Consider the following 57,671-nt stretch of genomic DNA (forward strand, 5'->3'; position numbering starts at 1 on the left):
TAGAGAGTTCTTGTTGAATCGTCTTGGGCGGTGGGACGCTGTTAGGTTCGGAGGAGATGCTGAATTATATGCAAGAGCATTAAAGATTGATTCGGATACTTTTGTTGAGAGCAGGGCCCCGCTTATAATTGCATTGAATAGGTGCGTCTCGTTGACCAATAGTCCGGGGTCTGAACTTGGGTCCGCTGCACGCCAAGCATATATTGACCATTTCAGTCGTTGGCACGAAAGTGCTCATCAATCCGAATTGAGGCTTCCTGAAATTGCGCATTAGGAAAACATTGGTGTGGTCGCAACATATCGCCGTGGGAGAAGTCGCTTTTGAATCCTGCGCGAGACCCGCGATGAAACCGATCAGTTTTTATCAATCGGAGGTTGAGCGTAAGAAGCGGCTGACGCGGGGTTTATGTAGCTTGGTGTGGAACCGACCGGAATTCCCGGCACGGGGTTTCGAGAGCATCGACCAGGCACGCCTCTGGGGCAGCGACTTCGTGCGCTGGTACAACACGGAGCACCGCCCTAGCGGCATTCGCTATGTCACTCCAGAGCAACGTCATGCCGGCGATGACGAGGCACTCTTGGCGGCCCGTCATTTGCTCTACCAAGCCGCGCGTGCGAAGAATCCGGCGCGCTGGAGTCAACAGACTCGGAACTGGTCGCCCATCGTTGCCGTGACGCTCAACCCGGAACGGGATGGCGTCGTCGCCGCTGTCGCGACTACCAGCAGGAGTATGCCATTGGCAGCATGGACTCAGGCGACAACTATCTTGACATTTACCGGGTTTAGGTCGTTTCGTGTGGAACGGGCAATAAAGGGGCGAAGGGCGAGGCGGGCAAATGAGTGAGCTTTCCGGCGATGAGGTAGGCCATGTCGATGAAGTTTTCGACGCGGCGATAGCCACGCGCTCGTGCGCGCGCCTCCTGGAGGGATCGATTCATCGCTTCGACGCGGCCGTTGTGTTTGCCGGCGTTAAAACCGTTGAGTACGCCAGGAAGATGCTTGGTGATCGTCCGGCCGAGGCGCTTGAAGGGTTCGAGTCGGCAGCGGCTGGCCCAGCTGAGCCAGCGCTTGAGCAGGGGCTCGGCCTCGTCAGGTGTCGTGGCGGTGGCGTAGACGGAGCGCAGCGCCTTCTTGATCCGCCAGGCCCGTGCGGTCTTGAGGTTCGAGCGTTGCAACCAGCGCATGGTCTCGGTTTGTTTGACGGTCCAGTCGGCGGGCTTCTTGTGCAGGCCCCAGCGGGTGCCCTTCAGTTCGGGTTTGCTCTTGACCTCTGCCCGTCGCACCTCGTCCAGCGCCGTGCTGCTCAGAGCAACGACGTGGAAGCGGTCAAAGCAGACCTCGGCTGCGGGAAAGTGCTCGGCGGCGCCGGCCTGGAACGAGCCGCTCATGTCCATGCTGACATGGCTGATCGCGGTCGGCTCGCCACCATGCTCGGTAAGGTCGCTGGCGAACTTCCCGAGCGTGCCCTTGTCCCGGCCCGCCGTCGCAAACAGCAAGCGTTGCTCGTCAAGATCATAAAAAACAGAGATGTACGTCTGGCCGCGCTTACTGGCAGTCTCGTCGACGCCGATCGCACGGACCCCGGCATGACTTTCCTGGGCGCGCGCTTTGCCGACATGATGATTGATCACGCGCCACAGCCTGCGACTGCGCACGCGCAGCAGTCGGCCGGCCGCCAGGACCGACATGGTCGGCGCCAGCATCAGCGTCAAAGCCTCAAACAGCAGGGTGAAGCGACTGCCTTCACGCGCCCAGGGTACGGCGATCTGCGTCACCTTGCCGCAACCGGCACAGGCCACGCGCGGCACCTCGGCATGCAGATTGGCTTCGTACTGGAAAAAAGCCAGATGGCGCCACGAGCGCGGCAGGCGGTCGTGGAGCGGCTGCGCCGCCGCACCGCAAGCCGGGCAAGCATGAATGGCGGCGCCAAACCGGACCTGGAAATCGATCCGTCCGGACTCTGGCTTGAAGATGACTTCTTCTACCTGCCAAGGAGCAACGAGGCCCAGAGCCTGGGTGAACAGCGTTTCGATCATGAGGAAGCGGCCGCGAGAGGAAAGGCCGCCATTGTCCTCCATGCCGAGGGCGGCAGACTGCCTTCCTCGGCCCGGAGGAAGCGTAAGCGAGCGGGCAGCGATGTAAAGGGTTCGGCTGCGCCCGGACTGCGTCCGCCCTTGACATCGCCGCCCCCTCAAACCGCCAAAACCAGCGCCCGTTCCACACGAAACGACAAAGAGCCCATTTACCGCGACCCACGCACCGTCTTGCCATCAAAGGCAACGCTGCCTTTCAAGGTGCCAACCACCTCAGCGACCCAGGGGCGAAACGCCACCTCAAATTGCTTCGGGTCCAGCGCTCGGAAGATCCTCAGAAACGTCTTCTCGGAGAGGACGCCGTTCTTGAGCGGCAGAAACTGACGCAGCCAGTCCTCCTTCTTATACGCCCAATAGGCGATGTCTTCGACGGTGTCACAATCGGAGAGCACGGCGGCCATGGCAATCACCAAAATCTCCACAAAGTCATGCAGCGTCCCATTGCTGGGTTTGCGCGGGTCGTCTACTTCCCTCAAGCAGCACATCAGGCTGGCTCCTTTCGTCACACTCATTGCGGTTGCACAAAAGACGAGAGTAGACCTGATTTCAGTGGGGTTTACAAGCTCTTGTCATAAGCCTATGAATGTTAAAGATTTTTCACTTCACCGATGCAGAGGGAAACGTCATGCTATGCGAGTGCCGAGGCCCTGCTCCCCAGATGAAGCAGATTTGTTTTTCTCAAGTTGAGTTCGAACGGAAGAAGCGACGTACACGACGCGAGGTGTTCCGTCTCCCTCGGGGTCATGACTTAGACTCCTTGAAAACAAGGCTTTCTATGACCGAGGTTCGCACTTCTTGGATTCGCCTGTGAGGCCCTTGTACACCATCGTTATGTCGTCCCTGCGCGTTCTGGCCTGCTCGCTTGCGGTACTGTGTTCGTCTGCTCTTGCTCGAATTGAATGCCCGGCTACATCCCCTCCCGTACGTGACGTCGCAAGCGTGAACATATACGGCGAACGTGGGCTGAGAGCTAACATTGATAGGCTACGTTCCCGAGAACGTGAGTTTTTGATGAAGCCCATTAATGAGTTTATGCAGCAAACAGCCACACAAGCGACTAGCTATGTAGACAGAGGTGACCGTGCCGCAGCGCGTTGTGCAGTGGGCGCATTGCGTAGCTGGGCCGTTGGGGAGGCCCTTCTCGGCGGGCTCACGAACGAGGCGGCCAACAAGGAGGTGATATGGAATACGGCGGGCTTGGCGTTGGCCTACCTTCGGGTGAAGGCGCAAGCGTTGCCTGCGGAGCGTGCCGATATCGAAGTCTGGCTTACGGCGTTGGCGCGGCGTGTTACCTCCCGCTATGGCGGAGTAGCGGGACAAAACAATGTCTTTTCTTGGGTAGGTCTGGTCGCTGCAGCTGTTGCCGCTGCGACAGACGATCAAGTACTCTGGCAGGAGTCGGAGCGTATTCACGAGGCTGCACTCAGGACTATCGATGCTCAAGGCATTCTACCGATTGAGTTGCAACGAGGGCGACGCGCGCTGGCTTACCATAACTTTGCGCTCGTCCCTCTTATGGTTACCGGCGAGTTGCGTCGGCGAGCCGGGCGGGAAGTGTCGGCTTCCGGGACCGAGGCGTTGGAACGTTTGGTGCGATTCACTGGCGCAATGATGAAAGACTCCTCCTTGTTGGCGGACTTGGCTGGTTCTACTCAAGATGACCCTGGTACGCGGAACTATGGCGTCTGGTCTTACATTGCGTTGGTTCGATTTCCCGGAGTTAAAATAGATATGCGCGTCGGTCCGGAACCGCCATTCGATCGCTGGCTAGGCGGAAACGCTAGGTTTTTTATCGAAGATGCTAATGGCAGCGATCCGGGCAATTCTTCACGACTCCTCAAGTAAGTGTTTCTACGCTTAACGAATAAGGCAACGGTGTCCGGCTTCCTCACAGGTATGCCAACAACAATGGCCGCAGCTGGGCCTCATAAAGCGCCTGCGAGGCCGGTTTGTGAAGACAGTGCTTGAAGAACCGCAGGACTTGGCGGCTCACCTTGGACGTGTAGCGGAATACTGGAGTGGTCCAGTCGGGGCGATCGGTTCCGTCGGTCGCGGAGGTCTGGCGCCGGTCCTGCTTGCGCAATGCTTTCCTGTCCTCGATTCCGTGCTGACCCATTTTACGGTGCAAGAGCAGGGCCACCAGGAGGCTGGTGACAATCGCCAGGCGGACCTGATTCTCGATGGCTGCGACACTGGCACCCCAGGCCTTGGCCTGGCTGAAGTCGTTCTTCCAGGTGTCAAAACACTTCTCCTCCTCCCAGCGGCGCGAGTAGAGGAAAGCGATGAGGCCGGGTTCGAGCTTGAACTCGTTGGTCAAAAACTCCACGAGATGCCCACGCCGGCTGCGGAAGGTGATCAAGCGCCAGTCTTGCCGGGAACTGCGCAGGGTGATGCGCAGATCCTTGAGCACGCCTTCGTTGGCCGGCACGTCCGCCACCGGCAAGGGCTCGGTAGAATCGATGCACAGGTTGGTTTTCATGCGCGTGATCAGGGTCACGCCCAAGCGCTTTTTCCGGCTATCCCAGAACGCCGCGTCGATGAAAGCGCGGTCGACCAGCCACAGGGCATCCTTGTGACGGGTCATGGCCTGCTCGGACTGGTCGTAGTCGCGCAACAGTGTTATCTCGTGGCGACTGCGGGTATCGACATAGACATCGGCCGGACAGCCCAAGCGCACGTCGTAGAAGCTCAGCAGCGCGTGTCCCTTGGGATTGTCCTCGCCGCCCTGGCGGGGCGTGCACCGGCCGTAGTGGGCGCTTTCGCTCTGATACGTCCCATCCATTGCGTAAACTGGGCGTCCTTGCAGGGTAGGGAATTGCGCCAGACGATCCGGCAGCGCCGCCCGGGCCTCGGTGAGCAACGGCGCCGTCGCCACCTGCAAGACCGCGCGGCGGCGGCGCGAGGACAGCGCGTCCGACCAGGTGGAACGTGCCAGCGGGACGCGTTGCGCCGTCCCCGGCTCCCAATGCAGCAGCGACTGCACCTGTTCGCGCAGCGTGTGCATGCCTTGCAGGTGGCGCAGTACCCCCAGGCCGATAAAATCCGCCATACTCAATACGCGCGACACCGTGTTGGCACCACGTATCTGCGCCAGGGCATGAGCCACCGGCGCCAACAGTTCTCCCAAGACGGTGTTATTCATGAGGCTATCCATGACTGTGCGCGGCGGCGTGAATTTCGGTGGAAATGGGCGGTTTGAAATTCGTGCCTGTAAAGTGGCCGAGAGAGCGACGATTGGCGGCTCAATCCGGTCGTTCGAGCTATAGATCGTGGTCTTGATGAGGGGATGTTTCGCCCTGGTGGATCTGGCCGAAGGGTTCGAAACGCAACGGGCTAACGGACGCGTGCAATCGCCCGTCGACCGAAATCTACGACGGTCGGCAGCCAGACTGGCGGCGAACTACCGCTTGTTACGCGGTAACGCGAAGTACTGATCGAAGACCTCGTCGCTCATCGCCCGCGTGGTGATCCGATCGGCGTCGAGGATGAGCTTTTCCAGGAAGGCCCGTCTCGTCACGCTGGCGTGGCGAGCCAAGCGAGCCAGAGCGAGGGCCGTCGCGGTCGAGACCCATACCTGCAAGCGGCGTTCGCCGTTTTCCCCGGCGCAGGGTCGCTTGGCACGATAGGCTCGTTGCCTTTCTGCGGAAGTCGTCGCCATGAGCGCTCGTCCGTTACCGCGTAACGCCGACCGGATTGGCACCGGCGAACGACAGGTGCGCGCAGATCGGCCGGCAAATGGTGCCAGTCATGGCTCGATCTGGTCCTTCATGCGATAGCTCTTGCCCTCGATGATGACGGTTTCGGCATGGTGGAGCAGGCGGTCGAGGAGCGCTGAGGTCAGCGTGCTGTCGTGGTTGAAGATTTCCGACCAATGTTTGTAGGCGAGATTGGTCGTGATGACCAAGGCGCCGCGCTCATAGCGTTCGCTGATCACCTGGAAGAGCAGATCGGCGCCATGCTTGTCGATGGGCAGATAGCCGAGCTCGTCGACGACCAGCAGTCGCGGCTGCAGATACTTGCGCAGCTCGCGCTTGAGGCCACCCTGCGCCTGCGCGGCGGAAAGCGAGTTGATGATCTCGACCGCCGTGGTAAACAGGACCGGGTAGCCACACAGACACGCGGTGTGGGCCAGCGCGATACTGAGATGGCTCTTGCCCAGGCCGACATTGGCCATGAAGATCACATTGCCCTTGTCCTCGATGAAACGCAGGCGAAAGAGATTCTGGATCTGCGGCCGGTTGATCTTCGTCGGCCAACTCCACTGGAACTGATCGAGCGTCTTGAGCACCGGCAATCGAGCCAGCCCGATGCGTCGCTGGATGCTGCGATCTTCACGGGCATGCGCCTCCCCTTCGATCAGGCGCGCCAGATACTCGACGTGCGACCACTGCTCGGCGCCCGCTTGCTGCGCCAGGGATTCAAAGTGGTCGCCCAGATGCGACAGTTTGAGGCTCGCCAGTTGGACGCGTAAGGCCTCGCTTGCCGCGGTGCCGGAAGCTTCAGTGCGCATCGCCATGCCCCTCACCTCGACGCTCACGAAACCTGACCCTTTTTCGCTCACTGGAACGGATCCAGGAGATGCGCAGGAGTCGGTCATCTGCGCGATGCCGGCTGTGATCGAATGAGGGTTTGTGGCGGCGCGGCGGCGCGGCGACACGCTCCGTCCGACGGGGATTTTTTTGAGGGTAAATGGATGCTGTTAATTCGCGCCGCTATAAGGCCATTTCGGTGGCGGCGTAATGAGGCCACTGGACTCGCGGCGCAATGAGGCCAGAGCAATCGCGGCGCAATAAGGCCACGTAGAAGGCAAGTAGAGGCGGTTTCGGACTTCCGATTGCGTAACCTCTGGCAATTTTGCCGGGGGCAGGCGCAATGGCTAACAGGAAGTTCGAAATGTACGAAATACGACAAATGATTCAACGCCTGCGACTAGGCGAAAGCAATCGCGCGGTGGCCCGAGCGCAGGGGGTGGGGCGCGACACAGTCGGGCGTGTGCGAGACATCGCCGCGGCTCAGAACTGGCTGGAGGCGACGAACCCGCTGCCGGACGATGCGACGATCGCACGGTACTACCAGACGGCGGGCAAAGGGACGAGCGCCGGTGCGGGCAAGAACCCGACGCACCTGTCTACGGTGGAGCCCTTTCGCGAGAAGGTTCTGGAATGGCATCGCCAGGGCATCGCGGTGAGCAGCATCCGCCAGGCGCTGGCCCGCCAGTACAGCTACGGCGGCAGCGTGCATGCCGTCTATCGCTTTCTGCGCAGCGAAGCCGCCCCGGCCCCGGTGGCCACCGTGATGCTCGACTTTGCCGTCGGCGAACAGGCGCAGGTCGACTTCGGTTCGGGACCGCTGATCACCGATCGCCATTCCGGCGAGGTGTTCAAGACCTGGTTCTTCGTCATGACCTTGTCGTGGAGTCGGCACCAGTACGCCGAGCTGGTGCGCAACCAGAGCGTCGAGACCTGGCTGGCCTGCCACCGGCACGCCTTCGAGTGGTTCAACGGCGTTCCGCGCAAGGTGCGGATCGACAATCCCAAGTGTGCGATCACGCGCGCCTGCTACTACGAGCCGACGGTACAGCGCGCCTACGCCGAACTCGCGCTCGGCTATGCCTTTGTAATCGACCCCTGTCCGGTCGCGGACCCGGCCAAGAAAGGGCGTGTGGAGTCGGGCGTCAAATATGTGAAAGGCAACTTCATGCCGCTGCGCGAGTTTCATGGTCTGGTGCACGCGAATGCACAACTGCATGAATGGATTCAGGGTGAGGCGGGCAATCGCCTGCACGGCAGTACGCGTGAGCGGCCGCTCATGCGCTTCAACGAAACAGAGCAGGCGCTGCTGCAGCCGCTGCCCGCCGTTGCGCCAACGTGCCCGACCTGGGCCAAGGGCAAGCTGCACGGCAACGGCCACGTCCAGCATGCGTACTGCCACTACTCGGCGCCGTTTCGCCTGATCCACCAGACGCTGTGGTTGGAAATCACGCCGGATGTCGTACGCATCTACCACGAGCACGAACTGGTGGCGATCCATCCGCGCCTGTTCAAAGCGGGTACGCGGTCGACCGTCGAGGATCATCTGCCACCCGACGCCCAGGCTTACTTCATGCGCGATCCGCAGTGGTGCTTGACCCAGGCCACGGCGGTCGGGCCGGCCTGTCGGGCGGTCGTCGAGAGCTTGTTCGCCAAGCGTGTGCTCGACCAGCTGCGCGCCGTCCAGGGCTTGCTGCGCCTGGCCGATCAGTTCGGTCGCGGCCGACTCGACGCGGCGTGTAGCCGCGCGCTGAACTTTGGTACGCCGAGCTATCGCACGATCAAGCAGATCCTCAAGACCGGACTCGATCAGCAGCCGGAGTTGATCGACGCGCCGACGCTGGAAGCGCCCTATCTGAGTGGCGGCCACTTCCGCCGCCAGTCCTCCGATCTGTTGCATTGAGCCGCCGCACGGCGCGCCGATCCTTGCTCATCCCTTATCTATCTGGAATCCGCTCATGAATCCCATGCTCCAACTTGAACCCCTGCTCAAGCAACTGCGCCTGTCCGGCATCCTCGACTCGCTCGAAGCGAGAAACCGTCAGGCGATCGAGGCCAAGCTGGCTTACACCGACTTCCTGGCGCTGCTGGTCGAGGACGAAGTCGCCCGTCGTGATCAGCGTCAGTTTACCCAGCGCCTGCGCAAGGCGCAGGTGGTCGGCGACAAGACTCTGGAACGTTTCGATTGCAGCCACAGTCCGTCGGTCAATCACGCCTTGATTGCCGAACTGGCGACCTGTCGTTTCGTCACCGAACATGCGCCGGTGCTGATCGCCGGCCCGACCGGTACCGGCAAGTCTCATCTGGTCCAGTCGCTCTGCCATTGCGCACTGCGCGCCGGCCACGAGGTGCTGTTCATTTCGCACGCCAAGCTACTGGCTCAGCTGCACGCGGCGCGGGCGACCGATTCCTTTGAGCGCAAGCTGCGTCAGCTGGCACGCGTCGATGTCCTGGCCATTGATGACTTCGGGCTGCGTCCCATGCGCTCGCCGCAGGATGAGGATTTCCACGATCTGATCGACGCCCGTTACGAGCGCACAACCACCTTGCTGACGAGCAATTTGCACTTCGGCGAGTGGGGCGCGGCGTTTCCCAACAAGTTGATGGGGGCGGCGACGCTCGACCGTTTGTGCGACCGTGCCTATCAGATCATTCTCGATGGCGAGACCCGGCGCAAACCGCGCCCTATGCCGGAAGCAACGCCGCCCGGCCGGAACACGGCCCGCGACGTGGCCACGTCTTCTCCCGCCACGCGTTAGGACCTCAGCGGCGAGCAAACCCTGGGGCGCTGCCCCAGACCCCGCACTCGCCGTGAGGCAGCCGCCGGGGATAAAAACCCTCCCCGGCAACTGCCATCAGCGTCTGCGACCTCCAGGGTGTCAAGGGGCTTTCGCGGCATAAACGCCAAACAGCCGGCATTTATTCCACGGTCCCCTGGACACCCTTCCGGTCGCCACTTGCCACGTTGCAAGAAGCCTAAAAACGGCGTAAAACCGACCCGTCCGAAACCGCTAAAACAGCCACTTCTCCTGGCCGCATTACGCCGCGATTCGCTGGCCTTAATGTGCCGCAAATTGACAGATGCGCTTGGCGCGTGCGGCAGGGAAGCCTCGGAGCTGGGTCAAGGGCAGGCGGCGGCTTTTTGCAGCCTGGCGAAGCCTCCCTTGACGCAGCGGAGGGGCGCGAGGCTGAGGGGTGGCAGTAAGCGCGGCAGTATCGGGCTTACTGCCCTGGAGACGGGTGTTTGCGTGTATTGAATTCGCGCCGATCGCCGTTTCAGCGACTGACCATCGTGACCCTCCCGGCGCACGGTCGGGGCGCGAGCGGGCGACCAGCTCAGCCGCCGGCGAGCGAGCCAGTGCACACGCCGCCGCGCCTTCAGGACGCTGCGGACTCGTCCGTTGGGGCGACGTTCCTCGACGCCGAGCATTTAGCCGCCGCTACCGAGGCCGCCGCCGTGATCGTCGGGGCGCTTCCTGGCTCGCTGCGCAGAGAAGGTCCGCTCAAGCGCAGGATGATGCAGCGATGCTGCAGTCGGTCGAGCAGCGCATCGACGAGCGGCTTCTTCTGAAACAACTCGTACCAGTCGGGCAGATCGAGATTCGTGGAAATCAGCGTTGACAGCCCCAGGCTATAGCGCTGATCCATCAGGCGGAAAAAGGCGTTGACCTGTTCCGGTTTCAGATTGAGGTAGCCCAGCTCATCGATGGCGATCAGTGGCATGCGGCACAACTGGTTGAGCAGGCCCACCGTCGAGCGATCGGCGAGCGAGGCATACAAGGCGTCGAGCAAAGCCTGGGCGTTGTAGAAGCGCGCGCGATAACCGTTCAGACACGCCTCGCGGAGCAGTCCCACCGCGATCCCGGACTTGCCGGTCCCCGGCGGACCGATCAACAACACGTTCTCGCCCCGGCGCAGGAATTCCAGTCCGGCCAGCGTCATCACCTGCGCCTTGTTCACGCTCGGCTGCCGCGCAAAAGGAAACGACTGCAAGGTCCAGGGCCAAGGCAAATGCGCCTGACTCAGGCGATAAGCCAGACTCTTCTCACGTCGGGCCGCGTCTTCCGCGCCGAGCAGACGGAAGAGCACCTCCGGAACCGGCGTCCCCTGGCGCTCGGCCAAATCGAGTTCCGCATCGAGCACCGCCGCCATCCCCGACCAGCGCATCTGCCCAAGCAAAGCCTTCAAACGCTCACGCATCATCACCTCCATCGTCGAGATTGAAGAAATCCCCCGCCACCTGCTGCAGGATCATGTGCTCCAGGCGACCCATGTCGAACAGACCGAACTGCAGCGCCTGTGCCACGGCTGCCAGCAAAGGCTCCTTCGGATAGGTCCGCTTGAAGTCCAGCAAGCGGCGCAGCGGTCGCACCCCCCGGCCATGCGCCTGCCGGACCAGCGCGGCGACGTAGGCATCGAGCAGTGGATCGTGCCCCTGCAGCAAAATCGCCTCGCGCGGCGGCGTGCGCGGCCGCGGCTGCGGGGTCGGGTGATGCCCAGGGAGCTTCTGCTTCGTATCGCGCACGCCGATCAGGCGGGCATGCACGGCGAGCAGTTGATCACCCCGGCAGACCCTGACCTCGGTGGCATACAGATAGACGCTCAGCGCCTGGCCCACCCAGCGTTCGGGCACTGAATAGCGATTCGTCTCAAGCGACACGAAACCCTGCAGATCGACCACCCGCTCGACGACTTGATAGACCGGCGGCAGCACCGCCGGCAGCGGCTGCAGGCAAGGCCTCTCGACGGCGTAGGCGGCGTTCGGCGCCACCCCCAGAGCGCGCTTCGGTTTGGCATTGGCGACGTTCTCGCACCAGGCCAGCACCTGCGCGTTCAGGTCGGCGAAATCGCGAAACGTCCGGCCGGCCAGGAAATTGCCTTCGATCCAGGAAAAAGGTCTTTCAATCCTCCCCTTGCGATCAGGTTTGTTCACCGCGTGCGCGCGGAAAGCGAAGCCCAGCGTACGTGCCAGGGCGACCATCTCGGGCGCAAACACGGCCTCGTCGCCGGCCCCGGCGACGACGATCACGCTGGTATTGTCGATGACGCAGGTCGGGCAGCTGCCGGCCATGAAACGGACGGCTTCGAGCAGGAACTGCTTGGCTTCGAAACGCGTGAAACGCGGAAAGTACTGAACGAAGAGCCGCCGCGAATACGCCAGGATCAGTGACGCGCATTGCGCCGTCAGCGGCTTGCCGGCCAAGATCACGCGATGTGGCGAGGTATCGTGCTGCATCTCCTGACCTGGGGCGAAGTAATACTCGCCGGCGCGTTTCGGCGGCGTGCGCAGATCGGCTTCGCGGATCCAGCGGGTCAGCGTGCTGTAGCCCGGACGAAGGTCCAGCTCCGCTGCCAGCATCTCCTGGATCCGCACCCCATTGCCGCGCGCGCGCTCGAAGGCAGAGACCAGCCAAAGCCGAACCGGCGCTGGGCACGCGACAGGCGCCGGGCACGCGGCTGGCCGAGCGCCCTCTGCGGTATCGGGCGGGGAAGCCGCCGGATACCGCAGGATACGGCGAACGGTGTTACGCGAGAGCTTCAAGAGCCGGCTGATCTCGCGCAGCGCCAGACCTTGCTGATGCAATGTCAGCACGGCTTGATGAATTTCGGGCGATTTCATCGGGGCATACCTTCCTCAGGTGGCACTGAAGAGACGCCAGCGCCAATTGCAAAGCGCCGACCGCGGTGGTGACGGCGGGCGGCAGCTCCGCTGGCGAGGGCGCCAGGGCGAATAACCGCCGAGCCAGACGGGCGCCTACCGCGTCGAGAATGCGGATGTCGGCCAGGACTTCGCCTTCCGGACCCTCGCGCAGGCTCTCGGCGCTCTTCTCGTCGGCTTTGGCGGTCAGCGAATTGAGCAACAGCTGTGGGGCCTCGACCATCCGCTCGCGCACCGTCCGCGAAGCGCCTTGATAGTGCGCGAACCAGGTCGCCAGCTGCCGGGTCGTCAGCGGCGTCGTGTGCAGGCTGGCCAGTAGTTGTTCGGCGTGGGCGCTGTTGGCGCGCGCCAACGGGCCGAGAATCCGCACCGCCGCCCAGGCCGAGACCTTTCCCTGGCGTACCGCCGTCAACACCGCATCCGAGAGGACCGTCACCAGTTGCAGGCGGCGACTGACCCAGCTCACGTCGCGGCCGCAGCGGCGGGCGATTTCATGCTGGCTCAGGGGGCCGCTGGCGATCAGTTCGCGCAGCAGCAGCGCTTCTTCGATCGGCGCAAACGCGCGGCTGCGGGTTCGTGCCAACACGCCCAGCAGGCCTTGCACCGGATCGCCGTCCCAGCATTCGACCTCGGCCGTATCCCGGCCGAGTTGCCGCAACGCGGCGACGCGTCGATAGCCGTCGAGCAGGATCGCCGAGTTGCCCTCGCCGGCGACCGCGATGCACGGGACGAGCTGGCCGTTGACCGCGATCGACTGGGCCAGACGCGTGATGGCCGCCGTATCCAGCACGCGAAGCTCGGCGTAGCGCAACTCCAGGCGGTGCAAATCCAGAGTCTGAGCCGTAGCGGCCGTGTGATCCATGCGCTTGACCTCCTATGGCATCCAGCCTAGCGAGGCGACCGCCGCAAGGCGATCGAGTCCTCTCTTTGCAAGCCGCGGCAGGGGCCTCAGGGCGAGGCGCAAGCGGCTGAAATAACGGTGATTTCGACCATCCACGCGTCCATCTTTGCAAACGACGCGTCCACCACCGGTGACAAACGGTAAGTGCCTGAGCGCAGCGGGATTTCCGGCTTTGACGCGTCCATCTTTGCAACGCCGGCCGGGGTGGGCGCGCGTTCCCGCTGCCGAGCCCGATTGCGTGCGACGTACTCCGGATGCTGCTCTCGATACGCCCGCCAGTAGTCGGGGTGACGCTCCGCCCAGGCCTTCTGCGCACGCTTCTGGTTATCGCGATAGTCGGGATCGTTCTGGCGCTTGGCCGCCTGCCAACGCCGTCGCCGTTCGCGCTGGCAGGCGGCGGCCGAACAGAAGCATTGGTCGGGGTTCTGCGGACGCGGCCGAAACGGCTGATGACACGCCTCGCACTGTCGGAATTCCATGACGGTTTCTCCCCACACGACGTCGTGCGGGAAGAATGGGCCTGGCCGGGCTTCCTGTCGCGCTGCCGGAGATCTGGCGAGGCCTGACCGCAACCTGGCGGCGGTCGGACTGCACTGACGCGGCGAGCTTGGCGAAGGGGCTCGACCGCGCGATCAGAAGGTCGGGCAGGCGGAGCGACGCGCGCTGCCGCGTTGCCAACGGGCGTGGCCTGTCGACCAAGCTTGGGGAGTTACGAAGTTCGGCTCCGGGGAGCCGCTGCGGACCTCAACCAGGGCTCAATGGGTCACGCTTGATGGGTCAGCTTTGGTGAGCAAGAGCGGGTCAGTTCCGGAGAGCGTCAAGGCCTCCAGCAAGCTCGACAAGTTACCCACCGCCGCTCGCCAGCCCGCCTGCTATAGAAGGAGCGCAGCCTGGCGGGCGGCCGTGGATAACTCTGCGCGGCGTCACGCGTTGCGCCCAAAGCGCGACACCGCCTGCGCCCTCGATTGCTGCGCTGCGGGCGCGGCAAGCACTCCATCAAAACCGTTACTGCGTAACGCTCAACAGGACCATCAACATGGCAAAAAGTAATGCTCAACGGCAATCGGACTATCGCGCTCGTCACTTGAAAGATGTCGACGGCCAGGCCGAGCGGCTGAATCTGCTGGTCAACTTTCACGCCAAGCGTGCCTTGGAGCGCCTGGCGGCGTGTTACGCAGTAACACAACGTGAGGTCATTGAAAGCCTGCTTCGGGAGGCTGACCACGCCGCTTTGAAGCGCGCGGCGCGGGTGCGCAATGGAGAGACGGACTACTACGAAAAGCGCCTTCGATTGGCCAAAGAGTCCGTTACGCAGTAACGACAAACGGTTGCCTTTGCATGCCAAAAACTTGACCACAGGAGGAGGCTCAGAGTAAAACCTTTCAACCCCGCGTCGCTACGCTCCGACTGTCAAGATTGACGTGGAATGGGTGTCCAGTTTGCCGTGGAATCGGTGTCCAGTTTGCGTGGAATACACACAGGGCACTATGCTCACGCAAGAACTCAAAGGCGAACGATTTGTGTATAGGTCTCGTGCGGGGCTGGCGTGTAGTTTGGCGTTCTCAAACGCTAATTTTTAAAGGTCTCGACTTGCTCGTGGCATCAAAAACGTTTTTTGAAGGCTGGTATTTGAATACCTATCGGGATGTCGCTTCTTCGGGGGTGCGTCCGCTGCAGCACTATCTCAAGCATGGTCGCAGCGAAGGACGTTTGCTGAGAGAGAACCGTGCGTACCAGTTGGAAGCCAAACTTTGGGGTGGATTTGCGCAGTGGGCCGCAGGGGCTTTGGAGGCGCTATTGGCTGATGAGGGAGCGCGCCCGGACGAGCGCCGTTACGCAGCATGGGCTCTAGCGGGTTGGCTAGCATTCCAAGGCAGTAATTGGCGCCGAGTGGGAAGTCTCGCGGCCGAGGCTCGCGCTTCGGCTTACCCGAAGCAAGTCGGCCCCGTTCTACTGGAATGCGATGCCCTGCGACGCGAGGGGCATTTTCTTGAAGCACGACGCCTCCTGAGGCTTGCAATGAACGAGCAGCCCGAGTCTTTGGACTTGCATCTGGCCTATGCCAACGCTTGGCTCGATGGACCCGATTTGCGCCGCTTGGCCTGGATCAACCGCGCGCTGTTCGGCGGAGGGTTAGCGGCACTGGAGCTCAAGGATTCAGAAGCTCCATTGTCGCTCGACAATGTGGTGGGCTCGGGTGGTCGTCAATGGAATTCCGCGACGGAGCCGAAGGTGAGTGTCATCGTTCCGCTTTTCAACGCTCGTGCGACCCTGATCACCGCCCTCGACAGCGTCTTGCGACAGACATGGCGCAATATTGAGGTGCTGGTGGTTGATGATGGGAGTTCCGATGGCAGTTTCGAGCTGGCGCGTGCCATCGCGGACGAAGATGAACGAGTGGTGTTGGTGAAACACGCTACAAACTGCGGCACCTATGCTGCGCGCAACACCGGGCTGGCCCGGGCCACGGGAGAGTTTGTCACCTCGCACGATGCGGATGACTGGTCGCACCCGCAGAAGCTGGCGTTACAGGTAAAGGCTTTGCTTGGGGCGCCAGCCTGCCAGGCGTCGGTGTCATTCAGCGTTCGTTGTAGTTCCTTGCTCGTCTTCTCCTGTTGGCGGCCTCAGGCGACATGGGTCCATTGCAATGCTTCGTCTCTGATGTTTCGCCGTCAGTTGGTGGACACCTTAGGCTACTGGGATACGGTCAGTGTTGGTGCCGACGCCGAGTTTTACTATCGCATTCTGCGCACTTGTGGCGACAAGGCGATTAAGGAAGTGCTTCCTGGCGTGCCTCTGGCATTTACGCGGCATCGCCCCGATTCCTTGACCCAACAATTGAGCACACATCTGCGATCTCTCTATTATGGGCTGCGCCGCGAGTATCAAGAGTCGGCGGATGACTGGCATGGGCAGATCCGGCGGGATGGACTTGCTCCTGTGTCTGCCACGCCCATTGGTCGCCCTTTTCCTGTGCCTGCAGCGATGTCGAGGAAGTTGCCTGACGAGATGGTTGCGTGCTTGATCGTGGCTGATTTTTCAGCAGATTCGCCGCAGGCCGAAAATGTGAGGTCTTGTCTGCAACACATGTCCGAGCTTGCCGGGCAGCTTGCGTTATTTCATCTGCCCGATGTTACGCGACCTGCGCTTGGTCGCGTCAGCGGTACTATTCGGACTTTGATGCGCGACTATGGAGTAATGGCGGTATTACCGGGGCAGCGAGTGCGTTGCTCTCACCTTTATCTTTGGTCCCATGCCGGGCTGACTTTGCCGCTCGACGATCCACCTCCGATTGAGGTTCTGGACCGGGCGGTAGTGCTTGCCGGTCCGCCCGTGCAGCAGAAACGAACGAGCCTTCCGGAATGGATTAGTGCTACGGGAAAGGTGCAATGGTACGACCGAGAGGTCGCAAGTTCTCGTGTTGGATGGGCGGTCCTGGAATCTGGATTGTTCGATCCGGAGTGGTACCTGCGTCGCTACCCCGATCTGACGGAAGCGGGCGTTGATCCGCTTCGCCATTTCCTCGCGCACGGTCTGCAGGAGGACCGTGACCCCGGGCCGGACTTTAGTAGCAGCGGGTATCGGGCCTATTGCCTTGGGCTGGACGATCAAGCACCGCGCTTCGAGGGCGTCGCTACCGTGGAAAGTCCACTCTTGGACTATGTTGTGCGCGGCAAGGGCTTGGGTTTCGAGCCCGCGCCGGTGTTTGAAGGCGCCACGCCTAGCCTTGCCAATCGCCCGACTGTATTGCTGTGCGGGCACCTCGCCGGCCCCAAGCTGTTCGGCGCCGAGCGGTCTTTACTGGATGCTCTCAGTACGCTGAACGAGTTGCGCTTCAACGTGGTGGTCGCTCTACCGGGCGTGCACCATTCGGCCTACTTCGCTGAAATCAAGCAGCTCGCTACATGCATCGCGGTCTTGCCTTATGGCTGGTGGAAAAAGGGTGTTGTACCGTGTGAACAGACATTGGCGCATTTCCAGCAGCTGATGCAAGCGCACAAAGTTGATCTGGTCTACCTGAACACACTGGTGCTGGATGAGCCGATGCTAGCTGCACGAGCCTTGCACTTGCCAGTGGTCGTTCACGTTCGTGAGCTGCCTGCGAGTGATCCGATGCTCTCTCGATCTCTGGGGGCCAACGCGGAGGAAATCCACCAGCGACTACTAGCGCACGCTAACACGCTGATTGCCAACTCGCTGACGGTGGTGCGTTACCTACAAGGCAGCAGTGATGGCGACACATCCAGCCCACCGATACATGTCGCTCCGAACATTGTCGATTGCGCCAGTTTTGACCTGCCTTTCCCGACACAGGGTGGTTTCTTCAACGTGGGCATGATCAGCAGCAATGCTCCAAAAAAGGGCGTGGCTGACTTCGTCGAGCTGGCGCGGCAGCTGGCCACGATCTCGCCGAAGATCCGCTGCCTGTTGATTGGCCCGGAGACGCCCGCGATCGCTGCCTTGCGGGCGCAACAGCTCGAAGGCGCGCTAAGTGATAACGTGGTGTTCTCTGGCTACGCCGCCACGCCGCAGGTGGCGCTGGCTGAGACGCATGTTGTGGTCAATCTTTCAAGCGTTGAGGAGTCGTTTGGCCGAACCGTGCTCGAAGCGATGGCCGCCCGGCGCCCTGTAGTTTGTTACAATCGCGGCGCGCTGAGCGAACTGGTGCTGGAGGGCAAGACCGGCTTTCTGGTGCCAGCGGGCGATGTGACAATGGCCGCCGAGCGTGTCCAGTTGCTGTTTGGAAGTCCGCAACTCTGGCGGCGCATGGGCGAGGCTGCGAGGACGCATGCGGCTAGAAATTTTGGCGCCGCCGCTTTGAAATCGGCTCTTGGTCGTGCTTTGGCACCGTTTGCGTGACCTTTTCGTCGTCTTCACGTCGGTCGTAGCTAGGCACCATCTGACGGCTTGCCGGGAGCTATCGTCAGGGACGCTCGGGCGACCCTCGGGCTCAGGCGCTTGGCCGGCTTGTCCGTCAATCTGAAAGAATTAAGCAATTGGAATTGGGCAAATGACGCAGTATCAAAGCTTTCCGGGCGTAAAAGGGGCTTCCGAGTCTCTTGCAAAGCTGAAGGCGCTACGCCTGCCTTCGTTCCAGGGCAAGCGATTTCTGGATGTCGGTTGCAACGAAGGCTACTTCTGCGGCTATGCCCGGTTTGATGGCGCAGCGGAGGTCATCGGCATTGACCGGTCGAAGCTTGCCGTCAGCCGGGCGCAAGCCAGGATGCCGGACTGTCGGTTCTTGGTTCAGTCGTGGGAACAACTACCGGATGGCAAGTTCGACGTCATCCTGCTCGCTTCCGCGCTTCACTATGCGGATGACCAGGAGGCGCTCATTCATCGCTTGATGGATTCCTTGTCGGACGACGGCACGCTGGTGCTGGAAATGGGCATTGCTCCCTCGGGCAAGAGTGAATGGATTTCAGTCAAGAGAAGTATCGATGAGCGCCTCTTTCCAAGCCGTGGCAAGCTCGCGGAAATTCTCCAGGACTACGCCTGGAAGATTATTGGTTACAGCGTTCAGCAGGCGGGTGATCCGCTGACGCGCTACGTGGTGCATGTTCGCCGGCAGAAGCCCTGTGTCTTCTTGCTCCTTGAGCCACCGGGTTCGGGAAAGACGACGCTCTGCAGGACGCTGTTTGCCAGAGCGAAGGTGCCGGTGGTGTCGGGTGACCTGACGTACAGGCAGCTTTCAGATGGCCGGATCACGGCGTCGGAGGCCTTGAAGTCGCTCATCTGCGCCGACTTTTCGCCACAGTACGACAAGGTCGCCGAGAAAGTCTTTTCGCAGGGCCTGGCGGGCGATCTGGTTGAAGTTTGGTGTCGTCAGGGTGGCGAGAGCGAGTTCGTGATTGACTCCTACGTCCCGGAAAGATACCAGCAAGACGTGAAGGATGCCTTCGATGCGCGCGGTTACATACCGGTGGTGCTCAACTGGGAAATGCAGAAGAGTATGTCGGGCCCTGGCGACGCCGACAAGAAGGCGAGCCGGTATATGGAAACGCTGGTCGACTCGAGGGTCGGCGAAGCGGTCGGCATGGGCTTTCGGGTCACGAGAGTAAATTCACCCGCGCTGGGAGAGTTTTTTTCTGGCTGGCACCTGGATCAGCCGGTCAACGGTCAAATTGTGACCGAGCATGACCAGTTCACGCTTTCCGGCTGGGGACTGCCGCGCGATATGGACGCCAAGGCAGTCCGCTGCTATGTTCGTTCGGCGGGCGTTAAGCAAGTGTTCAAGCTTGAAAAACGGCGCGATGATGTCGTTAAGCTGCGCCTGAAGGATCAGGTCGAAGTACCGGAGACTCTGTCGTACTGTGGATTTGCGTTTTCGGGCTTGAAAAAAAGTGATCTGGTGTCCGGGATCGAGTTCGGCTTTATTGCCAATGGCCAAGAGATTCCGGCCGCGCAGCTCGGCATCACCGAACCTGTGTCCGGCAAGGCGACTTTGAGTCGGAAACTATTGAGCAAAGTGGGAGCGACCTTGCGGCGTCGACGCTGACATGTATGTCATACCGATGGCCTCGGCTTCAGCGCACTTCCAGGCGGCTCCGGAAACCCCACGTTCAACTGCATTGGTGCGCGCGAAGGGCGTGAAAGCTCGTCGGCGATACCATAAGTTGGAAAATCGCTCGCTGGCAATCGTCGCCTGATGTGGCGCAAGTTGATTACGCGCAGCCGGCCGCTGCCGCCGCGGGCTTCCAGAGGGGTGATTCTGCACGCTGAGGGGCTGGCCGATGTGGGACGTGACGAAGGCACCGGGCAATGGCTGGTGACGGGCCCGGAACCCCGGCTGTTGCTGACCTCGGCGAGCGGCTGCTACCTGAGTGGCTGGGTATTGTTAAGAGGCCAGCTCAATCGCCGGGGTACCGATTTCACCACCGTGCTTTTTGCCGAGATCGTAGCCCCTTCCGGAACCCTGGTCGAGTACCACATTCCGGTATCGCTCAAGGGTACGATCCTCGAACTCGTCAATTTGCCGCCGGGTGTGGTACGGCTGGAGTTTCAGCCGATGGGCGGGAGTGGAAGCTTTGAACTGCTGAACCTGTGCCTGCAAGAGGTCAATGCGGTCGGCACATTCCTACGACGGGTGCAGAGAGTACGGCACATCTTTAACACCAAGGCACGCGGTCAGCGTGAAAAAATCGGACTGCACTGGCATACGCCACTGCGGGGGTTGAGCAAATCCTATGAGCTTGCGGGTCGCCTAAGGGGCTATCAGCCAAGCCTGAAATATAGCCAATGGTTGGATCACGTCGAGGCCTTGACCGGCGATGACCGCAAGCGCATTGATCGGCAGATCAAGCAGTGGGCAATGCGGCCAACTTTCGGACTGCTGCTGTTTGCCGGGGTGGCCGAGCTTGAGCAACTGAGGGTCACCCTGGACTCTGTCCAAAGACAGATCTATTTCCATGGGCAGGTGCTGGTGGTGGTTCCGGAACGCGAGCTGGCAGACGTGCGAGCGCTGTCGATCGGCTCCGATTGGCTCTGCGTGCACTCGCTGGAGAGTCTTCGGTGCGCTGGCGCGATTGCCACTTCAGGGCTTGCCGAATGCACCTGGTGGATGATGCTGCTCCCCGGGGCAATCCTCGCTGAGCATGCCTTGTATTGGTATGCAAGCGCTTCCTTGCTCGATCGCCAGAGCAGGGTGATTTATTCGGATCACGACTATCTGGATGCTTCCGGCTGGCGTGTTGACCCGGAATTCAAACCGGATTGGTCGCCTGAGTTGCTGCGATCGTCAAACTATTTCGGGTCGGCGCTTGCTTTACGCGCGGATCTGGTGGCGACGGTGTCGTCAGCGGCGATCGAGCGCGTTGCCATGGCGCTGGCGAACGACGTTTCGATGGACAGTCTGCATGCCTATCTCTTGCGCGCAACGGAGCGACTTCCGGGGACGCAGATCGAACATATCCCGAGCGTACTGATGCATTTGCCAAGGCCGGCGAGCGATACGCTGCCTGGCAATGAGGAACTGTCGATCAAGCCGGTGCAAGAGCATCTGCTGCGCTTGGGGGTCGAGGCGAATGTTCGAGTGTCTGCGCATGGCTATTGCCAGGTGCGTTACAAGCTGCCGGCAGTTCCGCCAATGGTCAGCATCATCGTTCCGACGCGTGACGAATTTCATCACCTGCACGCTTGTGTCGAGAGCGTGTTGGCGAAGAGTTCGTATCGCAACTTCGAGATACTGGTGGTCGATAACCAAAGCGTCGAGGCGGAGGCTTTGCAGTATTTGACGGCCTTGCACGCGCGTCCGCAGGTTCGTGTCTTGCGCTATCCGCGGGCCTTCAACTATTCGGCGATCAACAATTTTGCGGCCGCCAATGCCCGGGGTGAGGCCCTTTGTCTGCTCAATAACGACACCGAAGTCATTTCACCCGATTGGCTTGATGAAATGCTCGGTCATCTGATCCAGGCAGACGTGGGCGTCGTCGGCGCCAAGCTGTATTTTGGTGACGGGCGGGTGCAGCACGCGGGCGACACCGTCGGCCCGGGAGGCTTGGCGCACCATCTCCATTCTTTTCTGGCGCACGATGCGCCCGGCTATTGCGGTCGGGCGGTGCAGGCACAAGACTTGTCTGCCGTCACCGGCGCCTGCCTACTGACCTGGCGAAAGTTGTACGAGGATTTGGGCGGCCTTGATGCAGGAAACCTGCCGGTGGCGTTCAACGACGTCGATTATTGTCTGCGTGTGCGCGAGGCGAAGCGGCGAGTGGTCTGGACACCCTACGCCGAGTTGTATCACCACGAGTCGGTTTCCAGGGGCAAGGAGGACAGCCCGGAAAAGATCGCGCGTGCCAGGCGAGAGGTGCGCTACATGCGCAAGCGCTGGCAGAGCATTTTGCATCATGATCCGTTCTACAACCCGAATCTGAGCTACGAACGGCCGGACTTCTCCTTAAGTCTTTCGCCAACGGTTAGCAAACCATGGTTGCGCTGAGTGTGCCGCCTGGAAGCTCTCCGGCGCGCGCGCTGAACATTGCTTTCCTGGCGTGCAACCGCAATCCACGGCTCTTCCGGCAGGACCCGTCGTTCATTTACCGGTGTGAAAACCTCGGCTTGGCGCTGCAGGGCATGGGTCACCGGGTCAGTTGGCTCCACTGGTCAACGCTCCGTCCCGGGCAGCGCTTCGATGTCGCCGTGTTTCACCGGCCGCGGCACTCGCTGCTCTGGCGTTCGCTGCTGTGGTGGCTGCGACGCCATGGCACGACGCTCGTGGCGGATGTCGACGATCTGGTATTCGACCCACAGTTGTCGCGCTACAGCCCGAGCGTCGTCAATGGGCAAATGGCGCTGCCAAAGCTTGTGCGCCAGTTTGCCGAGCACGCCGCGGCGCTGGCGTGTTTCGACAAGCTGACCGTTTCGACGGACGCCCTGGCGGTGCATGTACGACGTTGCTTTCCGAAGGCCACGGCTCGGGTCTTGCCCAATGCCGTACATCTGGCTTGGCGGGACGCCGAAAAAGGGCGTGAGGCAAGGATTGCTCAAGCAGTTGTGACGTATTTTCCCGGCACCCGCAGCCATGACCGAGACTTTGCGGTCTATGCGGATGGGATTGCAAGGTTCCTGCACGCCAACGCCAATGCGCGGCTGGAGGTCACGGGTCCTCTGGACTTCAAGCTGCGAGCGCGCGACGGTCAGGTAGTGCACCTTGAAAAAGTCCCCTTCGCGGCCTACGCCGAACGCGTGCGAACGGCATGGGTCAATCTTGCGCCGCTGGAAGCGACGCCGTTCACCCGCTGCAAGTCGGCGCTGAAGGTTCTTGAAGCGGGTTATTGGGGCACCCCGACGGTCTGTTCGCCCCTGCCCGATGCGCAGCGCTTCCGCTCTTGCGGCGCGCTGTTTGCCTCAGATGCTGCAGAGTGCTGTGCGGCTCTGCAAGAATTGCTCGTCCCTGCTCACTATGCGGCGCTCACTCGCGGACTCTCGGAGCGGGTGTTGGCGCAGGCGGACGTCTGGCGGACGGCAGATGAATTCCTGAAGTTCGTCGGCGAAGAAGAACGCGCGGCGTCATGACGATTGCCAAGCTGCAAGCGCGGGGGGGGCCCCCGCAGGCCCCTTTGCTTGGGGGGTTATTTTGCTGTTGGGCCGGCCGCGATTTGTTGGGGGAGAGGAACTGGGTTCATTTGGGCGGGCGGCACCGATTATAGTCTTTTGGGCGTTGGCTGGCGCAGGGGGTCATCTTTGTGTGGTGGCAATTGGGATGGCAGGTTGGCAAAGGGCGGGCGGGGCGGCTTGGAATTTTTGGCGGGGTGCAGGGTGGGGGGGGGATATCCGCCGGGAGGAAAAAACAAGGTTCTTCCACTGGGGGCCCATTCGGGGGGAACCAAACAAGCACCTGGTGAAGTGGGGAAATTCAAAAAAAAAAGGCCCCCCACGTCACGGGCGCGATGCACAGGGGGGGGGAACCGGCGCTAGCTTGGGTGGGCGAGAGGGAAGGGTTTTCCGGGGGGCCGGAAAATGGGCTGATGGTTTGCGCCCCCGGAAAAAAAAAAGTTTTGCCCAATGGTCTCTGTGTGCTTGGCAATGGCGGCAGCCTGCTGGCGTCTGGCCTGGGTAGCGAGATTGATAGGCACGGAGTGGTGGTGCGTTTCAACCAGTTCAAGGGCGATTACAGTAGTGCGGCCGACATCGGTGCCCGGGTCGATGTCTGGGTCACCGCGCCCGGATTCTCTGGTCCCGTGCCTGCAGGCGTGCAGTGGATCGTCGTCAGCGGACCCGACATGGCTTTCAAACTCCAGGACTGGCGTCGATTTGAAGCGCCTTGGCGTAACGGCGTTAAGGTGCTGACCGTGCCATTGCCGCGGTGGTCCGAACTGGTGAGCGTCTTGCAGGCGCCACCGAGCGCCGGCCTGCTGTTCTTGGCCTGGACCAGGTCTTTGCTGGGGTCGTGGGTGAATGTTCGTGCCACAGGTTTTGCCAGTGTTGGCAGCAGATCTGTTCCCTACCACCATGCCGGAGCCCATCATCGGGCCGGCAGCCGTCACCATTGGCCGGCAGAACGCCAGCTGCTACACACCTGGCAGCAGCAGGGGCTGACTGTCGAGCTTGCCCCGGCGTCCCTGTCTCGGCCGCTGTTGGGGACCACGTCCCGCACCTTGTTGCGCTTGCCGGGACTGCCTTCATTGCTTGCTGCGGAGCTCACGTATCTGGGTTGTCTCGATATACGGGCGCGCCGGAAGCGCGTCTCCGGGGTGATCGCCTGGGGCCGCAAGCCGAGTGCCGCCAAAGCAGAGAAAGCGGCCACAGGTCTTGGCGTGCCCGTCTGGCGCCTGGAGGATGGCTTTCTGCGCTCGGTCGCGCTGGGCATGACCGACCCCCCGCTGGCCATCGTCCTTGACGATCTTGGCATCTACTATGACGCGACCGCGCCGTCTCGCCTGGAGGCCCTGGTGGCCAGGCCGCTGACCGATCTCCAGCGTCTGCGGGCGCAAGCACTGATCATGCGTTGGCGGGCGGCGCGGGTGTCGAAATACAATCATGCGCGAGAATCGTTTCCGCCATTTCCAGCAGCGATGCCGGCCAGCGATTTTGCGGCGCCGCAACCCTCGCCCAGTGGCTCCCGCTTGCCTGGGGCTGAGCGCTATGTCTTGGCGATCGATCAAACATTGGGTGATGCCTCGATCCGCTACGGCTTGGCAGACGCGTCAAGCTTTCGCGCGATGCTCGCCGCCGCCCTGGCCGAAAATCCTGATTGCGTGGTGCTGCTCAAGGTGCACCCCGAGGTGGCGGCAGGCAGCAAGAAGGGTCACTTCGACCTGGTGAGCGCGGCAAGTAATCCGCGGCTGCGCATCGTGTCGGAGGATGTACATCCGGTCTTGCTGCTGGAGAATGCGGAAGCGGTCTACGTGGTGACCTCGCAAGTAGGTTTCGAGGGCCTGCTATGGGGCAAGCGAGTGCGTACCTTCGGCATGCCTTTTTATGCCGGCTGGGGCTTGACGCTGGACGACCTGGAGGCGCCCGCGCGGCGTCAGCCGGTAGCGCTGGAGAGCCTGGTGCACGCGACCCTGGTCGATTATTCGCGCTACATCGACCCGGAAACGGGCCAGCGCTGCGAGGTCGAGCGCTTGCTCGACTGGATGGCTTTGCAGCGCCGGATGCGTGAGCGTTTTCCGCCCGAAATCGGCGCGCTCGACTTTTCGCGGTGGAAAAAGTCGATCGTGCGCGATTTTTTTCAGGGATCTCGGGTGCGCTTTGCCGACAAGGCTGACGCGCTGCCTGATCAGCCCATGCTGGTCGTCTGGGGGCGCAAGGCGCCCGTTATTGCGCAGCAGTCGGGCATTCAGGGAACCAAGATAGTTCGCCTCGAGGATGGCTTCCTGCGTTCGGTCGGGCTGGGTGCCGATCTGGTACGTCCGCTATCGTGGGTGATCGACCGTCAAGGCATTTACTACGATGCAACGCGGGTTTCAGACCTTGAAAGTCAGCTGCAAGATATCTGTCCTGACGACGCTTTGCTAACGCGTGCGGCCGCATTGCGGGCGCGGATCGTTGCGGCGGGTCTGACCAAGTACAATGTCGGCGGCGTGACGTGGCACAGACCGCAGCAAGCGCTACGTGTCGTGCTGGTGGCGGGGCAGGTGGAGAGCGATGCGTCGATTCAGTATGGCGCGCCGGGGGTCAGGACCAATATGGGCTTGCTGCAGGCGACACGCGAGGCCAATCCCGACGCCTGGCTGGTTTACAAGCCTCATCCTGACGTGCTGGCCAGACTACGTAAGGCGGGGAAGGGCGAGGACGAGGCGCGACGCCACTGTGACGAGGTGCTGGGGGACGTGCCGATGGGCGAATTGCTGGCTGCCGTAGACGAGGTGCACGTGTTGACTTCACTGGCCGGCTTTGAGGCGCTCTTGCGCGGCAAGAAGGTGGTGTGCCATGGCCAACCGTTTTACGCCGGCTGGGGGCTGACCGAGGACGTCGTGTTGCAGCCACGCCGGACTCGTCGGCTGACGCTTGATGAACTGGTTGCCGGCGCGCTGATTCTCTACCCGACTTATGTGAGCCGCAGCAGCAGGCGTTTCACGACGCCCGAGCGTGCTCTTGATGAGTTGCTCGCCTGGCGCGAAAGGGGGTCGGCAACGATTTCCCGCTTTGGTCGGCTGAAGCGCTTTTTCCTGCGGCTCATTGTGGGTGTTCGGTGAAGCCAGTCGCTACGGCTTTGTCAGGGGACTGATTTGCTCGCGAGACGTTCTTTTCTCTTCCTGCAGGGCGTTTGCTCGCCTTTTTTTGCCAAGCTGGCCGACCAGCTGGTAGCCGACGGCCATCGTGTCTTCAAGATCAATTTCAACGCTGGCGACGTGGCCTATTGGGGTTTTCGCAGGGGCTGGAACTATCGCGGCGGCCTGTCGGGTCTGCGTGACTTCCTCGACGACAAGTACCACCGCTACGAGATTACCGATCAGGTACTGTTTGGCGACCGCCGCCCGGTTCATCGACCAGCCGTTGATCGTGCTTCGGCGCTGGGCATCCGAACGCATGTATTCGAGGAGGGTTATCTACGCCCTTGCTGGGTCACGCTCGAGCGTGATGGAGTCAACGGCCACTCCTTGTTGCCACGTGACCCGGACTGGTTTCGCAGCGTCGGCGCAAAGTTGCGGGATTACGGTAATCGCGAGCTGTTCAAGTCGCCGTTGGTCGTGCGTGCTGCGCACGACATCGCTTACCATCTGGCCGGAAGCACCAACCCCATTTTGTTCCCGCGATACCAGCGGCATGCGCCCCTCAACGCCGCCGTCGAGTACGCTGGCTACGCTGTGCGGTTTTCGATGCTTCGCTTTCGCGAGCCGAAAGACAATGCCTTGATCGATGAGCTGGCGAGCGGTGGCGTGCCGTTCTACCTGCTCCCGCTGCAACTGAACAGCGATGCCCAGATTCGCGACCACTGCCGATTCAACGATATGAACGGGGTGATGGAGTCGGTGATGGAGTCGTTTGCCATGCATGCGCCAAACGCCGCACGGCTGGTGATCAAGAACCATCCGCTTGACGCTGGCCTGGTGAACTATCGCGGCGTCATATCTGATCTGGAGCGGCGTTTCGGCTTGGCGGGACGAATTGATTACCTCGAGAGCGGCGATCTGGCGAAGTTGCTGCGACACGCGCAAGGCGTGGTGACGGTGAACAGCACCGTCGGTATCGTCTCCGTGGGCGCCGGATGTCCGACCGTGACCCTCAGCGATCCGATTTACAACCTGCCCGGCTTGACCTTTCAGGGGTCAGTCGACGACTTTTGGAAGCATGGGATCAAGCCCGACACGACCTTGTTTCGATGCTTTCGCAAGACACTGATCCACGCCGTGCAGGTCAATGGCGGCTTCTATTGCGCGACCGGAATCAGGTTGGCAGTAGCCAACTGCCGGCGCTTCCTCGAGCCCGAACGCTCGCCGCTCGACGAGTTGCTATGAGCACCGCCAATCAGCCGCGGACGGTGCTCATCACCGGCGCCACCGGCGGCATCGGCGGCGCTTTGGCGGCGGTCTATGCCGAGAGCGGCACGACGCTGATCCTGCAGGGACGCAAGGCCGCGCGGCTGGCCGAGCTGGCGGCCCTGTGCGAGGCGCGCGGCGCGCGCGTGCTGACGCAGGTGCTTGATCTGCGCGACCAGCAGGCGCTGGCCAACTGGCTGGCGGCGCTTGGCGAGCACGAGTGCCTCGACCTGGTGATCGTCAATGCCGGCGTGAACATCAATATCGGGCCGGATGGAGCGGGTGAGAGCTGGCCAGACGTCGAGGACTTGCTGGCGGTGAACGTGTACGCGGCGATGGCGACGGTTGCTGCCGTGTTGCCGGCGATGCGCGTGCGCGCTCAGGGGCAAATTGCCCTGATCAGTTCGCTGGCCGCCTACTTCGGCCTGCCGGTGACGCCCAGCTACTGTGCCAGCAAGGCGGCGATCAAGGCCTACGGTGAAGCGCTGCGCGGTTGGCTGGCAGGCGAGGGCGTGCGAGTCAGCGTCGTCATGCCGGGTTACGTCGAATCGAAGATGTGCCGCGAGATGCCGGGCCCCAAGCCCTTCCTGTGGTCGCCAGAGCGCGCCGCCAGCCACATTCGGCGTGCTCTGGCGCGCAACCAGGCGCGGATCAGTTTTCCGTTCCCGCTCAATTTCGGGACCTGGTGGCTGGCGGTCCTGCCGGCGGCGCTGTCGCAGCGCATTCTGCGTCTGCTCGGTTACGGTGGCTGAGGCGTTCTGGTGGGCGGTGGCGCCGTCAGTCGCGCTCAGCGCCGGCCTGTCGCTGCTGCTTGAACGTCTGTTGCGGCCGGCGCCGCTGGCGATCTGGAAACGTCCAGTGGCGGCCTTGGCGATCCACCTCGGGTTCTGGCTGCTGGCCTTGTGCTTTCTCCTGTTGCTTCTCCACCGGCCGATCTTTGCTGCCAGCGCGCTGCTCGCCGGTATGCTGTTCGTCGTGCTGGTCAGCAACGCCAAGTATCAGGCGCTGCGCGAACCCTTTATTTTTCAGGATTTCGAGTACTTCAGCGATGCTTTGAAGCACCCTCGGCTGTACCTGCCCTTCCTCGGTGCGGGCCGGGCCGTGCTGGCCGTCTGCGCCTTCGCCGCGGCGTTCTGGGCGGGTCTGACGCTGGAGGAGTCGCTGCTGGTCGCGCTGCCAGCCGCCGATTTTCTGAGCGCTTCGGCGCTGCTGGCGACGCTTGGGCTGATCGTCCTGGGGCTCGGCGTCTGGCAGCGGCCGGCGGTGAGTTTCGACGCCGCCGACGACTTGCGGCGACTGGGCTTGCTGACCGCGCTGTGGCGCTACGGTGAAGAGGAACACGTGCCATGCACGCTCGCTTCGCCGTATGTGGCGTACGAACGCGCGCTGCCGGCGCGTCCTGCGGCGGCCGAACTCGCGCATCTGGTAGTCGTGCAGAGCGAGTCATTCTTTGACGCGCGGCGGCTTTTTGCCGGCGTTCGCCGCGACGTCCTGCGCGAGTTCGACGCGCTGCAGGCCGCTGCCGTGTGCCACGGGCAGCTCGAGGTCGCCGCCTGGGGCGCCAATACCGTGCGTACCGAGTTCGCCTTCCTGTCGGGCCTGGCCGGCGAGTCGCTGGCGGTCCATCGCTTCAATCCGTATCGCTGCTTGGCACGGCAGGGCGTCGCGACGCTGGCCAGCTACTTGCGGCGCTGCGGTTACCGGACGGTCTGCGTGCATCCTTTCTCGGCGCGCTTTTACGCGCGCCACAAGGTCTTTCCGCGACTCGGCTTCGATGAGTTCATCGACATTCGCCGCTTCGCCGGCGCGGCCAGGAGCGGGCCTTATGTCGGCGACGTAGCGCTGGCCGAGCAGGTTGGCGAGCTGCTGCGCCACGCTAGCGAGCAGCCGCTGTTCGTTTTTGTGATCAGCATGGAGAACCATGGGCCTCTGCATTTGGAGGACCTGCTGCCCGGCGACGTCGAGCGGCTCTATTCGCAGCCGCCGCCCGATCGCTGCGACGATCTGACGATCTACCTGCGCCATCTCGCCAATGCCGATCGGATGGCGGCGATGCTGCGTGCCGAGCTGGCGGCGTCAGCGCGTCCGGGCGGTCTGTGCTGGTACGGTGATCACGTGCCGATCATGCCCGAGGTCTATCGGGCGCTCGGCGAGCCGGGCGGACAGACCGACTACTTCATCTGGCGGAGCGACGGCCCGACGAGGGGTGACGGGCAGGAGGGCAGCGGCGCGCGGCGGGCCTTGAAGGTCGAAGACCTCAGCCGCGTGTTTCTGCACGAGATGGGCCTACTCGGCGCCGCCGACGGCGGGCCGAACTCGTTCGCGCCGGGGTAAAACCTACAGCTTGCCCAGCTCTTCGGCCAGCGCGGCGACGGTTTGCTCGATCTCCGGCTCGGCATGCTCGCACGAGATGAAAAAGCGCAAACGCGCAGACTTTTCGGGTACCGCCGGGTAAACGATTGGCTGGACATTGATGCCGCGTTCGAACAGCGCGGCCGACAGGCGTGCCGCCTTGATCGAGCTGCCGGTGATCGCCGGGATGACCGCATAGCCTGCGCAGGTGCCGGTGTCGACGCCGGCCGCGCGGGTTTGGGCGAGGAATGAACGCCCACGCTCCTGCAGGGCGGCAACGCGCTCGGGTTCGCGCTGCTGCACTTGCAAGGCCGCCAGCGACGCTGCCGCGACCGGTGGTGACATGCCGACGCTATAGAGGAAGCCCGGCGCCAGGAATTTCAGGTGTTCGATCAGCGCCGCTTCGCCGGCGATGTAGCCGCCGCAACCGGCCAGCGCCTTGCTCAGCGTACCCATCCAGATGTCGACGTCACGACCGGTCAGCCCGAAGTGCTCCCTGATCCCGAGTCCGGTCGCTCCCATGACGCCGAAGGAGTGCGCTTCGTCGACCATCAGGAAAGCGCGATGTCGCGTCTTGATGTCGACGAAGCGGGGCAGGTCGGGATAATCGCCGTCCATGCTGTAGATGCCTTCGAGGACGATCAGAACGCGCTGGAAGTGGTGGCGCTGCTGCCCGAGGATGGCGTCAAGCGCGGCCGCGTCATTGTGCGGGAAAGAGAGGCGGCGAGCGCCCGCGAGAGCGATTCCCTGCAAGACGCTGTTATGAATCAGCTCATCGTGCAGGATCAGGTCCTGCGCGCCGAAGAGATGGCCGATGGCTGTGACGTTGGCGGCGTGACCGCTGACGAAGGTAATCGCGTCGTCGACCGCGTAGGCGCCGGCGAGCGCCTTTTCCAGCTGCTGGTGTACCGGTCGCTCGCCGGAAACCAGGCGGCTCGCCGACACCGAGGTGCCGTAGCGATCGATCGCCTGCTTGGCGGCTGCCGAGACTTCCGGATGGCCGGAAAGCGCGAGATAGTTGTAACTCGCGTAGTTGATGTAACTGCGGCCGTCGATCTGCGTTCGGGCACCGGCGATTCCTTCGTGGACCTTGAAGAACGGACTGGCGATTCCCAGACGGCTGGCGCCCTCGCTGATGATGCGCACCTGCTGGTAGCCGGGATGCAGGTCAAAGCGGCAGTGTTGTTCGGGAATTCCGGCGCCATTGCTCATCGCGCGTGCCGGGGTGTCGACGTTCCTGCCCTGATCGGCCTGCCGCAGCCGCCGTTCCAGCGCCTGCTGGATGAGCTTGTCCTTGAGCTGCGCCGTCAGTCCTGGCAAGCCTTTGCGTAGCATTCTAAATGATCTCCGGGGCCGGCGCGGCGCGGTGGCTGGCGCGCACGTCTTGTGCCACGCTGGCGAGCAGTTCCGGCGAGGCGTCGGCGCCTTGCTGTCTGGCCACCTGCTCGACCTGTTGTGCGAGGCGCGCCGCGCCGTCGTCGGAGTCGAGGTCCTCGCCGGTGCCGCGCAGTTGTTGAATGACCCGCGCCGCCAGTTTGGCGATCGTCGGGCTCTGGCTGATGGCCATTACCGGCAGGCGGATGCCAAAACGCGCTTCCAGGGCGATCATCAGTTCGACGCCCATCAGCGAGTCCAGACCCATGTCGTAGAGCGAACGGTTGGCGTCGATCTTGTCGGCGGCGACGCGCAGGATCTCGCCGATCTCGCCACGCAGGATGTCGATGAACGCCGCCAGCAGTTGCTCGTCGGAAAGCTCGGTCAGCAGTCGCTGGATGTCTTCCGATTGGTCCTCCTGGGCGTCGCTGCCTTCGGCGTGCCAGACCAGCTCCTGGAATTTCGGACTGTTCGCCGTCGGCAGCAAGCGGCTCAGGGCGTTCCAGTCGAAGTCGAGCACCGCCAGGCCCGAACGATCGGCCAATAGCATCTCCTCGAGCGCCTCGAGCGCGACCGCTGAGTGGAGTGCCGCGCCGCCCATGCGGTTCTGCAGCGCCTCCTTGATCGCTTCGTTACGCGCCAGGAAGCCGACGTCGTCGATCGGTCCCCAGCCGATACACGTGGCACACAGCCCAATCGACCGGCGATACGCGGCGAGCGCTTCCAGAGCCGTGTTGGCGGCGACGTAGCTGGCCTGCCCGGGGTTGCCGAAGACCGTCGTCGCCGACGAAAAAAGAATGAACAGATCGAGACCGTGGTCGCGCGTCAGTTCGTGCAGATGACGCGCGCCAAGCGCTTTCGGTTCGAGCACCCGGCGAATCCGCTCGCCGTCGAGATTGGCGACCAGGCCGTCGTCGATTACCGTCGCCGCATGGACGATCCCCTTCAGTGGCGGCAGCGTGCCGGCGGTCTCGGCGAGCAGCGCCGCCAGAGCAGCGCGGTCGGTGACGTCGCAGGCGGCGGCGTATACGCGTACGCCTTGCTTTTCGAGTCGCTCGATCGCCTGCCGTGCTTCGTCCGACTCCGGACCGCTGCGGCTGATCAGGATCAGCTGTCGCGCGCCCTTGCTGGCCAGCCATTCGGCGGTGCGCAGGCCGAAACCCTGCAGGCCGCCGGTGACCAGATACGACGCGTCGGCGGCCAGTTGCAGGCGCTGGCGGGTCGGCGCTTCGGGGGCGTGCACCCGGTTGATGCCGTGCCGATAGGTAATGACGATCTTGCCGATCTGGCGGGCCTGCTGCATGTAGCGGAAGGCGTCGACGATATCGTCGGCCTCGAAGCTCTGGTACGGCAGCGGGTGGAAGACGCCGTCGGCGAACAGTTCCATGATCTCGGCGAACAGGCGGCGGGTGAGCTCCGGGTGCACCAGCATCAACTGGTCGGCGTCGATGCCGAAGTAGCTGATGTTGTTGCGGAACGGCCGCAGGCCGATGCGCGTGTTTTCGTAAAAATCGCGTTTGCCGAGTTCGAGAAAGCGGCCAAAGGGCTTCAGCACCTGGAAATTGCGGTTGATCGCTTCGCCGGCGAGCGAATTCAGAACGACGTCCAGGCCTTGCCCAGCGGTCTGCGCCATGATCTGGTCGGCGAAGGCCAGCGAGCGCGAATCGAAGATGTGGTCGACGCCGAGGAGGCGCAGAAAGTCGCGTTTTTCATCCGATCCGGCGGTCGCGTAGATCTCGGCACCGAGCCATTTCGCGACCTGGACGGCGGCAATCCCGACGCCGCCCGCGGCGCCATGGATCAGCACCTTTTCGCCCGGCTGCAGGCGTGCCAGGTGATGCAGCGCGTAATAGACAGTGAAGAAAGTACTGGGAATCGTCGCTGCCGCTTCGAAGGAAATTCCGGGCGGAATATGCGCGATGGCGCTTGCCTGGGTCACCACCCGGTTACCGAAGCTCGACGGGCCGAAGCCGACGACCTGGTCGCCGACGCTGAAAGCAGAGCCTTCGCGCCCGTTTCGAGAGACCGTACCGGCAAACTCGAAACCCAGCGTCGGGCCGGCAAAACCGTTTTCGATCGCCTCGTCGGCGAGCAGACCGAGCGCGTACATGACGTCGCGGAAGTTCAGGCCAGTGGCCTGCACCTCGACCTCGATCTGCTCGGGGTCGAGATCGCGACGCGGCTGCGCTTGCCAACGCAGATTGCGCAGTTGGCCCGGAAATTCGAAGCCCAGCGACACCGTCGGTGCGTCGATTGGCGCCGGCAGTAGTGCGTCGGGGCGTTCCTCGACGCGCAGGCGCAAGGCGTAGCGCTCGCCGCTGGCGGTCAGCAGCACCTCGTTTTCACCGTCGGGCTGTTCAAACTCCTTGTCCAGCGCGGTCGCTGCGGTTTCAATCGCCAGCGGCGTTTCCAGATCGATCAGGCGGATTGCGCAGCCGTCGACCTCGTTGAGCATCGTCCGGCCGAATCCCCAGAGCGCGGCGTCGGCGGTATCGCTGGCGTGGCGACCAGGCAGCAGGTGGCTGCCGGCATTGGCGGTGATCAGCCAGCAGGTGCTGCTCGTCTTCGCTTGCGCACATGCCTGGAAGATGCTCGCGGCGGTGGCGCAGCGCGCGACCTGCTGCTCGACAAGGTCTACCGCCGGCATGCTGGACGGCTCCGCGACGAGGCCTGCGAGATAAACGATGCCGTCGAGTTCGCCGTAGTTGCCGGTGGTTTCGGCGAGCAGCGACGCAATTTTTGTGGTGTCGCCGGTGCTCGCCTGAATCACCAGATCGCCGCGCGCCTGTAGCTTCCTGGCGAGCTGATCGGAGAGCTTGGCCGAAAAGCCGACCTGGTCGGCAAGCAGGACCCAGCTACGCAGCGCCACTCGTGGCGCGTTGTGGGCCGTGCCGTGTTCCTCGGCGAGCTGCGCAAGCAGCAGGTAGGGGCCGGACAGCGTGTCCGGCGAAAACTCGAATAGCTCGCAGCGGGCAAAGCCCGATTGCTCGAGTTGTTGCTGCCAGAAGAAGCTCGGCCGCTGAGTCGACCGCCAATCACCGCCGTCGGATCGCGACCAGCCGTCCTGGCGCGCGCCGAAGACGAAGTCGATCCAGCGCGACGGGTGCTGCCCGACGACGATCAGCGAGGCGCCGGCGGCCAGGCAGCGGCGCGCATGGTCGAGCGCCTGCAGGGTTTTCTCGAGCGTCGCGAAGTCGAGTACGACGATTGCCAGCGCGCAGCCGGTGCCGTTGGCCGAGTGTGTCGAGTTCGTCGAAATCGCTTCCGGCGGACCGCCGATCAGTTGCGTCGTGATTTCCGGCGAGCATTCGCGCAGTCGGTCGCGCTCCTCGTCCAGCGTCGCCGGCGAGGTGCTGGCAAAGCAATAATCGCCGCGGTTGAAGTCCAGGGCGATACACGCGTCCATGGCGAAGGAGGGTGCGCCCTCGCTGATCTCGACGATCCGCAGCCGTCTTCCTTCGGGCAGATCTTTCAGTCCACGGCCGATCAGCACGCGCAGTGCGCGGCCAAGCTTCTCTTTGCCGCTGCTGCCCAGCACTTGCCGCAGCAGCGTTGCCCGCGACGACTCCTGTGGGCAAATCTCGGACAGCGTTGCTGCACCGGTCAACAGCGGCGCCAGATGCATGCCGATACGCCCGACCGAATGGACGATCTGGAAGTAATCGGGGTCGTCGGCCAGCAGGCTGTTCCAGATGTCCTGCGCCGACGACTGATCGCGCGCGTCGGGAACGATTTCCCAGCCGTCGGCGGTGCGCAGCAGCGACTGATCGTCCTCGGCCAGCGACAGCAGGCGCGCCAGGAAAGCCTCGCTGGCGTTGCTCTGGCAGGCGGCGATTGCCTGCGCTGACAAGCTTTGCCCATCGGCTGACAGCTCTAGCAGTGCCTGCCGCGTAAAGCGGCTGCACAGGGTGTCGAGCAGTGGATCGACTTCTTCCGAGTAGCGGCGATGCGTTCCTTTCAGCGCCGCGCGCCGGGTCAGTTCGGCAAGCGCCGAACGAACACCGTCGAAAGCGATTCCCGGCTTGCCGTGCGGCGTCAGCGGGTGCGGTCTGGGTGTGCCGTGGTAGGCCAGGCAGCGCAGTTGGTCGGCGGCATTCCTGCTCAGGCGAACGCTGCGAAAGAGAACGTCCTTGACGACGGCGATGGTCCTACCGTCGGCCGCGAAGATCGCGAAGTCGGCGCGCAGCGAGCGCGAACCGTGCTTTAGCAGCCTCGCGCGCGCCAGGCTTGGTCGGCCCATGCCGCGACGGAAGGCAATGCGTCCCATGCGGACCGGCACGAAGGCCAGACCGCGATGTTCGCCAATGGCGTCTTTCAGCAGCTGGAAGACGAGCTGGAAGGCGCAGTCCAGCAGCGCCGGGTGGAGGTGCGTCTGTTCGAGCTCGAGGTCGATGCTGCTCGGGATCCGATAGACCGCCAGCACCGCGTTGCCTTGTACCCAGCCGTGCTCGATGCACTGGAAAGCGGCTCCGTAGGCAAGGCCGGCGGCTTGCGTCAGGGCGGCGTGGCTGGCGTGGTCGAAATCCGGGTCGCGGGTCGGTAGCGCCGGGGCTTTCTCGCTCAGCAGGCTGTCGTCAGCTTCGCAGCGAACGCGCGCCGTGCAGTGCACGGTCCACGGATCGTTGCCGAGCTGCTCCCGGCTGGCGATCGTCACGCCGCCGTCGTCCGCGTCGATCGTCGAGCGGATGATGGTCGAGCGCTCGTCTTCGATCAGCAGCGGCGTACGAATCTCGAGGTCTTCGATCGCCGTCAGGTCGTCGGCCTGCCACAGCAGGGCGGCGGCCAGCGCCAGCTCGGCGAAGCCGGCACCCGGGAAGATCGTTGCTTCGCCGACGACGTGGTCAGCAAGAACTGGATAAAGCCGCGTATCGAGCTGGTTTTCCCAGGTCAGTTCGTGCTGTTGCAGCGCGTAGCCGAGCAAGGGGTGCAGCTTGTGGCGATAGAGCAGGCCGGCCGATTCGGCAGTGACCGGGTGCCAGTGGCGCTCGCGCTGCCACGGGTAGTTGGGCAGCTCGACGAAGCCCGCCGCTTGCGGGAAAAACTGCTGCCAATCGTGGCTGGCGCCGGCGATCACTGCCTGGCTGGCGGCGCTCCAGATGCGCTGTGGCGAGTCGTCGTCACGCAAGGCGGTGGCGATGACACGGCCGTCGATGGCACGCGCCTTCAGGCCGTCGTTGAGGTAGCCGCGGAGAATCGGACTGGGGCCGATTTCGACAAAGACATTGATGCCGTCGTCGAGGATGGCCTGGACCGCCGCTTCGAACTGCACCGGCTGGCGAATATTGTGCCACCAGTAGGCGGCGTCGAGTTGCCGGCCGGGCAAGGTCTCGCCAGTGACTGTCGAGCAGAAGGGGACGAGCGTCTCGCTCGGCTGCAGCGCGGCCAGCGCCTCTTTCAGCGCGACTTCGATGCCATCCATCGCCGGGCTGTGGAATGCGTAATCAAGGTCGAGTCGTTTGTGGAAGACCGCGCTCCTGGCCAGCGCCGACTCGAGAACGACGAGGTGCTGCACGTCGCCGGCGATGGTCACGCCGCGCGCGCTGTTGATCCCGGCCACGGCGAGCACGGCGTCGAGGCCCAGTTCCGCGAGCAGCCGGCGCGCTGCCTGCTGTTCGAGGGCGACCGCGGTCATCTGTCCCTGGCCCCTGGTCGTTTCCTGCAGCCGGCTGCGATGGTGGACGACCTCGACCGCCTGCGCCAGGCTCAGCGCTCCCGATGCCCACGCAGCAGCGACCTCACCGACGCTGTGACCGGCGACGAGCACCGGCGTGACGCCACGCTGCGCGAGCATCCGCGTGATTCCCACCTGCATGGCAAACAAGGCCGGTTGCGCGAACTCGGTACGCTGGTAGCGCGCTTCGCCATTGCGGCCGGCGAGCTCGTCTTCGAGCGAGTAGTCGGCATAACACCCGAACAGCGCGTCGACTTCGCGGATCGCGGCGCGGAATACGGGTTCTTCAGCGAGCAGGCGTTGCCCCATGCCGGCCCATTGCGAACCATTGCCGGTATAGATGAACGCGGCTCCGCGCGGCGCCGGCAGCGCACTACCACTGGCGACGGCGCCGCCGTCAACGCGGCCATCGGCAAAGTCGAGCAGTGCCTTGGCGACGGTCGCGCGGTCTTGCGCGAAGACGATCGCCCGCTGCTCGTGCCAGTCGCGCCGGAAAGCCGCGGCATGCGCGATGTCGTACAGCGTGGCAGCGCTGGTCTCGCCCAGGAAGCCGGCCAGGTCGCTGGCAGCTGCGGCCAGGGCGACGCTGTCGCGCGCCGAGACGATGATCGGCAGCAGGCTGGCTAGCGGTGCCAACGGCGCCGCGCGCAGCGGCTCGCTTTCGACGATGACGTGCGCGTTGGAGCCACCGAAGCCGAAAGAGTTGACGCCGACAATCAGCGTGCCGCTCTTCTTCAGCGGCAGCGGCTCGGTGACGACCTTCAGGTTCCATTCGGCGAGCTTGATGTGTGGATTGGGCGTGCGTACGCCGATCGTTGCCGGCACCAGCCGGTGCTTCAGGCAGTGCAGGGCCTTGAGCAGGCCGGCGACTCCCGAGGCCGTTTCGAGGTGGCCGAGATTGCTTTTCACCGAGCCGATCGGCAGCGGCTGGCCGGCCGGCCGGCGTTTGCCGAGCGCGTTGCCGATGGCCAGTGTTTCGATCGGGTCGCCGACGGCCGTGCCGGTGCCGTGTGCCTCGAGGTAGTCGATGGCCGCGGGGTCGATGCCGGCTTGCGCGTAAGTCTCTTCAAGAAGGGCGGCTTGCGCCTGTGGACTCGGTACCGTCAGGCCCGATTTGCGGCCGTCGGTATTGACCGCCGAGGCGACGACCACAGCGACGATCGGGTCGCCGTCGATCAGCGCCTGATCGTAATCCTTGAGGACGAAGATGCCGCCGCCCTCGGAGCGGACGTAGCCGTCACCGGCGGCGTCAAAGACATTACAGCGGCCGCGCCGGGAGAGCATCGACGCTTTGGCAAAGACCAGGAATCCATACGGATGCAGATGCAGGCTGATGCCGCCGGCCAGTGCGTGCGTGCTTTCGCCCGAGACGATCGAGCGACACGCCTGGTGAAAGGCGACCAGCGATGACGAACACGCGGTATCGATGGCCATGCTCGGGCCGCGCAGGTCGAGGACGTACGAGATGCGGTTGGCAGCGATGCTCGCCGTGTTGCCGGTAGCGGTCGTCGAATCGATCACCCCGAGGTCGTCGGCGAGGCGATACGAGTAGTCGGCACTGGCGATGCCGACGTAGACGCCACAGCGACTGCCGCGCAAGGCCGATGGCCGGATGCCGGAGTTTTCCAGCGCTTCCCAGCTCATTTCGAGCAACAAGCGCTGCTGTGGGTCCATCAGCGCGGCTTCACGCGGCGAGATGCCGAAGAAGGCGGCGTCAAAGGTGGCGACTTCGCCGATCGATCCGGCGGCGAAGGTATAGCTGCTGCCGGGATGGTTTCGCCGCGGATGGAGGAAAGCGTCGTGCGCCCAGCGCTGCGGGTCGACTTCGGTCACCAGATCTCTGCCGTCCAGCAGATCCTGCCAATACTGGCTGCTACTTGTTCCCGGCATCCTGAAGGAATAGCCGATGATGGCCACGCGCCCTGTCATGCTTGTTCGTCTCTCCGTTGCTATCGGGGTCGCTCCTGACGAGCGCATTGATCGGTCCTGGAAACTCGGGTCTAGCCGTTCATCGCCTGCTCACGCTGGCACGGCCAATAGGGTCAGGGACGAGCTGATCGACAGCCTCGTCGACCGTGGCGCCGCATCGTCGGCTGACGATGGCGTGGTAATGCAGGGTCTTGGTGTGGCGGCTGCGTTCGCGGCTATGGCTGGCTGCGGATGCCGCGCCGAAGTTGCCCGAACGCCCACCGTTGCGGCGGGTGTGGCGATTGCTGTCGTCGTCGTTCGTTCACCGGCGGCGAGCATGGCCAGGTTCCGTTTCGGAAGTTCCTGTCGCACGACGCTGGGTCAGCAGTCGGCAAGTTGCTGCCGTCACCGCTGGGCGTCGTTGCTGACTGTTACTTGCCGATTTACTGCCACCAGCGGAGACGAAAGCTAACGACAATTGGCAAATCCTTGCCGGCTCCGGCTGGAGGCGTGGTTGTTGGGGCGATGTACGGGGCTCGAACCCGTGACAACTGGAATCACAATCCAGTACTCTACCAACTGAGCTAACACCGCCATTGATCTGGCGCGCCCGGCGAGACTCGAACTCACGACCCCCGGCTTAGAAGGCCGGTGCTCTATCCGGTTGAGCTACGGGCGCAAGTGCGAGATTTCCTGGGCAGGAAGTCCCGCGAGTACGGCCATTTTAACTTGTGCAACTGGTCGGGGCGGTGGGATTCGAACTCACGACCCTCTGCTCCCAAAGCAGATGCGCTACCAGGCTGCGCTACGCCCCGAGAAAGCGCGCATTCTACAAGCTGAGATGGCGGTGGTCAATGACGTAGGTGGTGATTTTGTGAGCTTTGTAATTGGCGCTGCGCGGGCGATCACAGCAGCTGTCCGCGCGTCTGCGCGCAAGCTCGTCTGGCAAAGTGTTTGGCCGGTGCTCGCCGGCTCGCCACGGGAGCCGCATCGAGTCGCTGGCGCAGTGTCTATAATGCCGTCAAGCGAAGCCGCGAGGCGAAAGTCATGGCCCAAATTACAGCAGCCGATCCGAGACGCGATTGCCAGCAGATTGCCTGTCATCTGGCGACCATTGCTTTCCCATGGGATACGACGCGAGCGCTCGAACTGGCGCTGTTCCGCACTTTTGCGGCGGCACGCATCGGCGGCCTGTTGCACGGCACGGGTGAATTCGAGGCGCGTGCGCAGAAGCGCTACGACGATACCGATCTGTTGGTGAGTGAAATCATCGAACATGGTTTCGATAGCCCGCGCGGGTCGCGAGCGATCGCGCGCATCAATGCTTTGCATGGACGTTTCCGGATTGCCAACGACGATTTCCTTTACGTGCTGTCAAGCTTTGTTTTTGAACCGATTCGCTGGAATCAACGTTTTGGCTGGCGGCTGATGAGCGAAGTGGAAACGCAGGCCTGGTTCTGGTTCTGGAGGCAGGTCGGCGAACGCTTGCTGATCCGGGATATCCCGGAGGACTATGGAGAATTCGAGCGCTATAGTCGCCGCTACGAAGCGCGCAATTTCCGTTGTACGCCGGCCAGTCGCAAGGTCGCCCTGGCGACCCGTGAACTCTTTGCCGCCTGGTTCCCGGCGTTGCTGCGGCCGCTTGTCCGCCGCAGTATTCATGCTTTGCTCGATCCACCGCTGCTGGCCGCATTCGATTTGCGCCCGCCGCCGTCCTGGCTGGCGTGGCTGGTGGCCACAGCGCTGCGCACACGCGCCAGGCTGTTACGCTGGCTGCCACCGCGCCAGCGGCCGAAGCGGCGAACGCAAATTCCGCGAGCCGATTATCCCGGGGGCTATTGCATCGAATCGCTGGGTCCGCCGGCCGCTGGCCGGGCAGGCGAGGCGGCGGCGACGCGCTGCCCATTCTCCGGTCAGGCCAGAACAGCCGACAGCGGCGAAGACGCCTGATCGGGCGGCTGGTCTTGGCCGCTCGTGACAATCGTGGCAAGGAGGAGAAGACGATGATCAGAATCATGGCCCGGCTGACGGCTCGGGCAGGTAGTGAGGCGGCGCTGCGCCTGGTGCTGCAGGAGCTGTGCGGTCCGAGTCGTGGCGAAGCCGGCTGCCTGAGCTACGAGTTGTTCCACAATCAGGACGATGCGCGCGAATTCGTGACGCTCGAGCGCTGGGCCGATCAGGCGGCCGCCGACGCGCATCTGGCGACGCCGCACGTCGCGCGGGCGATCGCGCAGGCTGGCGAGCTGCTGGCGCAACAGCCCTTGATCCATCGCTTCAGGCAAGTCACCTGAGCTGCCAGCGCGCGAGCCGCGGGCGCCGGTGATGCGTGAGCCGTCTGCGTGGCTGCGAATGGCGCTCGGCGTCAATCCTGGTGGCCAGAGCTCGTGGTCTGCATCGCGGCGCGCACGGTAGCGGCGGTCAATATGTCAATGGATTGGGTAATGGTGGACGTGGCGGGGGCCATTGCCGCCATGACCTTGACCATAATTGCCGGCTGCGGTATACGCCTTAATAAGCCGCGACTGATGGGCGCCAGCGGTAACCGGCGAGCCTCCTGGCTCACTCGGCGAATCGACGAATCGGCGCTCGGCCTCGCATCGATCGAGAAGACTTATGGGAGCGAAGATGGAACGTGAAGCGATGCCCTACGACGTGGTGATTGTCGGAGCGGGCCCGGCGGGTTTGAGCGCGGCGATTCGCCTGAAGCAGCTGAACGCCGAGCTATCGGTGATGGTGCTGGAGAAAGGTTCCGAGGTCGGTGCGCACATCCTGTCCGGCGCCTTGTTCGAGACGCGGGCGCTCGACGAGCTGTTGCCCGACTGGCAGACCTCGGGAGCGCCGGTACAGACGCCGGTCAGCGAAGATCAGGTCTATCTTTATCGCAGCCAGAGCAAGGCGGTCAGGTTGCCGGCATTTGCCGTACCGGCGCCGATGCACAATACGGGCAACTACGTCATCAGTCTGGGTAGCCTCTGTCGCTGGCTGGGCGAGCAGGCGGAAGCGCTCGGCGTCGAGATCTTTCCGGGATTCGCCGCCACCGAGCTGCTCTACAACGACGATGCTTCGGTGAAGGGCGTGGCGACCGGTGACCTGGGACGCGACAAGAAAGGCGAGCCCAAGGACAGTTTTCAGCCTGGCCTCGAGTTGCACGCCAAGTACACGCTGTTTGCCGAGGGTGCGCGCGGCCAACTCGGCAAGGAACTGATCGCCAGATACGACCTGGCCAACGGCGCAACAGCCCAGCACTATGGCATCGGGATCAAGGAGTTGTGGCAGATCGATCCGGCCAAGCACCAGCCCGGTCTGGTCGCTCACGGCGCTGGCTGGCCGCTCAGCGAGCATGGCGCGACCGGCGGTTCCTTTCTCTATCATCTCGAAGACAATCAGGTTGCCGTGGGTCTGATCGCCGATCTCAACTACGCCAATCCCTACCTCTCTCCCTTCGAAGAGTTCCAGCGCTTCAAATCGCAGCTCGAGATCAGCAAGTATCTGGAAGGTGGCAAACGCCTGTGCTACGGCGCGCGAGCGATTACCAAGGGTGGCCTGAACAGCCTGCCGAAGCAGACTTTCCCGGGTGGGTTGCTGCTTGGCTGCGACGCCGGCACGCTGAACTTTGCCAAGATCAAGGGCATCCACACGGCGATGAAGTCGGGGATGCTCGCTGCCGAAACGGTCAACGCCGCTTTGCAAGCCGGTGACGAAGGGCGCGCCGATTTGCTCGCTTATGACGATGCCTTCAAGGCTTCGTGGCTGTACACGGAACTCCATCTGGCACGCAATTTCGGACCGGCGCTGCACAAGTACGGCACCTTCATGGGCGGCGCATTCAACTGGATTCAGCAAAACCTGTTCGCTGGTCGGATGTTCTTCACGCTCAAGGACGAAACCAGCGACCACCAGCAACTGCAGCCGGCTGCCAACTTCCAACCGATCGAGTACGCTCGACCCGACTGTATCCTGAGTTTCGATCGGCTGTCGTCGGTATTCATCTCGAATACGGCGCACGAAGAAGAGCAGCCCGTTCATCTGCAGTTGCTCGACAGCAGCAAGGCGATCAGCGTCAACTTCAATGAGTACGCATCGCCCGAGCAACGCTACTGCCCGGCGGGGGTGTACGAGATCGTCGAAGAGGCCGCTGGTCCGCGCCTGCAGATCAATGCGGCGAACTGCGTGCACTGCAAGACCTGCGACATCAAGGACCCGACGCAAAACATTCGCTGGGTGGCACCCGAGGGCGGTGGCGGGCCGAACTATCCGAATATGTGAACGGCCGCTGCCTTGCACCACTGCCGGTCGGCCGCCGGGAACAGCGCCAGCGTCTGTTACATGCCTTGGCCGGCGTGCCTGGCGAGCGCCCACGCGACGTGTTCGCGGATCAGCGCCGACGAGTCGTTCTGGCGTGTTGCGAGCGCCGCGATGACGGCTGGCGAGCTGACCGCGTTACCGAGGGCGACGGCGATGTTGCGCAGCCAGCGTTGGTGCCCAATCCGCCGGATCGGGCTGCCCGCCAGGCGTGTGTTGAACTGCTCTTCGCTCCAGGCAAAGAGTTCCGCAAGTGGCGTCGCGTCGAGACCGTTACGGCCGGCAAAGTCGGCGTCGCCAAGCTGCCCGAAGCGGTTCCACGGGCAGCACAACTGGCAGTCGTCGCAGCCGTAGATGCGGTTGCCGATCAGCGGCCGCAGCGGCAGCGGGATGGCACCGTGCAACTCGATCGTCAGGTAGGAAATGCACAGGCGGGCGTCGACCTCGTAGGGTGCGACGATCGCCCCGGTCGGGCAGGCGTCGAGGCAGCGCCGGCAGTCACCGCAGTGCTCGGCGATCGGCGCGTCGGCTGGCAGCGGCAGATTGGTGTAGATCTCGCCAAGAAAATGCCAGGAGCCGCCGCGGGTCAGCGACAACGTATGCTTGCCGCGCCAGGCGATACCCGACTGGCGGGCAAATTCGGTCTCCATGACCGGCGCTGAATCGCTAAAGGCACGGTAGGAAAACGCGCCTGCCGCCGGCTCCAGCGCCGCCACTTCCAGAGCAACGCGGTCAGCGAGCTTCTGCAGCCGCTGGCGAACGGTCTTGTGGTAGTCGCGGCCAAGCGCGTAGCGCGAGACGTACGCCAACTCGCTGTCGGCAAGCACCTGCTCGGCGTCGGCGGCGTCGGGCCAGTAGGGCAGGCGCGCCGAAATGACCGTCAGCGTGCCGGGCAGCAGCCGCTCGGGCGCGGCGCGCAAGGACGCGTGTTTGGCCATATAATCCATCTCGCCGTGCCGCCCCAGCGCCAGCCAGCGCAGCAGCCACGGCGCCGCCGCTGCGACATCGGCGCAGGCGATGCCAATCGAGGCAAAGCCGAGTTCCCGTCCCCAGTCCTTGATCCTGCTCACTATATTGGCATAATCGCCGTCGCCGCTGGCCGCGCGGCGGCCAGCACCTGTTTGGGAGTTCCTCTCTTGCATAGCCCGGATGATAAACAGTCAGCGCTGACTCTGCACCTGGCAGACGAGTTGGCAACCGCCACGCTTGCTCGCCATCTGGCGCCCTTGCTCACGCCGGGAATGGTCGTCTGGCTGGACGGCGACCTGGGAGCCGGCAAGACCACGCTGGTGCGTGCGCTGTTGCGTGCCCTGGGCCACGTCGGTCCCGTCAAAAGCCCTACCTATACTTTGGTTGAAATTTATGTGATTTCGAGGATATACTGGTATCACTTTGATTTCTATCGATTCAACTTTCCTGAAGAATTTCTGGATGCAGGGCTTGGCGAATACTTCCGTGACGATGCCGTGTGCTTGGTCGAGTGGCCCGAAAAGGCTGCCGGCTGCGTGCCCGCGGCCGATCTGGTCGTTCTCTTCCACATTCTTGGGGAGAGGCGGACGCTGGACGTCGTCGCGGGCAGTGAGGAGGGGCGAATATGTCTGAATGCTCTGAAGAGCGGCTGGTGCGACGTCGCAGGCTGATCAAGTTTGCCGGTGCGTCCTTGTTTTTGACGGTCAGCCCGATATCGCAAGCCAGCAGCAATCGCAATCTGAGCGTCGTCGCGGTTCGCGTCTGGCCGGCTCCCGACTACACGCGCGTAACGATCGAATACAGCGCGCCCCTGAAATACACTCACTTCACGGTGAAGGACCCGGATCGCCTGGTCGTCGACCTCGAAGGCGTCGAGCTGACCAGCGTCCTCGAGAGCATTGGCAAGAAAGTCCTGCCCGACGACCCCAACATCAAGCTGCTGCGCGCCGGCCGTTACAAGCCGGGTGTCGTGCGTTTGGTGATGGAATTGAAAAACGAAGTCGAGCCGCAGGTCTTCGAGCTGGCGCCGGTCGGTAACTACGGGCACCGTCTGGTCCTTGACGTCTACCCCCTGGCACCGCCCGACCCGCTGCTGTCGTTGCTCGACAGCAAGGACTGGCGGCCGGTGCCAGCCGAGAAAGCGCCGGCGACGCCGGCCGATATCAAGCCCAACACGGGGCTGGACGTCAACAGCGAGCGCAAGGTCGACAGGCTTGCCGAACAGAAACCGGCGCCCAGCAAGCGTCAGGGCAAAGGGGTGATCGATCGCCTGGTGACGATCACCCTCGACCCCGGACACGGCGGCGAGGACCCCGGCGCCGTCGGCCGTGGTGGCAGCTTCGAAAAACACGTCACGCTGGCCGTCGCCAAGCGCTTGCGAGCGAAGATCGATGCCGAGCCGAACATGCGCGTCGCGCTAACGCGTGACTCCGATTTCTTCGTGCCCTTGGGCGCTCGCGTGCAGAAAGCGCGGCGAATCCAGTCCGACCTCTTCGTTTCCATCCACGCCGACGCCTTCGTCAGCCCCGAGGCCAACGGTTCTTCGGTCTTTGTCCTGTCGGAGCGTGGCGCCTCGAGTTCGGCGGCTCGCTATCTGGCGCAAAAAGAGAACGCTTCCGACCTGATCGGCGGCGTCAATATCGACGTCAAGGATCCGGTCCTGGCGCGCACCCTGCTGGACCTTTCGCAAACCGCGACGATCAGCGATAGCCTCAAGCTCGGCAAGGCCGTTCTCGGCGAGCTCGGCGGCATCAACCGCTTGCACAAGGCCAGCGTCGAGCAAGCGGGATTCGCCGTTCTCAAAGCGCCCGACATTCCGTCGATTCTGATCGAGACGGCTTTCATCTCGAACCCAGAGGAGGAGAAGCGCCTGAACGACGACGCTTACCAGGACAAGATGGCCGATGCGATCCTGTCGGGGATCAAGAAATACCTGGCGCTCAATCCGCCGCTCGCCAAGTCGACGCTGGCCAGGCTCGACTAGGCTCAGCGTGATCGGAGCCGGCACGGCACGAGGCGATGCGGTAAAGACGTTCAAAGTGGTAAATAGCGGTTCCAAATATCGGACGGCGCTGCTAGAATGCCGACCCTGCACGTGCTTCAAGGATCACCGTGCCGCTGTAGCTCAGTTGGTAGAGCAGCGCATTCGTAATGCGAAGGTCGCCAGTTCGATTCCGGCCAGCGGCACCAGTAAATCAAACACTTAGCCCGACTCACAAGGTCGGGCTTGTAAGTATTCGGCCAACCCGTAGCGCGCCAGCGCCATTGCCGAGGAGGGTTAGCGGCAGAGGACTGATCGGAAGGCTCTGTGAAGGGGGTAGAGCCAGATGTCCTTGATCGGGAGGATGGACTTGCTGGTGGGGCATTTCTTGCCTCGCCCGGCGGTTTGACCGACCTTGATCCAGTTGGCGGCCTGGTAGCAGGTGCCGCGATGGCGGGGCGTCTCGACGAAGGTTTCGAGCAGTACGGGGCGGTAGCCGTAGCGCGCCAGCCAGTCCTTGGGCAATTTCCGCTGCATGAGCGAGAGGATCTTGGAGGCCAGGCCCTTGCACTGGATCCAGGGCAGGATCAGAAAGCGGGCATTGTTCACCACCAGTTGCAGGTTCCTTTGTCGCTGCTCATCGTGCCAACCGATGAATTGCTCGCGCGCGGCGAGTTTCCAGGCGCTGGCGCCGAAGCTGAGCAAGGCGACCAGGGTCTCGCCGGCGAAGACGAAGTAGCGGCTCTGACTGCCCGCCATGGGCGTGTGGCCGAGATAGTGGTAGCGGGCGATGTACTCGTTCCACAGACGCGAGTTCGCCGAACCGACGACCTGATGCAGACGCAGCGGCGGCAGTTCATGCACCGGCTGGGTGAGCACCGGTTGTGGATCGGTGGCGTGAGTAGGCAGATACTCGGGTTGGCGAGGAGCGGCCCGTCGTGCCGCCGGCAGGGTGAGCAGGCCGTCGGCCTGCATACGCAGCATGGCCACCCGGCAGGTCATATCCTTCAGCTCGTCATTGGGCTTACGCCAGTCGAAGAGCTCACACACCTGGCGCGACAGTTGCGCGCGGCTGCTGCCAGGATGGGCTTCGATCAGGCGGCAGAGGGCCTGCAGTTCGTCGTCGGTAAAGTGACGCCCGCAATAAGGCTTCACGAGCTATCGATGGGACGGCTCTGATCGACCGGGATGCCACGCATCTGAGCCAGTCGATCGGTCGCCATCGCCCAGGGCAGAAAGGCACTCAAGTCCGTCGGCGGCAGGTTGCCGTTGGCGGCGCAGGCCTCCAGATACGCCGTCAGCCAGGTGCGCGGGTTGATTCCCCACAAGCGCAGCGTCAGCAGCAAGCTGAACATCGTCGCGGCGAGTGCGCCGGACCAGAGACTGCCCGACCCATAGAAGTTCTTGCGTGCGACCACCGGCGTGCGCTGTGCGCGCTCGGCGGCATTATTGTCCATCGCCACCTCGGGGCGGTCGACAAAGACGGTCAGGCCGGACCAATGTTTGCGCATGCTTCGCAGCACCTTGCTCGCCGGCATTTTGAGCGCCGGGTTCGCCAGTTCGCTTTCCCGTTGACTGGCCATTTGCGTGATCGCCTGCCGCAAGGCGCGGTCGCGTTCGGCCCACTGTACTGGGTCGCTACGGACTTCCAGGCGCCGTCCATTCAAGTGGTAGAGCTGAGCGATCTGCTCGACCCAGGCCAGTGCCCAGTCCGCGAGCTCCGGATGGGCGTTGGCCAGTTCCAGGAAATCACGCCGCTGATGTGCCCAGCAGAAAGCCAGAATGAAGTGGTCAAGGACTCGCGCGAGCTTCTTGTAGGCCGAATAGCGATCACAGATGATGACTCCTCCGGCGCTACCGGAGAGCTCCCGGATCGGCACCGCCGCCGAGCGGCTCGGGTCGAGCACGAAGTGGATGACCGATGGGCCGTGGAACACCCAGAAATACCAGCGATGTCCGACCTTCCCTTCGGTCTCGGCAAAGACCCGCCAGCGGGTCTCGTCTGCGTGCCACTGTTTCTCGCTGCGTAGTTGGCCAAGCAGGGCTTCTTCAAGCGGCTCGAACAGCGGTGCCAAGGCACGAAGTCCGCCGGCCACCGTTCCTGCCGAGAGCGTCAGTCCGTGGTCGGACAAGTCTCGCAGAAGCCGATGCGTCGGCTGGCCGTACAAGAACTTCGACAGCAGCAAGTGCACCCAAATCGACACGCCGTACTTTCCACGCGGGATCAATCGTGCCGGCGGTGGCGCGGTCAGAATACCCCGCGCGCCCGGACACTGACAGGTCCGCCGGTAGCGCCGCCGGCAGATCTTCCGGCGGTAGGCCTTGACCTCGATCTCGAGGACTTCACTGTCTTCCGTGCCGGGAAAGTCGACGTAGCCCAGACCACAGTCCGGGCAATGCGGGCAGTCGATGTCGATGACCTCGATCTGCGTCGGCAAGTGACTTTCCGGGTTCCGCCCGTGACCCGCTGCTCCCGGTTGCTGACCTCGAGCTCGCGACGATTTTTGGTCCGCCGCCGGGTTCTTCTCGGCTCCCGAAGAGCGTTCTGACTTGCGACCAAACAGGCGTTTTTGCAGATCGCGGATCTTGCCCTTGGCCTGCTCCAGTTCGCTGCGCAAGGCCGCCTCGCGCGCCGCCGCTTGCGCCATTTCCACCCGATGAGCGGCCTCCGATTGCGCCAACCGAACCAGCGCTTGTCGATGTTGGCTCCGCCAGAAGCTGGCCTCCCAACGGAGCTTGATCTCCTGCTCCTTGGTTAGCGTCACCAACACCTCGGCGAACGGCGCCACTTGGCGGTGACTTGCCGCCGATCCTCCGCCAATGATGTCCGCACCCGTGTCCATGCGCCGCATGGTGCCGGATTTCCGCTGCTGTGTCCAGATCTACGGGCTGTCCGCCAATCGCTGACTGACGCACGCCGACCAAAAGCGGGGCTACGGGTTCACCGAATACTTACTCGGGCTTTTTGTTGGGGTTACGCCGGGCTTACTTTCGCTGTAAAGCGACCGCTTCATTGGGGTCGGTATCGATGATGCCACCGTCGTCGGGTGTCCTGCAGGAATGGCCGGCGACGGTGGCCGTTCACCTAATGAGGAATGAGCCACTTCTCGTGGGCGGCCGGCTTGTCCGTTTGCGGACGACACTACCGTAAGCCGTTGTGAAATGGAGCGTCCGCGCTTACCGTGCCCTACTGCCAACAGGACATCGGCGCGTGACGTCCGCGTTACAAAAGTCCCGTAGGCGGGGAGAAACTCGATCAGGCGCCAAGTGCCGTTCGCCGTCACCCCTGACCGATATCCCTTCAGTTCATGATTGAGTGAATGCAGCCGCCATCCCGACGCATATGCATGTCGTCAGGACTTCGCGCACTGGCCAAGGTCGTGAGCTGCACCGAAGCTTGCCAGCATGGTGAGCTTGTATGCCAGCCTTGCTGGCAGTGCGGGAGAAGGCTTCCAGTCCCTTGTGGCGAAAGGTCCTGACCACGGCAATGCTGTGCCACCAACCCGCCGCAAGGCCTCCGTGGGTATCTGGCCGTTCGATCTCATTGGACGATCTGCTCTGCCGAAGCCGGCGATCTATACTCATGTGTCGCCGCCAACCTGCGTTGATCACACGGCTGCCGCGGGCCATCAGGAGGGTTTGGGTGGTCGGCGGCCGCTCACATTACTCTCTCAGCTGCATGCTACGCGTGGCACTTGGTGTGCTGCAGTATGCTGGGCAGGCGTCAAATCACATTTGGCATCCCCGCAAGCGCGATCAGAACCGCGTCGAGCGTCACCTGTTGCGGCACATCGTTAGCGGTCATCAAGGAGGCGATTTGGCCATTGACCGTGCGCCGTGGGCTCTGACGAGCGCCGCGATGCACGCTAGCCCGGCGGCCATCACGCGATCGCTAATCAGCGGCGGCCGGCTGCTGCTGCGCCAGCGACAATGATCGCCCGCACATTCTCGACGGCCGTCAGGCAGCCAACGAGGCACGAGACTCGTCGCGCCAAGCGAGAAAAATGGTGCCATTTACTTGGCCGCTCGGCCAGGCAGGCTGCGCTCGCGACTACAATCGCTGCCGGCGAGCGAATGCAGCGGCACAGCCGATGCTTCGCGGGATTTTTTCAAGAGGCTTCGTTGATGAACGTCATCCCATTCCAGTTGCTGGCCTGCCCGCTCGACGGCGACGCTTTGCACTGCCGGGGGGCCACCTGGTGCTGCACGGCGGGCCATAGTTTCGACGTGGCCAGTCACGGGTATACCCACCTACTGCCGGTACAGAACAAGCGTTCGCGCGATCCGGGCGACAGCAAGGAGATGGTCGCGGCTCGCCGCCGCTTCCTGAATGGCGGTTCTTACCAGCCGATTGCCGAAGCGCTCAGCCGCGCGACGCTGGCCGATCTGCCTGCCATTGGCAGCGCCAGTTGCCTCGATGCCGGCTGCGGTGAGGGCTACTACCTGCGCCAGTTGGCGGCGGCGAGCCGCGACGGACAAACGCTGGCCTTGCTTGGCCTGGATATTTCCAAGTGGGCCGTGCTGGCGGCGGTGAAGCAGGACCAACAGCCCAACTGGGTCGTCGGCAGCAACGCCAGGTTGCCTGTGCAGCCGGGCACGCTCGATCGCCTGCTGTGCATTTTCGGTTTCCCGGTCTACGCCGAGTTTGCGCGGGTGCTCAAGCCGGGCGGTCTGTTGCTGCAGATCGATGCCGGCGTCGACCACCTGCGGGAACTGCGCGAAATCATCTATCCGTCGCTGAAGCCAAAACGCTCTGCCGACGTGTCGGCACCGGCGGGCTTCAGCCACTTGTCGAGCGAAACGGTGCGCTACGCTCTGGACCTTGCCGGTGCGCAGCCAATTGCCGACCTGCTGGCGATGACCCCGCATCTCTATCGCGCCAGCGCCGCACGCCGCGCGCAGGCCGCCGAGTTGACGGCGCTGTCGGTGACCGTGGACGTACGTCTGACGCGTTTCACGCGGGACGGTAGGCGGCCCGAGAAACGGCGGCCGTAGCCGCCGTGCCTGCCGAGCGGGCGCCTCGCCTGGTTGCGCTTGCGGCGGCTGCTGACCAGGCCGACGAGAGCGAGACCAGGGAGCGCCACACTGGCGGGCTCGGGAGTCGCAAAGACTTCCTTGGCAGTCGACGGTGAAGCCGTTCCAGTTTTCGTAGCTCATGCTTCGCCAGCTGACCTTGTCGAAGGCGCCCAGGAAGCGTAGCGTGCCGTGTGGTTCGCCGGTGCCGAGCAACTGGTATTCGAAATTGCCGCCACCGAGATCAACGACGTTCTTGCTTCGTCACGGCCGCCGTATTGCCAAAGCCAGGAGAAAGCTCTCTGGATTGCCACGTCGGCTGCGCCTCCTCGCAATGACGCGGTGCGGGTCAGGCGCATCGCCAGGAAATCGCTCACGCCGTCAGACCGGGGAGAGCGGCGGACATAACAGCGCCCCTGGCCTCGTATGTTCCATCGCGCGTGAACACTACACTGGCGGCGCGTCCAGGCCAGCCGCGTCGGCTCGCCGACGGCGATGAGCGCGGCTGGTGCAGGTCTGTCAGGAACTCCGTGATGGACCTTGTCTGGGCGGCGTGCCTATACTGCCCAGTGCGATCGTTGGCTATGTCGCCGGCGATCTTTCTTGCGAAAGCTGCCCATGAAGCCTGATTCTGCGTATCCCGAACTCCTTCGCCGGACGCTCGAACACGCCCTGGCGTATCTTGAGGCGCTGCCCGAGGCGCCGGTCGCGGCCAGCGCCAGTCTGGAAGAGCTGCGCGAGCGACTCGGCAAGCCCTTGCCAGCCGGCTCGGTCGATGCCCGCGCCGTCGTCGATCAGTTGGTCCGCGACGTCGCCGGCGGCTTGACGCACAGCAACGGTGGCCGCTTTTTTTCGTGGGTCATCGGCGGCACGCTGCCGGCCGCGCTGGCAGCCGATTGGCTGACCTCGACCTGGGACCAGAATGCCGGCATGTTCGCGGTCGCGCCGGCGGCCGCGGTGATCGAGGAGGTGTGTGGTCGCTGGTTGCTCGACCTTCTGCGCCTGCCGCCCACCGCCAGTTTTGCGCTGGTCACCGGCTGCCAGATGGCGCACGTCACGTGTCTCGCCGCCGCCCGCAACGGCGTTCTCGCCGCCGCGGGCTGGGACGTCGAGCAGCAGGGTTTGCTCGGTGCTCCGCCGATCCGCGTGCTCACCGGCGATCAACGCCACGGCACCATCGAGCGCGCCGTCCGTCTTCTCGGCCTGGGTCGCGATTGCCTGGTCGACATCGCGACCGACGGCAACGGGCAGCTGCGCGCCGGGCCCTTGCGGGCGGCGCTGGCAAGCGCGCCCGATGCGGCGCACATCGTTCTCCTGCAGGCCGGCGACCTTAACACCGGTTCCTTTGATCCCTACGACGAACTGATTCCGCTGGCGCACGAGTTCAAGGCCTGGGTGCACGTCGACGGCGCTTTCGGACTGTGGGCGGCGGCCAGTCCCGAGCACCGTCACTTCACCGACGGCGTCGACAAAGCCGATTCCTGGGCGACCGATGGACACAAGTGGCTCAATGTTCCCTACGATTGCGGTTTCGCTTTTGTCGCCGATCGCCAGGCGCACTACCAGGCGATGGCGCACCACGCCGCCTACCTCGAGCACTCGCTGGTGGCCCGCGATCAGGTCGACTGGAATCCGGAATATTCCCGCCGCGGCCGCGGTTTCGCGACCTATGCGGCGATCGCCAGCCTGGGTCGCGAGGGTATCGCGCAGATGGTGGCCGGTTGTTGTCGCCATGCGCACGCGCTGGTCAGCGGTGCCGGCGCACTGCCGGGCGTCGAAGTCCTGCACGTGCCGCAGATCAATCAAGGCCTGCTGCGCTTTCCCGATCCATCACCGACGGCGACGGATGAAGATCACGACCGCCGCACCGAAGCGGTGACGGCGCGCGTCGTCGCCGCGGGTGCCGCGCACTTCGCGTGCACCACGTGGCGCGGGCGGCGTTGCATGCGCGTCTCGGTTTGTGCTTACGCGACCGACGAAGACGACGTGGCGCGCGCGATCGCCGCCATCGGTCAGGCACTCTGAGCGCGCCTGGCGAGCGTTGGCCACGATCTGGGCCGGGGATTTTTCGGTCAAAGTGCGGCGGGCAAAGCGCGCTTGGGCAAAACGCGCCTTGCCCGGGAGGCCGGCAAGCGGCTATAATGCGCGGTTTTTCCACCTTGCCCCACCGTTTTGCATGGCGGGGGGCTTTAACCACAAGGAGTGTTCATGCGTCATTACGAAATTGTTCTGATTATCCATCCCGATCAGAGTGAACAGGTGCCGGCGATGGTCGAGCGTTACAAGGCGTTGATCACCACGCGTGCCGGACAGATTCATCGTCTCGAAGACTGGGGACGCCGCCAACTCGCTTACCCGATCCAGAAGTTGCACAAAGCGCACTACCTGCTGCTGAATATCGAGTGCGATAACGCGACGCTGACCGAACTCGAGCACGGCTTCAAGTTCAACGACGCCATCCTGCGGCATCTGACGATCAAGACCAAGCGTGCGGTCAGCGCGCCGTCGCCGATGATGAAGGACGACAAGTCCAAGTCACTGCTGGAAGTGCGTGTTCCAGACGCGGCTGAAGCCGCTGCAGAGGCTGCCGAACCGGCCGCAGAACCAGCCGCCTGATTGTCGAGGCGCTGCTGAACCGCGTCGAGCTCACTGGCATCCTGATCGAGCGCAAGGCGCTACGTTTTACACCAGCCGGTGTACCCGTAGCAGAATGCCTGATCGGGCACCAGTCAGAGCAGGTCGAAGCCGGCAGCAAACGCCGCGTCGAGTGTGAAATCCAGGCGATTGCCCTGGGTCCGACGGCGCAGTGGCTGCAAGCGGCAAGTCCTGGCGCAGCGCTCCATTTGACGGGTTTTCTCGCCGCCAGGAGCCGCAACAGCAAGCAGCCGAGACTGCATGTAACAACGATCGAATTTGTCGAAGGAAAGCAAAATGGGAAGATTCTTCAAGAAGAAGGATGACAAGAACGTCAAGAAACGTGGTGGTGGTCTGTTCAAGCGGCGCAAGTTCTGCCGCTTCACCGCCGAGAAGATGGAAGAGATCGACTACAAGGACGTCGACCTGTTCAAGGAATACGTCGCCGAGAACGCCAAGATCATGCCGGCTCGTCTGACCGGCACCAAGGCGGGTTACCAGCGGATGCTGTCGGTGGCAATCAAGCGTGCCCGTTTCCTGGCGCTGCTGCCGTATACCGATAATCACCAGTAAGCGAGGACGAGACGATGCAAGTAATTCTGATGGAAAAGGTTGGCACCCTCGGCGGCCTCGGTGATCTGGTCAATGTCAAGAATGGTTATGCCCGCAACTTCCTGATCCCGAAGGGTAAAGCCAAGCGTGCGACGTCGGCGACGATGAAAGAGTTTGAAGCCAAGCGGGCCGAACTCGAGAGCGCGGCGGCTGACAAGCTGCTGGCTGCCCAGGCGTATGCCGAGAAGCTTGGCGGCGCGGTCGTCAGGATCGAGCGCAAGGCGGGTGTTGACGGTCGCCTGTTCGGTTCGGTGAGCAACTTTGACGTCGCCGATGGCCTGCGGGCTCTCGGCTTCACGGTCGAGAAATCGGACGTGCGCATGCCTGCCGGCCCGCTCAAGACGATCGGCGAGAGCCAACTCGAGGTGTCCTTGCACAGTGACGTCCTGGCGACGATCACCGTCACCATCGTCGCCGAACAGTTCAAGCTGTAGGTCCTTGATCCGGCACCGTCTTCTGGTGCCAGGGAAAAAGCCTTGCTCGTCGAGCAAGGCTTTTTTGCGTCCGGGCGCCGGAATAAGGCCCGGCATCGGGGTAGACTCGCGACCTCGTCCGTTCTCTTGCCGCTAGCTGATGCCCATGGCCCGTCCCTCCGATTCTGATTCAGGCAATTCCGAAAACACGCAACGTCCGGGCGCTCGTGGTGCGCGGCGAGAACGGCTGCCGCAAACCGATGCGGCGATGTCTGCACTACGCGTGCCGCCGCACTCGATAGAAGCCGAGCAGTCGGTCCTCGGAGGCTTGCTGCTCGATAACGCCGCTTTCGACAAGATCGCCGACCTGATCAGCGAGGGCGACTTCTACCGTCACGAGCACAAGCGCATTTACCGGCAGATTTGCAAGCTCCTCGAGCGCACCAAGCCGGCCGACGCGGTGACCGTAGCCGAAGGCCTCGAACAGGCGGGCGAGGGCAAGGATACCGGTGGTCTGGCCTACCTCGGCGAACTGGCGGCCAACACGCCGTCGGCGGCGAACATCCGGCGCTACGCCGAAATCGTCCGCGAGCGGGCGATTCTTCGGCAACTGGTGAGCGCCGGCGACGAGATCGCCAGCAGCGCGCTCAACCCGCTCGGTCGCGATCCGAAAACGCTGCTCGATGAAGCCGAGGCGAAGGTTTTCGCAATTGCCGAAGGCGGCTTTCGCCACCAGAGCGGCTTTCAGCACATCAACCCGCTGCTGACGCAGGTCGTCGAGCGCATCCAGGAACTGCACGATCGCGACAACCCGTCGGACATCACCGGCGTGCCGACCGGCTATCACGATCTCGACGGCAAGACCTCGGGTCTGCAGGGCGGTGATCTGCTGATCGTCGCTGGCCGGCCGTCGATGGGCAAGACCTCATTTGCCTTGAACATCGCCGAGCACGTGGCGATTGAAGTCGGGCTGCCGGTAGCCGTTTTCTCGATGGAAATGGGCGGCACGCAACTCGCCATGCGGATGCTGTCGTCGGTCGGTCGGCTCGATGCGCACCGTGTCCGTACCGGTCGCCTCAACGACGACGAGTGGTCGCGCCTGTCTTTTGCCCTCGGCAAGATGCACGAAGCGCCGATCTACATCGACGAGACGCCAGCGCTCAACCCGATCGATCTGCGCGCCCGGGCACGGCGCCTGCACCGCCAGTGCGGCAAGCTCGGGCTGATCGTCATCGACTACCTGCAGTTGATGTCCGCCACCGGCCACGGTGAGAACCGGGCGACCGAAATTTCCGAGATTTCTCGCGCCCTGAAGGGTTTGGCGAAGGAGCTCGCTGTTCCCGTGATGGCGCTATCGCAGCTCAACCGCTCGCTTGAGCAGCGGCCAAACAAGCGTCCGGTGATGTCCGACCTGCGCGAGTCGGGGGCCATCGAGCAGGACGCCGACATCATCATGTTCATCTATCGCGACGAGGTTTACAACCCGGATACCGCCGAGAAGGGCGTTGCCGAGATCATCATCGGCAAGCAGCGCAACGGGCCAATCGGGACGGTACGGCTGACTTTTCTCGGCGAGTACACGCGCTTCGAGAATTTGGCAACGCCGGGCTCGTACTGACCGTCTGCCGAGCGAGCCGCCGTTTCGCTCTCGCCGGCCGAGCGGCGAGGTGCTTCAGCCCTCGACGCGGCTGGCGTTGACCGTGTAGCTGAGGAGGCTGCTGTCCAGGCTGTCGAAGCGGCCGGCAGGCGTTTCTGCCTCGGGCAAGACCAGAAAAGGCAAGGCGCGGCCGTTCGAGCCGCGTAGCTTGACGTCCTGGGCGCTGTTGAAAGCGACCCAGTTCATCTCCCAGAAACCAAACAGCAATTTCTTCAGGACGACCAGCTTCGGGTCACTGCTGCTCAGGTGCTCCTCGTCGATGGCCTTGCGGACGTCTGCGGGATTGACCGGAATCCAGCCGTAACCCGGCGTATAAAACTCGGCACGGCATTGCTGGTCGGTACTGAGGTTGCCGGTCGCACCGAGGCCGGAGAACAGGCGTGAGCTATCGATGCGTTGCCCGAAAACCGGCCGCGCCGGAATGCCGATCGATCGACACAGACCGACGAATAGCAGCGAGATGTCGGCACTCTTGCCGCTCAAGTGGCCGCTGTCGAGCATTGCCTCGACGTCACCGCTGCCGATACCGGGTCGCGACGGATCATACAAAGTGTTGTCGATCACCCAGTCGTAAATCGCCTTGCCCTGGGCGACCGGATCCTTGATCCGACCGATGGCGTGCTCGGCGGTACGGCGTACCAGTCCATCGGTTGGCACCAGGTTACTCGAGTGCAGGCAGCGGCGCAGCACGTCGCTGCGCTCGGCGGCGCTGCCGCGCTTGGTAATGTCGAAATGACGGTCTCGTTTGGCGACCTGGCTGGTGATCTGCAGCTGCGGTGTGACGCCTTCGTTCCAGTCGGCGTAAAAGACCACCATCTCCGCCGCCGGGTCGCGGTAGAGGCCGGCGCTGGCGAAATTACCTTGCCAGCCATGGCCCAGCGAACGCTGCCAGGGGGTGTCTTTGTGCAGCGCCAGTGGCAGCCATAGCCGCGCCTTGCCGCTGACCTTGTTGAGCGTGATGCTGGAGGTGATGTCGTAGATTCGCCACGGCGTCAGCGGCTCGTCCGGCAGGCTGATGGCGTCGCGCTGTTCTGCTTCTGCCGGTACGGAAGTCGCCGCAGCGGCAGGGGTGGAGGAGGTGGAAGGGGCGGAACGGGTGGAACGGGCGTGCTGCTCGACAACGGGTTTGGCGCTTGACCTGCCGCGTTTAGTGGCCCTGGTCTTGCTTGCCGGTTTGGC

Annotated in this window: 39 protein-coding genes, 4 tRNA genes and 2 pseudogenes (2 of these 45 cut by a window edge); 27 read left to right on the forward strand and 18 right to left on the reverse strand. The window is 63.2% G+C overall.

What is annotated here, in order from left to right:
* A protein-coding gene (locus tag QZ656_RS01685) for a glycosyltransferase family A protein (RefSeq protein ID WP_291991753.1) crosses the window boundary here: on the forward strand, nt 1-274 show its 3' portion. The gene continues 932 nt to the left of window position 1, outside the view; 274 of the gene's 1,206 nt are visible here — the last part of the coding sequence; the start codon falls outside the window, past its left edge; the stop codon is at nt 272-274.
* A 154-nt stretch (nt 275-428) separates the two neighbouring features.
* A pseudogene (locus QZ656_RS01690) lies at nt 429-695 on the forward strand (IS3 family transposase); the annotation flags it as partial.
* Nucleotides 696-783: 88 nt separating this feature from the next.
* Here the strand turns inward: QZ656_RS01690 and QZ656_RS01695 are convergent.
* Nucleotides 784-2,037 carry an ISL3 family transposase gene (locus QZ656_RS01695; RefSeq protein ID WP_291991754.1) on the reverse strand — a complete coding sequence of 418 codons (1,254 nt, stop codon included), beginning with the start codon at nt 2,035-2,037 and terminating at the stop codon, nt 784-786.
* A gap of 212 nt (nt 2,038-2,249) precedes the next feature.
* Nucleotides 2,250-2,579 (reverse strand): annotated as a pseudogene (locus tag QZ656_RS01700) (ISAs1 family transposase); the annotation flags it as partial.
* 526 nt (nt 2,580-3,105) lie between these two features.
* Between QZ656_RS01700 and QZ656_RS01705 the strand changes: the two are divergent.
* Nucleotides 3,106-3,939: an alginate lyase family protein gene (locus QZ656_RS01705; RefSeq protein ID WP_291991755.1), complete on the forward strand. Its 834-nt coding sequence runs from the start codon at nt 3,106-3,108 to the stop codon at nt 3,937-3,939.
* 43 nt (nt 3,940-3,982) lie between these two features.
* On the opposite strand, the gene QZ656_RS01710 is transcribed toward QZ656_RS01705, so the two are convergent.
* From QZ656_RS01710 to istB (QZ656_RS01720), 3 genes are all read right to left on the reverse strand, one after another.
* Nucleotides 3,983-5,236 (reverse strand): transposase, encoded by a 1,254-nt coding sequence (locus tag QZ656_RS01710; RefSeq protein ID WP_291991756.1) that lies wholly within the window; start codon nt 5,234-5,236, stop codon nt 3,983-3,985.
* A 258-nt stretch (nt 5,237-5,494) separates the two neighbouring features.
* The gene (locus QZ656_RS01715; RefSeq protein WP_291991757.1) at nt 5,495-5,752 is read right to left on the reverse strand and encodes a hypothetical protein; all 258 of its coding nucleotides are present in this window, start codon (nt 5,750-5,752) and stop codon (nt 5,495-5,497) included.
* Nucleotides 5,753-5,839: 87 nt separating this feature from the next.
* On the reverse strand, nt 5,840-6,604 hold the full coding sequence (gene istB / locus QZ656_RS01720) for an IS21-like element helper ATPase IstB (RefSeq protein WP_291992107.1): 765 nt from the start codon (nt 6,602-6,604) through the stop codon (nt 5,840-5,842).
* Nucleotides 6,605-6,987: 383 nt separating this feature from the next.
* Here istB (QZ656_RS01720) and istA (QZ656_RS01725) point away from each other — a divergent pair, with 383 nt between their 5' ends.
* A complete protein-coding gene (gene istA / locus QZ656_RS01725; protein WP_291991758.1) occupies nt 6,988-8,526 on the forward strand; it encodes an IS21 family transposase in 1,539 nt (512 codons plus the stop codon).
* 55 nt (nt 8,527-8,581) lie between these two features.
* Nucleotides 8,582-9,382, forward strand: a complete 801-nt coding sequence (gene istB / locus QZ656_RS01730) for an IS21-like element helper ATPase IstB (RefSeq protein WP_291991759.1) — start codon at nt 8,582-8,584, stop codon at nt 9,380-9,382.
* Nucleotides 9,383-10,001: 619 nt separating this feature from the next.
* Here istB (QZ656_RS01730) and istB (QZ656_RS01735) read toward each other — a convergent pair.
* The 4 genes from istB (QZ656_RS01735) to QZ656_RS01750 form a co-directional block, all read right to left on the reverse strand.
* Entirely contained in the window at nt 10,002-10,823 is an 822-nt protein-coding gene (istB, locus tag QZ656_RS01735; protein ID WP_291991760.1) for an IS21-like element helper ATPase IstB, read from the reverse strand.
* Complete coding sequence (gene istA / locus QZ656_RS01740; RefSeq protein WP_291991761.1) at nt 10,816-12,243, reverse strand: IS21 family transposase; 1,428 nt, start codon at nt 12,241-12,243, stop codon at nt 10,816-10,818. Before istA (QZ656_RS01740) ends, istB (QZ656_RS01735) begins: the two co-directional genes overlap by 8 nt.
* Nucleotides 12,149-13,144: a ParB/RepB/Spo0J family partition protein gene (locus tag QZ656_RS01745; RefSeq protein WP_291991762.1), complete on the reverse strand. Its 996-nt coding sequence runs from the start codon at nt 13,142-13,144 to the stop codon at nt 12,149-12,151. The genes istA (QZ656_RS01740) and QZ656_RS01745 overlap by 95 nt, the downstream gene beginning before the upstream one ends.
* Nucleotides 13,145-13,230: 86 nt before the next feature.
* The gene (locus QZ656_RS01750) at nt 13,231-13,662 is read right to left on the reverse strand and encodes a hypothetical protein (RefSeq protein ID WP_291991690.1); all 432 of its coding nucleotides are present in this window, start codon (nt 13,660-13,662) and stop codon (nt 13,231-13,233) included.
* A 557-nt stretch (nt 13,663-14,219) separates the two neighbouring features.
* Here QZ656_RS01750 and QZ656_RS01755 point away from each other — a divergent pair.
* The 9 genes from QZ656_RS01755 to QZ656_RS01795 all read left to right on the forward strand — a co-directional run bounded on the left by QZ656_RS01755 (nt 14,220) and on the right by QZ656_RS01795 (nt 29,940).
* The gene (locus QZ656_RS01755; RefSeq protein WP_291991763.1) at nt 14,220-14,501 is read left to right on the forward strand and encodes a hypothetical protein; all 282 of its coding nucleotides are present in this window, start codon (nt 14,220-14,222) and stop codon (nt 14,499-14,501) included.
* Between the two features lie 278 nt (nt 14,502-14,779).
* Nucleotides 14,780-18,043, forward strand: coding sequence for a glycosyltransferase (locus QZ656_RS01760; protein WP_291991764.1), 3,264 nt, complete (start codon nt 14,780-14,782; stop codon nt 18,041-18,043).
* A 151-nt stretch (nt 18,044-18,194) separates the two neighbouring features.
* Nucleotides 18,195-19,682 carry a methyltransferase domain-containing protein gene (locus QZ656_RS01765; protein WP_291991765.1) on the forward strand — a complete coding sequence of 496 codons (1,488 nt, stop codon included), beginning with the start codon at nt 18,195-18,197 and terminating at the stop codon, nt 19,680-19,682.
* A gap of 150 nt (nt 19,683-19,832) precedes the next feature.
* A complete protein-coding gene (locus QZ656_RS01770) occupies nt 19,833-22,121 on the forward strand; it encodes a glycosyltransferase (protein WP_291991766.1) in 2,289 nt (762 codons plus the stop codon).
* Nucleotides 22,109-23,197, forward strand: a complete 1,089-nt coding sequence (locus QZ656_RS01775; protein ID WP_291991767.1) for a hypothetical protein — start codon at nt 22,109-22,111, stop codon at nt 23,195-23,197. The genes QZ656_RS01770 and QZ656_RS01775 overlap by 13 nt, the downstream gene beginning before the upstream one ends.
* A gap of 407 nt (nt 23,198-23,604) precedes the next feature.
* Nucleotides 23,605-26,322 (forward strand): glycosyltransferase family 29 protein, encoded by a 2,718-nt coding sequence (locus QZ656_RS01780; protein ID WP_291991768.1) that lies wholly within the window; start codon nt 23,605-23,607, stop codon nt 26,320-26,322.
* Nucleotides 26,323-26,355: 33 nt separating this feature from the next.
* The gene (locus QZ656_RS01785) at nt 26,356-27,585 is read left to right on the forward strand and encodes a capsular biosynthesis protein (protein ID WP_291991769.1); all 1,230 of its coding nucleotides are present in this window, start codon (nt 26,356-26,358) and stop codon (nt 27,583-27,585) included.
* Nucleotides 27,582-28,358, forward strand: coding sequence for an SDR family NAD(P)-dependent oxidoreductase (locus QZ656_RS01790; protein ID WP_291991770.1), 777 nt, complete (start codon nt 27,582-27,584; stop codon nt 28,356-28,358). The genes QZ656_RS01785 and QZ656_RS01790 overlap by 4 nt, the downstream gene beginning before the upstream one ends.
* 16 nt (nt 28,359-28,374) lie before the next feature.
* The gene (locus QZ656_RS01795; RefSeq protein WP_291991771.1) at nt 28,375-29,940 is read left to right on the forward strand and encodes an LTA synthase family protein; all 1,566 of its coding nucleotides are present in this window, start codon (nt 28,375-28,377) and stop codon (nt 29,938-29,940) included.
* Between the two features lie 3 nt (nt 29,941-29,943).
* Here QZ656_RS01795 and QZ656_RS01800 read toward each other — a convergent pair whose 3' ends face one another.
* The 5 genes from QZ656_RS01800 to QZ656_RS01820 all read right to left on the reverse strand — a co-directional run bounded on the left by QZ656_RS01800 (nt 29,944) and on the right by QZ656_RS01820 (nt 39,726).
* A complete protein-coding gene (locus QZ656_RS01800; RefSeq protein WP_291991772.1) occupies nt 29,944-31,293 on the reverse strand; it encodes an aminotransferase class I/II-fold pyridoxal phosphate-dependent enzyme in 1,350 nt (449 codons plus the stop codon).
* A gap of 1 nt (nt 31,294) precedes the next feature.
* Nucleotides 31,295-38,932: a type I polyketide synthase gene (locus tag QZ656_RS01805; RefSeq protein ID WP_291991773.1), complete on the reverse strand. Its 7,638-nt coding sequence runs from the start codon at nt 38,930-38,932 to the stop codon at nt 31,295-31,297.
* A gap of 497 nt (nt 38,933-39,429) precedes the next feature.
* A tRNA-His gene (locus QZ656_RS01810) sits at nt 39,430-39,505 on the reverse strand.
* A gap of 8 nt (nt 39,506-39,513) precedes the next feature.
* Nucleotides 39,514-39,590: transfer RNA gene (locus QZ656_RS01815), tRNA-Arg, on the reverse strand.
* Between the two features lie 59 nt (nt 39,591-39,649).
* Nucleotides 39,650-39,726 (reverse strand) — tRNA-Pro (locus QZ656_RS01820).
* 232 nt (nt 39,727-39,958) lie between these two features.
* Here QZ656_RS01820 and QZ656_RS01825 point away from each other — a divergent pair.
* The 3 genes from QZ656_RS01825 (at nt 39,959) to QZ656_RS01835 (ending at nt 43,177) form a co-directional block, all read left to right on the forward strand.
* Nucleotides 39,959-40,861, forward strand: coding sequence for an oxygenase MpaB family protein (locus tag QZ656_RS01825; protein WP_291991774.1), 903 nt, complete (start codon nt 39,959-39,961; stop codon nt 40,859-40,861).
* A gap of 53 nt (nt 40,862-40,914) precedes the next feature.
* Nucleotides 40,915-41,202, forward strand: coding sequence for a putative quinol monooxygenase (locus QZ656_RS01830; RefSeq protein WP_291991775.1), 288 nt, complete (start codon nt 40,915-40,917; stop codon nt 41,200-41,202).
* Between the two features lie 334 nt (nt 41,203-41,536).
* On the forward strand, nt 41,537-43,177 hold the full coding sequence (locus tag QZ656_RS01835; RefSeq protein WP_291991777.1) for an electron transfer flavoprotein-ubiquinone oxidoreductase: 1,641 nt from the start codon (nt 41,537-41,539) through the stop codon (nt 43,175-43,177).
* 56 nt (nt 43,178-43,233) lie between these two features.
* On the opposite strand, the gene queG is transcribed toward QZ656_RS01835, so the two are convergent.
* Nucleotides 43,234-44,355 carry a tRNA epoxyqueuosine(34) reductase QueG gene (gene queG / locus QZ656_RS01840; protein WP_291991778.1) on the reverse strand — a complete coding sequence of 374 codons (1,122 nt, stop codon included), beginning with the start codon at nt 44,353-44,355 and terminating at the stop codon, nt 43,234-43,236.
* Here queG and tsaE point away from each other — a divergent pair.
* The 3 genes from tsaE to QZ656_RS01855 all read left to right on the forward strand — a co-directional run bounded on the left by tsaE (nt 44,350) and on the right by QZ656_RS01855 (nt 46,372).
* Nucleotides 44,350-44,853 (forward strand): tRNA (adenosine(37)-N6)-threonylcarbamoyltransferase complex ATPase subunit type 1 TsaE, encoded by a 504-nt coding sequence (gene tsaE / locus QZ656_RS01845; protein WP_291991779.1) that lies wholly within the window; start codon nt 44,350-44,352, stop codon nt 44,851-44,853. The two genes, queG and tsaE, sit on opposite strands and share 6 nt — an antisense overlap.
* Nucleotides 44,808-46,166: an N-acetylmuramoyl-L-alanine amidase gene (locus QZ656_RS01850; RefSeq protein ID WP_291991780.1), complete on the forward strand. Its 1,359-nt coding sequence runs from the start codon at nt 44,808-44,810 to the stop codon at nt 46,164-46,166. The genes tsaE and QZ656_RS01850 overlap by 46 nt, the downstream gene beginning before the upstream one ends.
* A gap of 130 nt (nt 46,167-46,296) precedes the next feature.
* Nucleotides 46,297-46,372: transfer RNA gene (locus tag QZ656_RS01855), tRNA-Thr, on the forward strand.
* An 88-nt stretch (nt 46,373-46,460) separates the two neighbouring features.
* On the opposite strand, the gene QZ656_RS01860 is transcribed toward QZ656_RS01855, so the two are convergent.
* Both QZ656_RS01860 and QZ656_RS01865 read right to left on the reverse strand, forming a co-directional pair.
* Nucleotides 46,461-47,318: a Druantia anti-phage system protein DruA gene (locus QZ656_RS01860; protein WP_291991781.1), complete on the reverse strand. Its 858-nt coding sequence runs from the start codon at nt 47,316-47,318 to the stop codon at nt 46,461-46,463.
* The gene (locus tag QZ656_RS01865; protein WP_291991782.1) at nt 47,315-49,015 is read right to left on the reverse strand and encodes an IS66 family transposase; all 1,701 of its coding nucleotides are present in this window, start codon (nt 49,013-49,015) and stop codon (nt 47,315-47,317) included. Before QZ656_RS01865 ends, QZ656_RS01860 begins: the two co-directional genes overlap by 4 nt.
* 1,273 nt (nt 49,016-50,288) lie before the next feature.
* Here QZ656_RS01865 and QZ656_RS01875 point away from each other — a divergent pair.
* The 7 genes from QZ656_RS01875 to dnaB all read left to right on the forward strand — a co-directional run bounded on the left by QZ656_RS01875 (nt 50,289) and on the right by dnaB (nt 56,453).
* A complete protein-coding gene (locus QZ656_RS01875; RefSeq protein WP_291991783.1) occupies nt 50,289-51,158 on the forward strand; it encodes a putative RNA methyltransferase in 870 nt (289 codons plus the stop codon).
* Nucleotides 51,159-51,794: 636 nt separating this feature from the next.
* Nucleotides 51,795-53,201, forward strand: a complete 1,407-nt coding sequence (locus QZ656_RS01880; protein WP_291991784.1) for a pyridoxal-dependent decarboxylase — start codon at nt 51,795-51,797, stop codon at nt 53,199-53,201.
* A 183-nt stretch (nt 53,202-53,384) separates the two neighbouring features.
* Nucleotides 53,385-53,792 carry a 30S ribosomal protein S6 gene (rpsF, locus tag QZ656_RS01885; RefSeq protein WP_291991785.1) on the forward strand — a complete coding sequence of 136 codons (408 nt, stop codon included), beginning with the start codon at nt 53,385-53,387 and terminating at the stop codon, nt 53,790-53,792.
* Nucleotides 53,793-53,806: 14 nt separating this feature from the next.
* On the forward strand, nt 53,807-54,136 hold the full coding sequence (gene priB, locus QZ656_RS01890) for a primosomal replication protein N (protein WP_291992108.1): 330 nt from the start codon (nt 53,807-53,809) through the stop codon (nt 54,134-54,136).
* A complete protein-coding gene (rpsR, locus tag QZ656_RS01895; RefSeq protein ID WP_291991786.1) occupies nt 54,108-54,383 on the forward strand; it encodes a 30S ribosomal protein S18 in 276 nt (91 codons plus the stop codon). The genes priB and rpsR overlap by 29 nt, the downstream gene beginning before the upstream one ends.
* 14 nt (nt 54,384-54,397) lie before the next feature.
* On the forward strand, nt 54,398-54,856 hold the full coding sequence (gene rplI, locus QZ656_RS01900) for a 50S ribosomal protein L9 (protein ID WP_291991787.1): 459 nt from the start codon (nt 54,398-54,400) through the stop codon (nt 54,854-54,856).
* Between the two features lie 247 nt (nt 54,857-55,103).
* Nucleotides 55,104-56,453: a replicative DNA helicase gene (dnaB, locus tag QZ656_RS01905; protein ID WP_291991788.1), complete on the forward strand. Its 1,350-nt coding sequence runs from the start codon at nt 55,104-55,106 to the stop codon at nt 56,451-56,453.
* Between the two features lie 54 nt (nt 56,454-56,507).
* Here the strand turns inward: dnaB and QZ656_RS01910 are convergent, their stop codons facing one another.
* A protein-coding gene (locus tag QZ656_RS01910) for a transglutaminase-like domain-containing protein (RefSeq protein ID WP_291991789.1) crosses the window boundary here: on the reverse strand, nt 56,508-57,671 show its 3' portion. It continues 102 nt past the right edge of the window; 1,164 of the gene's 1,266 nt are visible here — the last part of the coding sequence; its start codon lies beyond the right edge, outside the window; its stop codon occupies nt 56,508-56,510.

It is taken from the genome of Candidatus Accumulibacter sp. ACC003, assembly GCF_907163085.1.
Taxonomy (GTDB): domain Bacteria; phylum Pseudomonadota; class Gammaproteobacteria; order Burkholderiales; family Rhodocyclaceae; genus Accumulibacter.

Excerpts from the sequence above, each read along its gene's own strand:
- QZ656_RS01695 (WP_291991754.1), bottom strand. The coding sequence starts at position 2,037 with ATGATCGAAACGCTGTTCACCCAGGCTCTGGGCCTCGTTGCTCCTTGG.
- QZ656_RS01705 (WP_291991755.1), top strand. The coding sequence starts at position 3,106 with ATGAAGCCCATTAATGAGTTTATGCAGCAAACAGCCACACAAGCGACT.
- QZ656_RS01710 (WP_291991756.1), bottom strand. The coding sequence starts at position 5,236 with ATGAATAACACCGTCTTGGGAGAACTGTTGGCGCCGGTGGCTCATGCC.
- QZ656_RS01715 (WP_291991757.1), bottom strand. The coding sequence starts at position 5,752 with ATGGCGACGACTTCCGCAGAAAGGCAACGAGCCTATCGTGCCAAGCGA.
- istB (WP_291992107.1), bottom strand. The coding sequence starts at position 6,604 with ATGCGCACTGAAGCTTCCGGCACCGCGGCAAGCGAGGCCTTACGCGTC.
- istA (WP_291991758.1), top strand. The coding sequence starts at position 6,988 with ATGTACGAAATACGACAAATGATTCAACGCCTGCGACTAGGCGAAAGC.
- istB (WP_291991759.1), top strand. The coding sequence starts at position 8,582 with ATGAATCCCATGCTCCAACTTGAACCCCTGCTCAAGCAACTGCGCCTG.
- istB (WP_291991760.1), bottom strand. The coding sequence starts at position 10,823 with ATGCGTGAGCGTTTGAAGGCTTTGCTTGGGCAGATGCGCTGGTCGGGG.
- istA (WP_291991761.1), bottom strand. The coding sequence starts at position 12,243 with ATGAAATCGCCCGAAATTCATCAAGCCGTGCTGACATTGCATCAGCAA.
- QZ656_RS01745 (WP_291991762.1), bottom strand. The coding sequence starts at position 13,144 with ATGGATCACACGGCCGCTACGGCTCAGACTCTGGATTTGCACCGCCTG.
- QZ656_RS01750 (WP_291991690.1), bottom strand. The coding sequence starts at position 13,662 with ATGGAATTCCGACAGTGCGAGGCGTGTCATCAGCCGTTTCGGCCGCGT.
- QZ656_RS01755 (WP_291991763.1), top strand. The coding sequence starts at position 14,220 with ATGGCAAAAAGTAATGCTCAACGGCAATCGGACTATCGCGCTCGTCAC.
- QZ656_RS01765 (WP_291991765.1), top strand. The coding sequence starts at position 18,195 with ATGACGCAGTATCAAAGCTTTCCGGGCGTAAAAGGGGCTTCCGAGTCT.
- QZ656_RS01770 (WP_291991766.1), top strand. The coding sequence starts at position 19,833 with ATGTGGCGCAAGTTGATTACGCGCAGCCGGCCGCTGCCGCCGCGGGCT.
- QZ656_RS01775 (WP_291991767.1), top strand. The coding sequence starts at position 22,109 with ATGGTTGCGCTGAGTGTGCCGCCTGGAAGCTCTCCGGCGCGCGCGCTG.
- QZ656_RS01790 (WP_291991770.1), top strand. The coding sequence starts at position 27,582 with ATGAGCACCGCCAATCAGCCGCGGACGGTGCTCATCACCGGCGCCACC.
- QZ656_RS01800 (WP_291991772.1), bottom strand. The coding sequence starts at position 31,293 with ATGCTACGCAAAGGCTTGCCAGGACTGACGGCGCAGCTCAAGGACAAG.
- QZ656_RS01805 (WP_291991773.1), bottom strand. The coding sequence starts at position 38,932 with ATGACAGGGCGCGTGGCCATCATCGGCTATTCCTTCAGGATGCCGGGA.
- QZ656_RS01825 (WP_291991774.1), top strand. The coding sequence starts at position 39,959 with ATGGCCCAAATTACAGCAGCCGATCCGAGACGCGATTGCCAGCAGATT.
- QZ656_RS01830 (WP_291991775.1), top strand. The coding sequence starts at position 40,915 with ATGATCAGAATCATGGCCCGGCTGACGGCTCGGGCAGGTAGTGAGGCG.
- QZ656_RS01835 (WP_291991777.1), top strand. The coding sequence starts at position 41,537 with ATGGAACGTGAAGCGATGCCCTACGACGTGGTGATTGTCGGAGCGGGC.
- queG (WP_291991778.1), bottom strand. The coding sequence starts at position 44,355 with ATGCAAGAGAGGAACTCCCAAACAGGTGCTGGCCGCCGCGCGGCCAGC.
- QZ656_RS01850 (WP_291991780.1), top strand. The coding sequence starts at position 44,808 with ATGTCTGAATGCTCTGAAGAGCGGCTGGTGCGACGTCGCAGGCTGATC.
- QZ656_RS01865 (WP_291991782.1), bottom strand. The coding sequence starts at position 49,015 with ATGCGGCGCATGGACACGGGTGCGGACATCATTGGCGGAGGATCGGCG.
- QZ656_RS01875 (WP_291991783.1), top strand. The coding sequence starts at position 50,289 with ATGAACGTCATCCCATTCCAGTTGCTGGCCTGCCCGCTCGACGGCGAC.
- QZ656_RS01880 (WP_291991784.1), top strand. The coding sequence starts at position 51,795 with ATGAAGCCTGATTCTGCGTATCCCGAACTCCTTCGCCGGACGCTCGAA.
- rpsF (WP_291991785.1), top strand. The coding sequence starts at position 53,385 with ATGCGTCATTACGAAATTGTTCTGATTATCCATCCCGATCAGAGTGAA.
- rpsR (WP_291991786.1), top strand. The coding sequence starts at position 54,108 with ATGGGAAGATTCTTCAAGAAGAAGGATGACAAGAACGTCAAGAAACGT.
- rplI (WP_291991787.1), top strand. The coding sequence starts at position 54,398 with ATGCAAGTAATTCTGATGGAAAAGGTTGGCACCCTCGGCGGCCTCGGT.
- dnaB (WP_291991788.1), top strand. The coding sequence starts at position 55,104 with ATGTCTGCACTACGCGTGCCGCCGCACTCGATAGAAGCCGAGCAGTCG.